The following is a 43041-nucleotide window of genomic DNA, read 5'->3' as shown; positions in this document are numbered from 1 at the left end:
CCTCGCAGCAACAGCCCAGAACCTTCGGAAACTAGCCAAGCTGATACCAATGCCGACGCCAAAGCCGGCCTGAGAGACGGCCGGCTTGCCGCGAATTTTGCCTACTTCGATCGCGAGCCGACTTCTTCAACACAATCGGTCACAATCGGCCATTTCCTAACGCGACGACCGCTTCGGACCGGTGACCGGACATGGCGGATGGTCTGGCGCTCATGGTGTGCGATACGAAGCTTCGGTCGAATAGATCAGCGCCTTCCGGAATGCTATACGAAGACCGTGCGATCCGAGGTCGTGAAAACGATGAGAGTTTCAGCTTTATCGATTGTCTTGGCGTTGTATGCCCTTCCAGGCTGCCTGATCGACGTTGCTTCCGCGACAGAAATTCGAGCTGCTGTCTCTGCAGTCCCCGCTGAGCTCTGTGGCGAGATGGTTCGTCACAAGACGCTGATTGAGGGAAAGCCGGTCAGTTGCAGTCGACTATCCCTCATCAGGTTCAGCTATTTCGGGTTTGACAACGCCGTCCATCCCGATGGTGAAATGGTTGTCCTCGATGCCGTCGCGCACCATGTCGCGGCCATTTTCGATTCGCTCCTCGATCGCCGTTTTCCGATCGCCAAGGTGCGCTTGATGAACACTTACGACGGTGACGACGATGCGGCTGACGTCGACAACAACACCTCGTCGTTTAATGACCGTGTCGTCGCCGGAACCAATACTCTGTCGCTGCACGCTTACGGTGCCGCCATCGACCTGAACCCCGTGCAAAATCCGTTCGTCAAGATGACGGGAGGAAAGCGCGAGGCGTCACCTGCGGAAGGCAAACCGTACCTTGACCGAACTGCCGTGAAGCCTGGCATGGCCGAGTCAGTCATTGATATCTTCGCAGACAATGGGTTTTCGATTTGGGGTGGCGATTGGCACGATCCAATCGACTATCAGCACTTTCAGCTCAGTCGGGCGCATGCCGAACAGTTGACCCGCGTTTCGGCTGCCGATGCCAAGGCCATTTTTGAGCGAGAAGTCGAACGCTATCGCCAGTGCAGGCGGTCGGGAAAAGGTCGCAAAGAATGTAGCACTGGTACCTGACCATCGTGGCCGGTGACCAGCAGCAGGTCATTGCGGCTTGCCAAGGGGCTCACACGCTCCCGGCATGCAAGGCCCGGGCGCAGGGCAGAAGTCGGGGGCTTGCTTGCGCGCAGCCGGCCACCGCGGGCCGCTAACCTGAAATTAACCATACCGACGTTCCATGGAGCAGTTGCGAATCGTCGTCCTGACGATCTCGATTTGCGCCAATCATGAGAGGTCGAGAGCGTGACCATCACGTCGGAACAGCAGGGCCAAACCAAGGTGGCGAGCAAGCCTGGCGGCGGGCCCGGTCACAAAAGAATTACAGCGCTTGCCATATTCGCGTTGGGCTTGAATGCCGCTGCTGCCGTCTATGCGTCGTCGCCTTCCGACTTTGCATTGTCGAATGTCAGTCGGCTGGCCCAACTGCTGCCTCACACGGAAGCGCCTGCGCAAGTGCCGCAAACCGTTGTCGCTACGCTGGACGATATCCGGTCGACCCAGAAACAACTTCTTGCCTCGCTGCAAGAGACCAGCTCTTCATTGCACCAAAACGCCGTCCTGCTCGAGCAAGGGTCATCTACGGTCGGGTTGCTTCGGCAGAGCATTACGGACGAACAAGCCGACGTGAAGAGCATTTCAGCTCAGATCGCGGACGAGCACGTCGACGTCAAGAAGATGAATAGTCTGCTGTCGACGCTCATAACGAAGGTGGATTTGCTGCAGAACTCCAGTGCACCGGCCGTGACATCGTCGATTCCCAAAAGCCAACCTCGCGCGCGTTTTGTGACGCACAAGAGATCGGTTCATGCGGTAAAGCCTGCCGGACCGATTTTGTTTGGAGAAGTTCCGCTGACTGTGGCGAGCCCAGGTCCTGTGTTCTGACTGTCCTAGTGTCCGCCACCGGCCGCGGCTCCGCCCTTCGGCTTGCCGGTGAGCAGGATGAAGATGCCGGCGATCACCAGCACCACGCCGACCACGGCGAAAGCGTCGCTGAAGCCCATCACCAGCGCCTGCTGCTTGACGGAGTTGCCTAGCGCGATGATCGCCTGCCGATGCGCGGTCGCGGGATCGGTCACGCCGTGCGCCAGAAAGAAGTTGGTCATCTGATCGATCCGGGCACGAACTTCCTCGCGGCCGAGGTGCACGGATTGGCCGATGATGTTGGAATGGAACTGCTCGCGCTTGGTGACGATGGTGGCGAGCAACGCGGTGCCGACGGCGCCGCCGAGGTTACGCATCATGTTTGAGATGCCGGAGGCGGCGGGCGCGTCCTGCGGCGCAACGCTGCCGAGCGAGAGCGCGCTGAGCGGTGCGAGCGTCAACGCCTGGCCGACCGCGCGGACGATGTTGGGCACGAACAGCTGGTCGCCGGCATAATCGAGCGACATCGTCGTGTTCATGAAGGCAGAGATCGCAAACAGGCCCATACCGGTAAAGGCGATGAAGCGGACGTCGAAACGCTGCATCAGCTTCGGCACCAGCGGAATCAGCAGGAGCTGCGGCAGACCGGTCCAGGCCAGAACCGAGCCGATCTGCTCGGCATTGTAATGCTGGACCTCGCCCAGATAGGCGGGCAGCAGATAGACCGTCCCGAACAGGGCAAAGCCGAGGAATGTGGCCGAGAGGGTGCCGAAGCCAAAGCTGCGCCGGGTCAGGAGGCGCAGACGGACCAACGGCTTCTCCACGAGGAGTTCGTTGGCAATGAACAGCGAAAGGCTGACGGCGGCAATCACCGCAAGCTTGACGATGAAGGGCGAGCCGAACCAGTCGTCCTTGTTGCCTTCCTCCAGCACGGCTTGCAGCGAGGCAAGCCCGACCGCCATCGTGGCGATGCCGAACCAGTCGCCTTCCGCCAACAGCTTGAGGTTCATCGGCTGGCGCTCCAGCGTGACATAGAGCGTCGTGACCATCACGACGGTCGGGATCACGTTGACGAAGAAGATGGTCTGCCAGCCGTAATTCTCGGTGAGATAGCCGCCGATGGTCGGGCCGATCGCGGGCGCAAAGGTCACCGCGAGCGAGAACATCGCGAGTCCGATCGGCTGCTGCGCCTTCGGCAGCTTGGTGAAGACCAGCGTGAAGGCCATCGGAATCAGAACGCCTCCGAAAAAGCCTTGAAAGCCGCGCATCGCGATCATCGAGGGCAGGTCGTGGGTGAAGGCGCAGGCGACGGAGAACGCTGCAAACAGCGTCGCAAATGAGAGGATGATGTTGCGATAGGAAAACATCCGGCTGAGATAATCGGTCAGCGGGATCACCACGATCTCGCCGATCAGGTAGGACGTCGAGATCCAGGAGCCGTTGTCGACGCCGGTGCCGATGCCGCCCTCGATATTGAGAAGCGAGGCATTGGTGATCTGGATGTTCAGGATCGCCATGAATGCGCCGATCATCGCGGCCATCACCGAGATCCAGACCGTGGCGCTGGCGCGGCTGGCGGATGCCGACGTCACAACGGCGGCTGTGACGCGGTGAGGAGTGGAGGAGGTCGAGAGTGCAAGGTCTGACATGGCATCACCTTTAATCTCTTCTTTAGCTTCATCACTCACGTCACTTTTGCGAAGCGAGCAGCGCCACGCTGGAGTGCGAGCCAAGCGGCGGTATGCTGACCGTCACCGGCTCGCGCTTGCGCGTCTGAATGGTCGGGATCACCGACATGCCGGGCCGGAGTTCGACGCTCGATGCATCCAGCGTGATCTTGACGGGGATGCGCTGCACGACCTTGGTGAAGTTGCCGGTCGCATTGTCCGGCGGCAGCAGCGCGAACTCCTGGCCGCTGGCGGGCGCAAGGCTGTCGACGTGGCCATGCACGGGCTTGCCCGGGAACATGTCGACATTGATGTCGACGGCCTGACCAGCCTGCACGTTGGTGAGCTGCGTCTCCTTGAAGTTCGCAATCACGTAGGCGCCGCTCGCCGGAACCAGCGACATCAATTGCGTTCCGGCCTGCACGTACTGGCCGGCGCGCAGCGTGCGGTTGCCGACCACGCCGTCGATCGGTGCGATGATCGTGGTGTAGGAGAGATTGAGCTCGGCCTGGTGCTGCAACGCATTGGCGCGCGAGGCGGCGGCGTTGGCTTGCAGGCTCTCGGCCTTGAGCAGCTCGACCTGCTTCAGCGCCGAGGCAAGGTTCGCCTTGTCGCGCTCGATCGCGGCCTGTGCGCTCGCATTGCGCGACTGCGCGGCCTGCGCATTCTGCACGCTGCCGTAGCCGGTCGCGGCGAGGTCGGTATAGCGCTTGTTCTCTTGCGTGGCGAAAGTCGCCGACGCCGTGTCGACGTCGAGCGTCGCCCGGGCTGCGTCGATAATCGCCTGCTGGACGTCGAGCTGGGCGCGCTTGCTGGAGATCGCGGCATCCGCTGCGGCGACATCGGCCTTGGCCTGGTCGAGCGCCACCTTGAAGTCGCGGTCGTCGATCCGCGCCAGCACCTGGCCCGCGGTCACGCGCTCGTTATCGCCGACCAGCACTTCATGCAGATAGCCCGAGACCTTCGGGGCGACGGTGGTGTTGTCAGCCTTCACATAGGCGTCATCGGTCGAGACCAGGAAACGGCCGACCGTCCAGTAATCATGGCCGTACCAGGATGCGCTGGCCAAAACGGCGACGGCGGCGCCCGCCATCAGAAGCCGGCGCAGCTTGTCCTTTCGGGCGGATGTCGTTGCTGGCGCTGGTGTTTCCGGCGCGGGCGAGGGCACGGCGACGAGCTTTTGGACGGTATCGGCCGGAAGCGCCTGTTCGGCCTCGAAGGCGGTGGAATGACGGGTCATGGCGATCCTCTTTGGCTTAACCCCTTGCCGTAAAAGCGGAAAACCACTTCCGCCCCCAGTGAGGTGAATTAGGAAACTTGACGTTTTCCAAAATAGCTGCCATATTGGGGCTGTCAATAGAATGACAGTCATCATCTAAAAGCATGGCTCGCCATGACGACGACAAAGACAAAGACCGAAGCAAAACGGGACGACCCGTGCGTGGAAGTGCGGCGCGGCCGCGGACGGCCGCAGGCGCGCTGCGACGAGGAAACGCGCGGCGTTATCTTCGAGGCGGCGCGACTCGAATTCGCCGCGAACGGCTATGCAGCGACCTCGATGGATGGCGTGGCACGGCGCGCCGGCATTTCCACCAAGACGCTCTACCGGCTAATCCCGAACAAGGCGGCGCTGTTCGAGGCGATGATCACGGACCGCATCGATACCTTTACGTCGGTGGTGCGCTTGCGGGCGTGCGACGGCAGCAACATCGAGAAAGCGTTGCGTGAGGCGCTGGTCGTCTGCGGTGAACTGATCCTCGATGGCGACGTGATCTCGCTTCAGCGCGTGATCATCGGCGACAGCGAGAAGTTTCCGGAAATAGCCGAGACCTTCTATCACAAGGCGATCCGGCGGACCGAGCGCACGCTTGCGAGCTGGCTGCAGACGCAGAACGAGCGCGGCCTGATCAGAATCGACAATGCGGAGACCGCGGCCGGCATGCTGCTCGGTATGCTGGTGTTCCAGCCGCAACGCGCGGTGATGTTCGGCCACGCGCCGACGCTGACCCATGAAGAGCTGGAGCAGCGCGCGCAGGCAGTTGCGGAGATGTTCCTGCGTGGATGCGCGGCCTAGCGCCCACTTTCCGAAGTTCGTGCTCCATCGCAGCACCCACCTTCACGAACTTCGGAAAGCCATGGGCTACTCACAAACTCATTGATTCTAGTACCGCTTGTCGATCTGAAGTCCCTGATCGAATTCGCCGCTTGCGGGGCAGGGACCTCAGATCGGCGGTACTAGGACGCCGAATCAGGCCTTTAGCATTGCCCGGATCTTGCTGCCGAGAGCGGACATCGCGAAAGGCTTGGCCAGAATCGCCATGCCCGGGTCCAGATCGCCGTCCTTGATCGCGGTGTTCTCGGCATAGCCGGTGATAAACAGCACTTTGAGATCGGGTCGCCGCAGGCGGGCAGCGTCCGCAATCTGCCGCCCGTTCATGCCGCCGGGCAGCCCGACATCCGTAATCAACAGATCGATGCGACGATCGGATTCGATGAACCTTGCTGCGGACGGACCGTCTGTTGCTTCGAGAATGTTGTAGGCGTTTTCAGCGAGGACTTCCGTCACCAGCATCCGGACTGTGGGATCGTCGTCGACGACGAGGACGGTTTCGCCAGAACCGCGGTCCATCGGTCCGCCGTGCGGCAGCGGTTCGTTTTCCAGCGCCCCGAAGTAACGGGGCAGGTAAATCCGCACGGCGGTCCCATGCGCGATCTCCGAGTCGATCCGGACCTGGCCGCCGGATTGCCGGACGAAGCCGTAGGTCATGGATAGCCCGAGGCCGGTGCCCTGACCGAGCGGCTTGGTGGTGAAGAACGGATCGAAGGCTCGCGCGATGACGTCCGGCGTCATGCCGGTGCCGGTATCGGTCACGGAAACCGACACATACTCGCCGGGCGGCACGTCGCGCTCGCGCGCGGCCGCATCGTTCAGCAATCGATTGGCGGTCTCGATCGCCAGCTTGCCGCCGTCCGGCATCGCATCGCGCGCGTTGATGCAAAGATTGAGCAGAGCGTTTTCGAGTTGCGGGATGTCGATTTTCGTCGGCCAGAGGTCGTCAGCACAGGTGACCGTGACCTCGATCGTCGGTCCCATGGTTTGACGGATCAGGTCATCGAGGCCGGCAATCAGGTGATTGATGTTTGCCGGCCTGGGATCGAGGGTCTGCTGGCGGGAAAACGCAAGAAGCCGGTGTGTCAGCGCCGCGGCGCGGTTGGCCGCATCCATGGCGGCTTTCACGAAGCGATCGATGTCATTCCATTTTCCTTTCGTGATCCGGCTCTGGATGCGATCGAGCGAGCCGCTGATGCCCTGAAGCAGGTTGTTGAAATCGTGCGCAAGGCCTCCGGTCAATTGACCGACGGCCTCCATCTTGTGCGCCTGCCTCAGTTTCTCTTCGGCTTCCCGCAACTGCCGCGTTCGCTCGTTGACGCGGCTTTCGAGCGCGGCGTTGATGTCGGTCAGCGCCGCCGATACCTCCTTCTGGTCCTGGATGTCGGTATTGGTGCCGACCCAGCGAATGATGCGGCCTTCGGTGTCGCGTATCGGGACCGCGCGCGCGAGATGCCAGCGCCAGGCGCCGTCGTGGCGCTTGAGACGGAATTCGGCCTCGTAAATCTCGCCGCTTGAGAGCGCGCTTTGCCAGCGTTGCTCCGCCTCCGGCAGATCCTCGGGGTGAACCATGGCGACCCAGCCGCCGCGATCGAGTTCACCGGGCTGCATGCCGCTATAGGCGTAAACCTGATCGTTGAACCAGTCGAGCTGACCGTCCGGTGGCGAGGTCCAGAAATGGTTCGGGATCGCCTGCGCGAACGAGCGAAACTGCACTTCGCTGGCGCGCAATTCGACCTCGGCCCGCACCGCGTCGGTCACGTCGGTGCCTTCGACGAAGATGCCCGTCACGCTGCCGGCGATGTTCTTGATCGGCTGATAGACGAAGTCGAGAATCCGGCTTTCCGGCTCGGCGCCGGGCACGCGCTGCAACGTCACAGCGATGGCTTTGCCCTCGTAGGGCTCGCCGGTCGAATAAACGCGATTCAAGAGATCGAAAAAGCCCTGACTGGTCACTTCAGGCAGTGCCTCGCGCAGCGGATGGCCGACCACGTCGCGATGGCCTATGAGTTGCTGATAGGCAGGATTGACGAAGCCGAAAACGTGATCGGGCCCTTCGAGAAGCGCCATGAAGCCCGGCGCCTGCCGGAAGAGCTGGGCGAGCCGTTCGCGTTCGCTCGTGATCTGTTGCTGGGCATGGACGCGCACCGTCGTCTCGCTGACGACACACAACACGCCTGCCACCTTGCCGTCGCCCTCCCGCACGGCGGAGTAGGACACGTCGAAGTAAACCGTCTCACCGACGCCATGGCGTTCGATGTAAAAGGGCCGGTCCCTGGCCGAAAAGGTCTGGCCGGTTTCGAGGACGCCGCGCAGCAGCGGCTCGAGATCGCCCCACAATTCGGACCAGTTTTCGCGCGCCGGCCGCCCGAGCGCGCGCGGATGCTTGCTGCCGATCGTCGGCGCATAAGCGTCATTATAAAGAGCAATAAAATCAGGCCCCCAAAACAGGACGATTTGCGCTTGTGCGGGCAGGATCAGTCCGACGGCCGCGCGAAGGGTAGGAGACCAGGTGCGAGGCGGCCCGAGAGGGCTCTTCTTCCAGTCATGCCGCAGGATCAGCTCGGCCATTTTCCCGCCGCCGGTCAGGAACGAAAGGTCGGCATCTGGAAAATGGTTCGACATCGGTCCGCACTTACTCCAGAAATCCTGCCCTAGAGCTCCGATTCCGAAGTTCGCAAGCCATTGCAGCGACCTCTGATGCGAACTTTCAGAATCAAAGGAGCTCTAGCGACCTATTGTTTCTAGTGCGGCTTTGAATTTGAAGTTCCTATGACCCACCTGCAGCGGCCCTGATAGGAACTTCGAATTTGCCGCACTAGTAGGACGCAGAGAGCTTGTTTGGGTTCCATTTGGTGGAACAGTGCCCTTCAAGAGAACGGCAGCACTTCTGCCCCGTCTCGGAAGCTGTCTGAAATTCTTGAGTTTTTCATAGCTCTTTTGATTTTTACGCGGATACTGGTCCGATGACTTCATTGAGACTTCTCGCTGACGATTTGACCGGGGCGCTCGATACGTCAGCCGAACTTGTCGGCAAGTTTGGCCCGCTGGAGGTATGCTGGTCTGCATCGTCGATTGCGCCCGGCAGCCCAAGTTTTGCGATCGATAGCGGCACGCGCGAGCTTTCATCCGACCAGGCCTTTGCCATCGTGCGTGATCTTGCGCCTCGCCTGGCCGACGCCAGCATCGCCTACAAGAAAATCGACAGCCTGCTTCGCGGTCCGTGGGTCGCCGAACTCGATGCGTGTCTTGGCACCGGCGCATGGGATGCGTGCATCGTTGCGCCTGCCTTCGTTCATCAGGGCCGGCGCACGATCAACGGCCAGCAATATGCGCGGGCAGCGGACGGCGGCTGGAGCGCCGTCGGCAAGAAGATCACCGAACAGCTCCGGGAGCGGAAACTGGACGCGCGGCAAGCCAACCCGTTCACCGCCCTTCAGGCGGGGATCAGCGTGTTCGATGCCGAATCCGACGGTGATCTGGATCGGGTCGTCGAGGTCGGGAGAAATTATCCTGGAAGAGTGTTGTGGTGCGGCAGCGGGGGCCTTGCGAGCGCGCTTGCGCGCGAAGCCGGCGTCTGGGTTTCCGATGAGTTGAAGGGCCCGGTGCTCGGTATTTTCGGCTCCGATCATCGCACGACGTCGCTTCAGCTCGCCGCGTGTGAACCGGTCGTGATCCGAAGCGCTGACATCGCGCTGGACATCGAGCGGATCAGACAGGCCCTGGACAAAGGTGTCGCCTTCGTCAAACTGGAAGGGTCGTCGGTCGCTTCGCGAGCCGACGTGACTGAACGCTTCGCCAGCGAAGTCGCTTTGCTGAGCCGGTCGATCGGGCCGCCGGGAAGTCTGATCGTCGCCGGCGGCGAAACCCTGAAAGCCCACGCAGTTGCGGTTGGAGCACGCGCGTTGCGGCTGCTTGGACGACTGGAGCCCGGCATTCCCAAATCGGTGATTGAGGGCGGCAACTGGTCAGGCGTCGAGGTCGTCTCGAAGTCCGGGGCCTTCGGCACAGCTGACGTCTTGCGGAAGCTTTTGAAACAAAACGGCTTGATCTAATTTGATTTTCGCGCGAGTGACTCGCGCGCCGGGGACAAGAGAACGTCAGGAACAAGAGAATAATGAGCAAACGACATCTGGCGATCACGATGGGCGATCCGGCCGGCATCGGACCGGAAATCATCGTCAAGTCCTGCGCGCGCTTGCGCGATCGCCTTGCGAGCGGCGACCTCAAGCTTCTGATCATTGGCAGCCGCCGCGCCTTCGATCAGGCGGCTCGTCAGCTTGGCGCCGATCTCGATGTGCCGACAGTTGCGGCTGACGATGCCGATTGGCCGAGCTTGAGCTTTCTGCAAGCTGACACCGAAAGCGAGCGCATCGCGCCCGGCGTCTTGTCCGCCGACGGCGGCCGCTTCGCCTACAAGGCGGTGGAGCAGGGGGTTCGCCTGTCTCTGGCCAAGCGCGTCGGTGGCATCGTGACCGCGCCGCTCAACAAGGAGGCGCTCAACAAAGCGGGCTATCATTATCCCGGTCATACCGAGATGCTGGCAGAACTGACCGGCGTTCGCGGCTCGGTGATGCTGCTCGCCCACGGCAACATGCGGGTCAGCCACGTCTCGACCCATGTCGCGCTTGCCGACGTTCCGGCGCGGTTGACGCCGCAGCGTTTGCGCCTCGTCATCGACCTCACGCACAAGGCGCTACTTGGTCTTGGCATCGCACGGCCGAAAATCGCAGTGGCCGCGCTCAACCCTCACGCCGGCGAGGGAGGGTTGTTCGGCCGCCAGGACATCGACGTATCGCAGCCGACGATCGCGCATGCCGTCGCTGATGGTCTTGATGTCGCAGGTCCCGTCCCCGGCGATACCGTGTTCGTCAAACTGCGCGCCGGCCAGTACGATGCAGTGGTGGCGATGTATCACGACCAGGGGCATATCCCGGTCAAGCTGCTCGGTTTCGAGGTCGATCCCAAGACCGGCAAGTGGCAGGAGCTTTCAGGCGTCAACATCACGCTCGGTTTGCCGATCATCCGCACCTCGGTCGATCACGGCACGGCCTTCGACATCGCCGGCAAGGGCATTGCCAACGAGCGCAGCATGATCGAAGCGATCGAATATGCCGAGCGTCTGTCAGACGGCGCAGCTTGAAACCTGTTCGCTAGTGCGGTCAGTCTTCAGCTTCGTCCTGACCCGTATTATCTTGCTTGGGGCCTTTGACGCGCGCGGCGACATTTCGCTTGTGCTCGATGCCGGCGCTTCCGGCGGACGGGCTTTCCCTGGCGGCAATTTTGCGCGCGAGTTCAGCTATTTGGCGAAGCAAGCCCGCCTCCTTCAAGGCCCGGATACGTCCGGGCCCCGGCGGCATATCGCGAGCAAGCTCGATCGCGCGATCCGCAGCGTCGTCAAAGCTCGTCTTTGTCCCGGAGTTCGTTTTTCGCAAGAGCGCCTCCCGAGGCCGCGACTGCGCCGAACTATTGAAGAAGCTCGTTGCGCAACTCGCCGATGCCTTCGATCGCGACGGTGATCACGTTGACCGGTCCCTTGATGCTGCCGACACCAAGCGAGGTCCCGCAGCAGATCAGGTCGCCGGGCGATAGCGTCATGTCGTGCGACAGCTTGCTCACCAGCGCCGTCGCACTGAAGATCATGTCCGATATCGGATAGGATTGGCGCTCGACGCCATCGAGCAAGGTCCGCACCACGAGCGACGACGGATCGATCCCGGTCGCGATGACCGGCCCGAACGGACAGAAGCCGTCAAAGCTCTTGGCGCGCGCCCACTGCGCGAAGGTCTTGTCCTTTGCGATGATATCGGCGGCCGTGACGTCGTTGACGCAGGTGTAGCCGAAGATATGAGCGCCGGCGTCTTCCGGCGTGACGTTGTGGCAGGTGCGCCCGATGACGATGCCGAGTTCGCCTTCGTAGACGATCTTGCCGTCATAGGACGCCGGTCGCGCAATTGCAGTTTCCGGCGACGTCACGGAGGAGGGCGCCTTCAACAGGTAAAGCGGCTCGGCCGGCTCGGGCACGGCGAGTTTTGCGGCCAGTGCGTGAAAATTGTTCCACAGCGCGATGACCTTGGAAGGACTGGCTGGCGAGAGCAGCTCGACCTCGCTGCGTGCGATCCCGCGGCCGGTCGCGCGCGGCATATCGAACAGATCGCCCACATGTTCGACAATGGTGTCCCCGTCAAGCGTTCCAAAGCCGATTTCGCCGCGACGGCGATAGCGTATCCAGTGTGTCATGCGTGGTCCTCGTCAGATTGAGAGTGTGTGGTCGCGAAGGCCAGGCCCGCGGCTTCGATGTTCTGATCGCGCAAGGAAAGCTCGGCCTTGCCGCCGAGAATGAAGGCCTTGCGGAGCGGCTTGACCAGGAAGATGGCGAGCATGGCAGCGATGGCGTTGAGGCACATGCCGGCGAAGAAAACCCAGTGCCAGCCGAAGCGGCTGGCCAGGACACTCGAAAGCGGAACGACAAGTGCCGCAACGCCCTTGGCGGTGTAGAGCATGCTCGCATTGGTCGTTGCGAATTTCGAACCGAAGGTGTCACCGCAGGTCGCAGGAAACAGGCTGTAGATTTCGCCGAATGCGCCGAAATGGACGGCGGTCGCGAGCACAAACACCACCGGATGGTGGCCCCAGTTGGCGAGCGTAAACAGCATCAACGCCGCGATCGTAAACGCGATGAACATCGTGTTCTCGCGGCCGATATTGTCGGAGACCCAGCCGAAGAACGGGCGACCGAATCCGTCGAAGGCGCGATCCAGCGAAATCGCAAAAGTCGACGCCGCCACCTGCAGGCCGAACAGCGAGACCGGCACTTCCGCGATCTCGAAATCATGCGCGATCGGCGCGATCTGGGCGGCGACCATCAGTCCGCCCGATGCCACGAGGACAAAGACGAGATAAAGCAGCCAGAAGATCGGCTGGCGCAGCACCTGTACCGGCGTGAAGTCCACCTTGCTGAGCAGCAGCTTCAGGTTTTTCCGCTGGATTGGAAGCTTGCCGACCGGGGCGCGCAAGAACAGCGCCAGCAGGAAGACGACGACGCCCTGCCCAATCCCGAAGGTCAGGAAAGTCGTCTCATAGCCGTGAGATCGGATCATCGCCGCGATCGGCACCACGGTGATTGCGGCACCGGCGCCAAAGCCCGCGGCCGTTGCGCCTGCCGCGAGACCACGGCGTCCGGGAAACCATTTCAGCGCATTGCCGACGCAAGTGCCGTAGACCGCTCCCGCGCCCATGCCGGCGATCACTGCGGCGAGGTAGAGCACGGCGATCGAACTTGCCGTCGCATTCAGGATCCAGGCAAGCGCGATCATCACGCCGCCGAACATCACGACCATCCGCGGCCCGTAACGATCAACGAACCATGCTTCGATCGGCACAAGCCAGGTTTCGGTGAGGACGAAGATCGTGAAGGCGAACTGGATTGCCGTGCGGCCCCAGTGATATTTGCCGTCGATAGGTTCGACGAACAGTGTCCAGCCGTATTGAAGATTGGCGATCATCGCCATGCAGACGATGCCGATGGTCAATTGAAGCCACGGAAAGATGCCTCCGTTGGCCAAGCCCTGCTGCTCCTTCGCCGCCATGTGTCCTCCAAGCGGGTGTGCTGTCCCGTCATGAAAATACTGGTATACAATATTCCAAAACGCAAGACGGCTATGCAAGACGGGCGTGGCGGCTCGTTGGTCGATGGTCAGGGAGGTCGCGAAGATAAAAGAAAAGCCTCGGCAAAACCGAGGCTTGAAAGTTCGGGAGGGAAAACCTGTGCGGCGCGATCTCAACGCGACCGCCAAACTCATACTGGTATAATAAATACCAGAACGCAAGCGCTTTTTTGACCCGAGGGGACCGACCGAAAAAACCGCTTTTCTTTCAAGGTCCTCGGCGGCATGAGGTCCGCTACGCCAAGCGGCGGTGGTGCGGTTCTAATGGGGGATTGCGGACGGCATTGCGCGGTTTGCCAGCATCGATATCGCGATCGGAATTCCGCCCAACGCTCGCCGACAGAGCCTGAAATATTCGCTGGCGCGACGACATTCGTCGAAGCGCGGCTGGTCTAAATCCCTCATTCGATTTCCAGATCGAAGAAAAATCCAACGCGTTGATATCGCGACGAATCTCTGTCGGCTTTCCGCATCGTGAGAAACAAATAGCGTTTTTGTTGTACGCGACATCAGCGCGAATGATGATCGGATCACGCCATGTGATCCGAGGGCCGATGATGCCGAAATTCGCCGCCAACCTGACGATGCTGTTTACCGAGCGCCCGTTTCTCGATCGCTTCGCGGCGGCAAAGGCCGCGGGTTTTTCCGGCGTCGAGTTTCTCTTTCCGTATGATTTCGAAAAGGCCGTGCTGCGCGAGAAACTTTCGCAATACGGTCTTACTCAGGTGCTGCACAATCTGCCGGCGGGCGACTGGGCCGCTGGTGAGCGCGGCATCGCCATCTTCCCGGGTCGCGTCGCCGAGTTTCGCGATGGCGTGAAGCGGGCGATTGACTATGCCAGGGCGCTGGAATGTCGCCAGCTCAATTGTCTTGCGGGTATCGCGCCGGCGGGTGCGAACGCCGCAGAGCTGCGCGATACGTTCGTCGAGAACCTGAGTTTCGCCGCGCATGCGCTCGCCGAGCACGCCATCCGCCTGTTGATCGAGCCGATCAACACGCGTGACATTCCAGGATTCTTCCTGTCGGGAACAGAGCAGGCGCGGCAGATCATCGCCGATGTCGGCTCCGATAATCTCTTCATTCAGTACGACATCTATCACATGCAGATCATGGAGGGTGACCTCGCCCCCACCATGAAGAAGCATCTCGAGCGGATCGCGCACATTCAGCTCGCCGACAATCCCGGCCGCAACGAGCCCGGCACCGGCGAGATCAATTTCGACTTCCTGTTCACCTACCTCGACGAGCTCGGCTACTCCGGGTGGATCGGCTGCGAATACAAGCCGAAGACCACCGCGAGCGAAGGGCTCGACTGGTGCGCCCCCTGGATGGCGCACGCCTGATTTCAAACGGAGATAGATCGCATGACCGACATCGGTTTCATCGGGCTCGGAATCATGGGTCGTCCCATGGCGGGTCATCTGCAGGCCGCGGGACATCGCCTGTTCCTGCACGACATCGCAAGTTTGCCGAAGGATCTCGTCGCGGCCGGCGCGGTGGCGTGCGACACGGCGAAGGAAGTCGCGCAGAAAGCCGAAATCGTCATCCTGATGGTGCCGGATACGCCGCATGTGGAAGCCGCATTGTTCGGCCGCAACGGCGTCGCGGAAGGCGTGTCGAAGGGCAAGATCGTCGTCGACATGAGTTCGATTTCGCCGCTCGCGACCAAGGAGTTTGCGAAGAGGATCAATGCGCTCGGAGCTGACTATCTCGACGCGCCGGTGTCCGGAGGCGAGGTCGGGGCCAAGGCCGCCTCGCTGACCATCATGGTTGGCGGCGCGCAGGCCGCTTTTGACAAGGTCAAGCCGCTGTTCGCGCTGATGGGCAAGAACGTCACGCTGGTCGGCGGCAACGGCGACGGCCAAACCACCAAGGTCGCCAACCAGATCATTGTGGCGCTGACCATCGAGGCGGTCGGCGAGGCGCTGCTGTTCGCCTCAAAAGCGGGCGCCGATCCCGTGCTGGTGCGGCAGGCGCTGATGGGCGGCTTCGCATCCTCGCGCATCCTCGAGGTGCATGGCGAGCGCATGGTGAAGCGCAATTTCGAGCCGGGTTTCCGGATCGAATTGCACCAGAAGGACCTCAACCTCGCGCTCGAAGGCGCCCGCGCGCTCGGGATATCGCTGCCGTCCACTGCCACAGCGCAACAGCTTTTCAACGCCTGCGCCGCCCATGGCGGCAAGGCCTGGGATCATTCCGCGATGGTGAAGGCGCTGGAATTGTCAGCGGGTCACGAGATCGCGCGGCGATAATTATCGAGGGCGGCGTCATGACCATCGATCATCGTCGCTTTCTGCGGGACCTGCTTCAGGCGGCCATCGATGCCGCTGCGCCCGCGCGATGCGTGCCGCCGAACCTGCCGGAGCGGCCGAAGGGCCGCACGATCGTGGTCGGCGCGGGCAAGGCTGCCGCCGCGATGGCCGCCGCCGTCGAAGCGCATTGGGACGGACCGCTCGAAGGACTGGTCGTGACTCGTTACGGTCATGGAGCCGCGTGCCGTCAGATCGAGGTGGTCGAGGCGTCGCATCCGGATCCTGACCGGGCCGGCGATCGCGCAGCGCGACGAATCCTTTCGCTGGTGTCGGACCTCACAAAAGACGATCTTGTCCTTGTGCTGCTGTCGGGCGGCGGCTCGGCGCTCTTGACGTCGCCGATCGCGGACGTCGCGTTCGATGACCTCGTCGAACTCAATGCCAAACTATTGCGCTCGGGTGCAACGATCAGCGAGATCAACTGCGTCCGCAGGCACGTCAACGCGCTCGCCGGCGGCCGTCTCGCCGCCGCCTGTTATCCGGCCAAGGTCGTCAGCCTTTTGATTTCGGACGTTCCCGGCGACAATCCGGCCGACATTGCCTCCGGTCCGACCGTCGCCGATCCGACGACATGCGCGGACGCGATGGCCGTTCTCGAACGCTTCGACATTCCGGTTGCGCCGCCAATTCACACGCTACTGGTGTCCGGTCACCGCGAGAGCATCAAGCCGGGCGATCCGCGCCTTGCCGGCGTCGAGACCCGCATCATCGCCGCCCCGCGCAAATCGCTTCAGGCCGCGGCAGAAGTCGCGCGCGCGGCGAACATCACGCCGCGTCTGCTCTCTGATCGCCTCGAAGGCGAGGCGCGCCATGTCGGCACCGCGCTCGCAGGCATCGCGCGCAACATCGCCGACCACGCCGAGCCGATGGTGCCGCCTTGCGTGCTGTTGTCAGGCGGCGAGACCACGGTGACGGTGCGCGGCGAAGGACGCGGCGGCCGCAACAGCGAGTTCCTGCTGGCATTTGGCATCGCGCTCGAAAGTCATCCGCATATCTCGGCGATCGCGGGCGACACTGACGGGATCGACGGGATCGAAGAGATCGCAGGCGCCATCTGGCTGCCGGACAGCGAGGCGAGGGCGCGGCAGATGGGAATGAATGCAAAGTCGAGCCTGGTGCGCAATGACGCCCATTCCTTTTTCGAAAGCCTTGGCGACGGCGTCGTGACCGGCCCGACCATGACCAACGTCAACGACTTCCGGGCCATCCTGATCGTTTGAGTCCTCTTTCCGGCGGAACACACCATGCATCGGCAGCGCAAAGCAAAGATTGTCGCAACCGTCGGTCCGAGCAGCGCCGCGCCTGATGTGCTCGAAAAGCTGTTTCTCGCCGGCGTCGACGTGTTCCGCATGAACTTCAGCCACGGCGAGCGCGCCGACCACGTCGCGGTGCATCGCGCCTTGCGCGCGCTCGAGCGCAAGCACGGACGACCAATCGCGCTGCTTCAGGATCTGCAAGGTCCGAAGATTCGTCTCGGGCGCATTCCCGGTGGCGAGCGGCGCGTCGCTGCCGGCGATATCGTTTCGTTTGCCGCCGGCGAGACAGCCAGTGACCGTCACATTCCGCTGCCGCACACGGAGATCTTCGAGGCGGCGTCCGCCGGCCACGGCCTTCTGATCGACGACGGCCGTATTCGGCTGCGGATCGAGGATGTCAGCGGCGACCGGATGACCGCGCGCGCGCTGAACGGAGGGGTGCTGCGCGACCGCAAGGGCGTCAATCTGCCGGACAGCGTCCTTGCGATCTCGCCGATCACGGAGAAGGACCGCCGCGACCTCGAACTAGGCCTCGATCTCGGGGTCGACTGGGTCGCCATGTCCTTCGTGCAGTCCGCCGCCGATATCACGGCCGCGCGAGACTTGATCGGCGGACGCGCCGCGCTGATGGCCAAGATCGAGAAGCCTGCCGCGCTGGCGCAGATTGCGGGCATCGTAGCGGCCGCCGACGGCATCATGGTCGCGCGCGGCGATCTCGGGGTCGAAATTCCCTGCGAGGAAGTGCCGGGCTGGCAGAAGCAGATCGTCCAGCAATGCCGCGCGGCCATGAAGCCCGTGATCGTTGCGACCCAGATGCTCGAATCCATGGTGTCGTCGCCGACGCCGACCCGCGCCGAAGCGTCCGATGTCGCGACCGCCGTCTATGACGGCGCTGACGCCGTGATGTTATCGGCTGAATCTGCTGTCGGAGGTTATCCCGTGGAGTCCGTCGAGGTGATGGACCGGATCATCCGCAGAACGGAAGCCCACAGGCTCTATCGATCGTTCGTGAACGCGATCGACATCGGCATCGACGCGATCCCGTCCGAAGTGGTTTCGAAGAGTGCCGCCGACGTCGCTGACCAACTCGACCATGCGGTGATAGCCGCCTTCACCTATAGCGGTGCAACGGCCGCGCGCATCGCGCGTTGGCGTCCGGCTGCGCCGATCATCGCGCTGACCCCGCGCGACGAAATCGCCCGGCGCTTGAATGTATTGTGGGGGACCCACAGTGTCTTTTCCCGGGACGTCGCGAGCTACGAGGAAATGATCGCCCGCGCCAGCGAGACAGCCGCAAGCGAGGGGATCGCCCCGGATGGAACGCAGCTCATTATCGTCGGCGGCATTCCGTTCGGTGAGGCCGGCACCACGAACAATTTGCGGATCGCGAGAATCTCGCAACCCGTGATCTGCGCGGATGCGCCGGCCTATGGTGCGTTCGAAATCTAGTGTGGCGGTTCAGAAGTCTGCATCATTGTTGCCGCGGGTACCGCCATGCGGACTTCTGAACCAAAACCACACTAGACCAATAAACTAGCTAACGTTCTTTCGATTCCGAAGTTCGAAACGTGGCTCCGAAAAATGCTACGAACTTCGGAATCGGGACACTAGCCGTCCATTGCCGTGTGGTGCGGGCGGTTCACTGCGAAACCGGCGAATGATATTTCTTTAGTGCAGTCTCGACCAGTTTGTTGTCGTAGGTCAGGCTGAAGTCGATCTTGGCGTGCTTGAGCACGGGATCAAGCACCGCAATCGAGTCGAGCACGTTCTGCGCGGCGTCCTGCGTCACCAGGCCGTCCCACTGGAACGCCGACAGGTTTCGCTGCAGCGACGCCCGGTAAAGTGCCTCGTCGGCCTTGTAATAAGAGGGCGGCAGCGACTTCATGATGTCGTCGATCGAGGCCGTCTTCAACCACTGCATGGCATGGACGATCGCGTTGGTGATTGCCTGCGCCGTGTTCGGATTGGCTTTCAGGAAATCAGTCTTCACCATCAGGCAGTCGGCAAGGTAACCACCACCGAAGGCTTGCTGCGTGCCTTCCGCCGTCCGGCTGTCGGTGAGGACGACCGCGTCGCCGCCATCGACCAGCGCGTTGATCGCGGGATCGAGATTGACCAGTGCGTCGAGTTCTCCGCCCGTCTTCATCGCCGCGACGGCGCTCGGACCCGTCCCGATCGAAACGTAGCTTGCGTCCTTCCAGGAGACGCCGGCGCGTTCCATCAGCCCGGCGACGAAGTTGTGGGTCGAGGAGCCCGGCGCGGAGATGCCGATCTTCCTGCCCTTGAGGTCGGCAACGGCCTTGATCTTGTCGGCTTCAGACTTGCGCACCACCAGCACGTTGCCGGGATAGCGGCCGTAAGGCACGAGGCAGGTAATGTTGACGCCCTTGGTCTGCATGCGCAGCGTATGCTCATAGGCGCCTTCCGCGACATCGGCGCTGCCGCCGACGAGACTTTGCAACGCCGCCGTACCCGACGCGAAGGCGTTGGACTCGATGGTCAGGCCTTCCTGCTCGAAATATTTTCGGTTCAACGCGACGAAGTAGGCGACCTTGTTCATCTGGCTGATCGAGCCGCCGACCGCGATGGTGAGGCTCTTTTTTTCGAGCGCCGGATTATCCGCAGCTGGCGCGCCGCTTGCGGCCAGCACCACCAGGGCGGCAGCCGAAATTGCCAAAGCATGCTTCATTGTTTCGTTTCCTCCCACGCCGTCTTTTTGGGCGCATTCTTGATTTTTTGAATTGAGGCTGTCCCTAGGACATTAGTCGATCCTGCCTGTTAGAAATATCGCAACCGTTCAAAGTGGTTCGTTCTTCAAAATATCCTGCAGCACGTTGCGGGGGACGCGGATGTCGAGGCCCGCGCGCTCTTCCTGGATCAGCATCGCCGAGCGCGAGTCGCGCTTGCCCCAGCCCTTGTTGAGGGCTTCCGTCATCTCGGCGAGTGTCATGTTGGCAAAGCGCATCGGCACGCCGATCTCGCGCCCCAGAGCGGTGGCGAGCGCCACGTCCTTGTGCGCGAGCTCCAGAGCAAAGGCCGGGGTGTCGAATTCGTGCGGCAGGAATTGATCGGCCATGCGATCGACTGCACGCTGGCGTCCGAGTGAGCCTTGGCGGATCGCGCTCCACAGCGCCAAAGGATCGGCTCCGGCTTTCACTCCCATCGTGAAGGCCTCAGCCAGAACCATCTGGATGCCGTAATTGGCGCAATTGTGCACGAGCTTGGCGACCGAGGCATTGCCGCTTTCGCCGAGATAGCGCACCTGATCGCCCAGCAGATCGAGGATTGGCTTGCATCGATCGTAGGCCGTCCTCTCGCCGCCGACCCAGATCGCGAGTTTTCGCGACGCCGCGCCCTTTGGCCCGCCGCTGACCGGCGCGTCAAGCATGGAGACGCCGATTTTTGCGAGATCGGCTGAAAGCTCGCGCACCAGCGCCGGCGAGTTCGTCGAGCAGTCGATGTAAGTGGTTCCGGTCTTGAAGCCGGCGCGCAGGCCGTCCTCGCCGGCCATGATCGCTTCGATCTCGGGCGGACCGGGCAGCACGGTGACAACGATGTCTGAGTTTGCCGCCAGATTCTTCGGCGTCTCCGCCCAGATCGCGCCTTTCGCGATCGCCGCGGCCGCCGACTCGCGACGGCGCGTCAGGACATGAAGCGTGTGGCCGGCGTCGATGAGATGACCGGCCATCGGGCCTCCCATTGCGCCCAGTCCGGCAAAGCCGATTTTCATCGCTTACTCCTTTGGCGGATCGTCGAGCCGCACCACAATGCCCTCAAGCTCGGGGCGCGGGGCCTTGTAGCGCTTCATGACAAGCGGATCATGACCTGGAATGATGTGCTGGGGCGAGGGCGCGGCTGCGCGCAGCTTGTCGAAGCCTTCCAGCATCTGGCCGATATGGAAAGCGGTCACGTACGGCTTGTGCTCGTCCATGTTCTCGTAGAAGTGCGTGACGTCGGAGGCGAGAACGACCCAGCCCCGTTTGGTGTGCACCCGCACGAACTGGAGTCCTGCGGAATGGCCGGGGGCAGGGTGGACGGTGATCCCCGGCGACAGCTCGGCAGAGCCTTCGTAGAAATTGACGCGGCCGGCATAATTGGCGCGGACAATGCCAACGACGTCGTCGACCTCGTAGGAATGCCGCAACTTCTTGTATTTCATGTAGCGGCCGACCGCATAATGCAGCTCGGTTTCCTGCAAGTGAAAGGTCGCTGCGGGCAGTTTTTCGAAGCTGCCGACATGGTCGTAATGCAGATGGGTGAGAATGACGTCGGCGATTTTTGTCGGATCAAGGCCAATCAGCTTCAACGACTCGATCGGGCAGCGCAGATAGTCGCGCTTGCGCTTTGCGGCGACCTCGGCGGTGAAGCCGGTGTCGATCACATAGCTCCGATCCGGCCCGATCGCGGCCCACACATAATAGTCGAGCGGCATCGGCCCGTCGTGTGGATCGCCGCCAATGAAATTCTCCGATCGCTTTGCGGCGCGGGTGGCGTAACGGATGGCATAGACTTCATAAACGGGAAGGGCGGACATGAGTTAACTCGTCGAGGTGCGGGAAAGGTGACGCCGGAATGTTTCGGCATATTCCGCAATGCCTTTCTCAAGCGGCCATTGCGGTGACCAGTTCAGAAGGCGTTTGGCGGCGGCGTTGTCGAGCGAAGTGCGCATCTTGACGTTCTGCTCTTCCAGCGGCGTCAATTCGTCGCCGATCTCGATGTCGGCGCCCGGAATCGTGTCGCGCACGATGCTGGCGACTTCTGCGGCAGTTCGTGCGTTGCCGTTCGCGACGTTGATCACACGCTGCTCGCCGGCCTTCCATGGCGGTGCGTTGAGGGCGGCGACGATGCCGCCGGCACAATCGAGGACATGGGTATAGTCGCGTTTCATGCGCCCGCCGGTCGCAAAGCGCGTTGGCTTGCCAAGCACGGAATTCTCGACCATCGGCTTGACGTACATCGGGAAGCGCATGCCAAAGCCGTAGATCGCTGTGACGCGAATGGCCAGGAAATCGAGATCCTGGAAGTTTGCGTAAGCGAGGCCGATCGCTTCGCCGACCATCTTGGATGTGCCGTAATGACCGGCCGGGTTGGCGTCGCGGATCGAAAACGCAGGATCCGTTTCGACGAGTGTGGCGCCGGAGCCCTTGTGATAGGCGGCATTGCTGGACACGAAGACGACGCGCCGCATTTCGAGTTGCCGCGCGACCTCGCAGACATTGACGAGGCCCATGACGTTGGTCTGATAGGTCGCGATCGGTTGCTCGAGTGACAGTTCGAGGCCGACCATTCCAGCCGAGTGAATGATGGCTTCGATCTTTTCAGCACGACAAACCGCAAACAGCCGCGCGATGTCGCTGATCTGGCCGGAACGAAAGCGCACCGCAGTGTCGGGCGAAACTGCCAGCGTCTCCGCCGACGGCGGCGCAACGTCGTAGGCGAAAGCGTCGTGCCCCTGTCGGAGGAGCGCAGCCATGATGTAGCCGCCCAGGAATCCCGCGCCCCCTGTGACCAACACGTTCATCGGTTTTGCCCTTTCGCGGGTTCAGTGCGCGGCGTTCCGTTCGGCCAGCATAACGCTCATCAGCGCGACCGCATGTTCGCTCATCTGCTTAGAATGCACCTCGGCTTGCTCGCGGCCGAACTTGCGAAGCAGGCTCATCGACTTCGGGTCGAAAGCGGCCATCTGACCCGCGACTTCGAGGGCGCGTTTCAGCGCGCCGCCGGCCGGAACAATGTCGGTGAGGATGCCGGCCTCCAGCGCTTCGTCAGCCGAAATCTGCCGGCTGGTGACAGCAAGCTCGAACGCGCGCTTGTAGGGCACGAAGCGAAACAGATAGGTGAAGACGATCAGCGGCGGCAGCCCGTGCGACATTTCCGGCAACGAAAACACCGCGCTGTCAGCCGCGACGGCGTAATCGACCTGCGCGGTCATGCCGAAGCCAAATCCGAAGGCTTTGCCTTCTATCGCCGCGATGACCGGAGCGCTCAAGGCATTCAGCGCCGTATTCACCTTCACAATGGCATTGAGATCCTCGGCGACTTCGGAGGCGCGCGTCAGGCCCTTGGCGCCGATCCGTCCGCCACAAAACATGCCGTTGCGGCCGGTGATCACGAGCGCCCGCAACTCCTTGTCGGAGGCGCATGTCGTCAGCGTTGCGGCCAGATCGAGAATATCCTGGGTGTAGAGGAAATTGCCGGCATCATGGCCTGCCAGGGTGATAACGGAAACGCCCTTTCCCCGGGCACTGATCTCGATCGCCATGATGGCATTCTCCCTTTTGGCTTTTGATTGGGCTCTTTGGCGAGCCGGAAAGAAAGGACTGTGTAACAGCCTCTCAATCCGTTTGTCACGCTACCTCAAGGTTGCGGCCTTCACATCTGGCTTCCCGCATTGATGTGACGGCCCCGGTTCTTCTGCATGACAGGCATCGTGAAGCGCATCGGCGCCGTCGCTTTACGGTCTCGGACCGTCATTATAAAATAATGGAAATAACGAAATCGAGGCCCGCACGACGCGGAGCTATCAAGGGAAGGACAGGAAGATAATGGCTGTTTCGCAGGCAATTCCGATCACCCGCCATCCTTATGCCGACGGTTCCTACAAGAAGATGCTGATCGACGGCCAATGGGTCGATGCGGCATCGGGCAAGAAATTCGAGACGCTCAATCCGGCCACCGGCGAGCTGCTGGCGACGGTTGCCGAGGGCGATGCCGAGGATATCAACCGCGCGGTCGCCGCCGCGCGCCGTGCCTTTGAGGGACCGTGGAGCAAGGTCAAGCCGTTCGAGCGGCAGAACCTGCTTCTGAAACTCGCCGATCTCGTCGAGAAGCATTTCGAGGAACTGTCGCAGCTCGACACGCTCGACATGGGCGCGCCGATCAGCCGCACCCGCGGCAACAAGCTGCGCGTGCTCGGCATGCTTCGCTATTACGCAGGGCAGGCGACCGCGATCCATGGCGAGACCATCGAGAACTCGCTGCCGGGCGAAATCTTCTCCTACACCCTGAAAGAACCGATCGGCGTTGTCGGCGCGATCATTCCCTGGAACGGTCCGCTTGGCGCCAGCGTCTGGAAAATTGGCCCTGCGATTGCGACCGGTTGCACCGTGGTGCTGAAGCCCGCCGAAGAGGCGCCGCTGACCTCGCTGCGGCTCGCCGAGCTCTGCATGGAGGCCGGCATTCCCGCCGGTGTCGTCAACGTCGTGCCGGGCTATGGCGAGACCGCGGGCGCTGCGCTCGCCTCGCATCCCGGCGTCGACAAGGTCGCCTTCACGGGCTCGCATGTCACGGGACAGTCGATCGTGCGTGCGTCGGCCGGCAACCTCAAGCGCGTGTCGCTCGAACTCGGCGGCAAATCGCCCGACATCGTGTTCGCCGATGCCGATCTCGACGCAGCGGTGCCGGGTGCGGCAATGGCGGTGTTCGCCAACTCGGGCCAGATTTGCAGCGCGGGCACGCGCCTCTTTGTCGAGGGCAAGATCTATGACGAATTCGTTGCCCGCGTCGCCGAATTCGGCAGGAAGCTCAATGTCGGCAACGGGCTTGATCCGAACACGCAGATCGGGCCGCTGGTGTCGCAGCAGCAGCTGGAGCGCGTGTCGGGCTATCTCGAGATCGGCCAGAAGGAAGGCGCGAGAGCGCTCGCCGGCGGCGCAAGGCTGACCGAAGGCGCGTTGTCAAAGGGCTATTTCGTGCCGCCCACGGTGTTCGCCAACGTGCAGGACAATATGCGGATCGCGCAGGAGGAAATCTTCGGGCCCGTGATTTCAGCGATCTCGTTCAAGGACACGGACGACCTGATCAAGCGCGCCAATGCCACGACATTCGGTCTCGGCTCAGGCGTGTGGACCACCAACGTCAGCAAGGCGCATCAGGTCGCGAAAGCGTTGCGCGCGGGTTCTGTCTGGGTGAACTGCTACCAGGCGATGGACCCGGCCGTGCCCTTTGGCGGCTACAAGATGAGCGGCTACGGCCGGGAGTCCGGCAAACAGCATGTCGAAGAGTACCTCAACGTGAAGGCCGTTTGGGTCAAGACGGCCTGAGTCCGTCTCGAACTCAAACTCAAAAGCAAAAGTGGCGGCTTGGGCCGCCACTTTTCTATTTGAGGCCGCTCATCGGCCTCACGTCTAATTCCGCTTGACCTCGGGGAAGATCCACATCGCGATCACCATGAACGGCGCGAGAAACAGGATCGCGATCTTCGGCCCATGCATGCCAATCGAGTCCTGGTAGAAGTAAGCCGCGAGCGCAACAAGCAGCACGATGATCGAGAGTGCGGTCTTGATCGGGAAGGGCATGGTCGTGCTCCTTACAGGACGGATAATTTATGAAGCGGGGTAACTAGTGGTCCGATTCCAACATTTGCATCCCGGCGTGGCTCGTACTTTTGCAAATGTTAGAATCAAAGGACCACTAGCAAAAATAAGTTTCTAGTGGAGCTTTGGATTTGACATTCGCTTTGCGCATTCCCGGCTACGGGATAGCGAGTGTCAAATCCGCTCCACTATCAGCGCCAGCGAGACGAGTTGCAAGGCGCCGAGAACGAGGAGACCGCCGCGACTGTCCCGCCATTCATTCGGGATGATTTCGAAAACCGACGGTATGAACAGGAAGATCAGGCCGCCGGCGACGACCACGGAGGTCCAGCGCAGCGTTTCGTGCGCGTACAGCATCACGCCCCCGAGAAGCGCAGCCAGCAACGCCAGATTCAATACCACGAGCAGATTGCCGATGGAGCCTGCGATGGGGAGCGGCCGCGCGCGGACAGGAAACATGCCGGCCAGGGTAAAGAAGCTGAGGCAGCTCGCGGCAAATGTCGCCGCGAACAGAGCAAGCGCCAGCCCGTTGGGTTCGACCGCGTTCTGCATAGGCTACTCGGCCGGAACCGAGTGAATTTGGGGATCGATCTTCGGCGTGCGCGCTGTCTTGCGCATGTCGGTCTTGATGAAGCGCGTCTCGTAGCCGTTGAAGAGGGTGCCGAGCAGGCCGCGGTTGAGGTCGGAGGTGCCGAACACCCAGTCCATGATCGGGAAGGTCAGGTTCATGTTGCGCTCCATCATGATCGATTGATCATGGTGGGCGGTGTGATGACGGCGCAGCGTATTCACCATCGGCATGTTGGCCACGAACCAGTTCTCGTCGACATGGCAGCAGAAGTGCATGAACTCGTAGATCAGGTACATCGAGGTGGTGGTGGCGATCAAAAGCCAGCCGACATTCGGCGAGATGATCCAGCCGGCGATGATCGCGAGCGGGATCGACATCAGCGTGAAGGTCGCGAGCGCGTAAGGCGGGAAGAAGGTCACGCGCCAGTCCAAGTGATCGGCAAAGCGCATCTCCTTTTCGGTAAAGAACTGGTGATGCATCAAGGTGTGCCGGTTGTAGATCGCGCGGAACGCCTTGACCTGGGACGGGCGGTGCATGACGTAGCGATGGATCCACCACTCGAAGAAATTGGCACCGAGGAAAGCGACCGGGATGATCAGAAGCTCCCACGCCCGCAGGTCGTGCACGTTCGCCAGATAGATGTAGAGGGCGGTGAAGCCGATCACATAGATGATGAAAACGTGCAGCCAGCCATTGTACCATCCGGCGACCCGCTCACGGTATGTCTCGCGGTAGCGGCGCTGGCGATCGGACATGGGGGTCGATGCGAGTTCCATGGCGGTCCTATCCTGTCGAAATTCGGCGATGACATCGCGTCTGGAGTCTGATATATCACTAATCTATCAAAGCCGCAAGCTGGCTCGGAGGGTCTGTCCATGAAGAAATTTAGCGGCGATCGCACCATCGACGGCGTCAAGGCCTGGGTCGATGACCGGCCACTCGATCAAAGGCTTGATATCGTCAGCTATACCGCCAACGGATTCGAGTGGAGCTACGAGGGGCCGGAGCCCCGGCAGCTCGCGTTGGCAATTCTAGCGGAACATCTGGGCGATGCCGCCGCGGCGAAGGCGCTTGTCGAACCGTTCATGAAGGGGATCGTCGCCAATTTCGACAATGAGTGGGAGATGACGTCGGCCGATATCGATGCTGCCATATCAGCGCTTCGCGGCGGCACGCTGCGCGCCGCGTCCTGACTGAAATCGTCAGCCGGGGATTATCTGGTGGGGCTCAATTACAAGGCCGCCGTTCTTCACGCGCCGAAATCGCCGCTTTCGATCGAAACGGTTGAGGCAACCGATCTCGCGCCGAACGACGTGCTCGTTCGCATCAGGGCGGCCGGGCTCTGTCACACCGATCTGGAAGTAATCGACGGTTCCTTGCGCAATCCCATGCCGATCATCCTCGGCCATGAGGCCGCAGGCGTCGTCGAGCAGGTCGGGCGTGAGGCGCGCGGCGTCAAAGTTGGCGATCACGTCGTGCTGTCGTGGAATCCGCATTGTGGGCATTGCTTCTATTGCGACCGCGATCTGCCAATTCTTTGCGAGAGCTATCTGAGCCAGGCGCCGCTTGCCGTGCAGTTCGACGGCGCGAGCCGCGCCCGCTTGCGCGACGGCCGCGAGCTGAAGCATCTGATGTATCTCGGCGCGCTCGCCGAATATTGCATCGTGCCGGCGCAGCAGGCGATTGTGATTCCGAAGGAGCTGCCGTTCGAGCAGGCGTGCCTGATCGGTTGCGGCGTGATGACCGGGGTGGGCGCGGCGCTGAATATCGCCTCGATCCAGTACGGCGATGCCGTGATGGTGATCGGCTGCGGCGCGGTCGGACTTGCGGCCGTTCAGGGCGCGCGAATGGCGGGCGCGGAGACCGTGATCGCTGTCGATCTTGCCGACGACAAGCTGCGTCTCGCGCAAAAACTTGGCGCGACCCATGTTGTCAACGCGGCGAAGGAGGACGTCGCGGATGCCGTGCGACGGCTGACCAACGGGCGAGGGGCCGATGTCGTCCTGGAAGCGGCCGGCAGCCCGCGCGCTTTCCGATTGACCAGCGAAGCGGTCCGGCCGGGTGGCGAGGTGATCTGGCTCGGCAAGACCGACGTGAACGAAGACGTTGCTTTCCGCTGGGGTTCGTTGATGCAGGAAAAGCGCATCCGCCGTTCCAGTTATGGCGGCGCGCGACCCCTGCGCGATTTCCCGATGCTGGCACGCGCTGCGCTCGAAGGCCGGTTGAATTTGAAAGATCTCATCACCGCACGCATTTCGCTCGATCAGGTCAATGAGGGCTTTGCGGCGCTCAAGCGCGGCGAAGCCATCCGCAGCGTGGTCGTCTTCTAGTTACGCCTCGATCGTCTTGCGCGTAAAACTCTCGATATAGTCGATCAGGCGGTCGGAAGCCTTGCCGGCGGCATCCGGATTGCGCCTGGCGATGGCTTCCGCTACTTCGGCGTGCAGCCGCGCCGATAATGGAAGATCGCCAGATTCGCGATAGTGCTGATACCAGAAGCGGCGCGACAGCCCGTGCATCAGGCCCATCGCGCGGGAGGCGAATTCGTTCCGTGCCGCCTGGCTGACCAGTTCGTTGAATTGGCGATCAAGCCGCATGAAGGTCATGTCGTCGCTCTCATCCGACGCGCGGCGCATGTCGCGGGCGATCGCCGCAAACGAAGCGGTTTCCTCCGGCGTTGCGCGCTCCGCTGCGCCTTTGGCCATCAAGCGTTCGAGCTCACGGCGCACTTCGAGCAACCGCATCTGCGTTTTCAGATTGATCTGCGACACCAGAATGCCTCGCCGCGGCAGGATGACGACGAGGCCATCGCGGGCGAGGCGCTGCAACGCTTCGCGGATCGGGGTGCGGCCGATCCCGAGACGCGCCGCCAACGATTGTTCGGAAAGAATGGTTTCCGGCGGCAGCGCGAGCGTGACAATCAATTCCTCGACCATCCGGTAGGCGCGGTCGGTTAGGGTTTCGGGATCGTCGGCTCCGACGGATTCCACCGCGCGCCGCTCGGTCTTCGAGGGCCCGGCCGAAATTTTGGGCGCAGCGGGCTTGATCGCGCTGGCCCGCCCGGTCTGTCTCTGCGCGGCCATTTAGTCCGACTCTCCCTCGCTGCTTGCTAAGGAGGGATATTGCAGGCGCGGCCACAAGGTCAATCCATGTGGCCGCGGCGTTTCCACCTCAATGCGAGATGCTTTCGAGCGTCCGTCCCCTGGTTTCTTCGCCGAGGACGAGAACGACGAGGGCGGCCAAGGTAAAGGCTCCGGCGCCGAGGGCGAAGACGCCGGATTGTCCCGCCGCCGGCAGGATAAAGCCGATCACCGACGGTCCGATCAGCGAGCCGATCCGCCCGACCGCCGACGCAAAACCGGTGCCGGTCGCGCGGACATGCGTGGGGTATAGTTCCGGCGTATAGGCGTAGAGCGCCGACCACATGCCGAAGGAACAGAACTGCATGCAGAGGCCGGCGACGATCAGTTGGGTCTGGTCGGTCGCGCCGCCATAGAAGTAGCAGGCGATCGCAGCGCCCAGCAGGGCCCCGATCAATGTGGTCTTGCGCCCGAGCGCTTCGATCATCCAGGCCGCAGTCAGAAATCCCGGAATGCCCGCGAGCGAGATCAGGATGGTGTAGTAGACGGATTTGGTGACCGGAAAGCCCTTGGCCTGAAGCAACGCGCCGAGCCAGGTGGTGAGACCGTAGAAGCCAAGCAGCGCAAAGAACCACAGGCACCACAGCATGACGGTGCGACGGCCATAGCCGGCCGAGAACAGCGTCGCCAGTCCTTGCGACGTGCGCGCGGTCTCGATCTTTTCGGGAGCAGGAGCGGGCAGCTTCGCGCCATTGAGCCGCTGCGAAACCTTCTGCTCGATCTCCGACATCACGCGCTCGGCGCCGGCCGCATCACCGTGGCTGGCAAGCCAGCGCGGCGACTCCGGCACGTAACGGCGCACGACCAGCACGAAGATCGCGGGGATGCCTTGCAGGATGAAGACCCAGTGCCAGTCGGCGACCGACAGCACCGCAAAGGCAAGCAAGCCCGAGCAAATGAAACCGAGCGGCCAGAAGCCTTCCAGCAGCGCGATGTAGCGGCCGCGCTGTCCGGCCGGAATGATCTCCGACACCATCGACTGCGCGACGGGGAATTCCATGCCCATGCCGAAGCCGAGCAGGATGCGCGCGGCGCCAAGGGTTTGCACCGTCGGCGCCAGACCGCAGAGGATGCTGCCCAGCCCCCAGAAGATCATGCTGACCTGAAACACCCGCGTGCGCCCGAAGCGATCGGCGAGCAGTCCGGCGCTTGCGGCGCCAACGAACATGCCGACAAAGCTCATGCTGGAGAGCAGGCCGGTTTCTGCGGTCGAGAGACCGAAGGTTTGCTTGATGGGGCCGAGCACGAAGGTCAACGCGCCCAAGTCCATGCTGTCGAAGAACCAGGCGGTGGCGATGATCGCAAACAGGCCGCGCTGATAGGACGTCAGCGGCAGCCGTTCCAGCCGCGCAGCGATCGCCGCCGTTTGCGCGGCGCCTGCGGCGCTGCCGGCTGCGGATCGCGGCAATTCGATCGAGCCGCCCGTCGTCAAAGTGCTCATGAACCCCTCCCGTTGATTATCATTTTTGCATATGTCTGACATATGAGTGACATTTCTACAAGCCGGATGCGCACGCCCGTTAGCCTCGGTGGACGAGTTTTGCGCTAGTTCAGCTGTTCAGAGTGTTGGGGAGTGCCGGTTTGCAGTGCACGCGCTAGTGTGCGGTTCAGAAGTCGGCATCATTTGTGCCGCGGGTTCATCATGCGGACTTCTGAACCAAAGCCGCACTAGAATAATAGGTTAGCAAGTGTCCTTTCGATTCCGAAGTTCGAAACGTGGCTCCGAAAAATGATACGAACTTCGGAATCGGGACACTAGCTGCAGCTGAACTGGCGCTCCATTTGGGCAGCCATGGCGCGATCCAGATGCGACAGCGCCGCCGCGAACGAGGCCATCGCCGGCTGACCGGCCTTCATGCGAAGCACGACCTCCCGGCGCGCGGCTTCGAGATCGATGCCGAGCACGCGGTGATCCCTGACGATGGTTCGCCCGGCGACGATAAGTTCAGATATGTGACGCGCGGTCGCCCTGGCGAAGACGAGATTCACCGGATCGAGGTCGTCGCGAAGGTTGTCGTCGTCGAGTGCGTCATAGTCGAGCAGCAGGAGATCTGCTGGCGCGCCCGCTTCGAGAACGCCGCCTTCGGCCGAATTGGTCACCGATAAGCGGCCTGTCTTTGCGGCCGCGGAAAGCATATCGCTTTCATTCACTTTGGGCGTGAAACCCGAACCGAGATGGAGCAGGTGGGTGAGGCGAAGCTCGCGCAGCATATCGTCGTCGTCATCGAGTGCGCCGCCATCGATCCCCATCGCCACGCGGCAACCGCAGCCGAGCATCTTTGCGACCGGCGCCACGCCCGAGCGCAGCTTCAAATTCGAGCTTGAATTGGTCGAAATCGTCACGCCGCGTGCAGCGAGCAGTTCCAGTTCGTCCGGCCGTGCCCACACGCAATGCGCCAGCGTCAGGCGCTCCGACAGCAGGCCGATCGAATCCAGGAATTTGACGGCGTTACCGTCATAGAGCTGATCGAGATAGCCACGCTGATAGCGCGTTTCGAACAGATGCATGTGAACCCGACGCCCGGACAGGGCTGACGCCTCAGCAACCGCCTTGAGCAGCGCGTCGCTGCACCACTGCACGCCGTTGGGGCCGTATTGCACATTGAAGTGCGGACCGTCGGCGGCCGCGGCCACATCGTCGACCAGCTTGATGTAATCCTTCGGCGCTGGTGGGCTACGAACGAAACGGCTGACAATCTCGTTGCGCGCCGCTTCCGGCAGGGCGTCAAGCAGCGGTCCGGGTGGGCCGTAGCCGATCGGATTGCGATCTTTCATCGAAACCGCAAAACCGACGCGCACGCCGACGTCGCGAGCCGCTCGCGCCACTTCGGCCACTTCGGTCGGCAAGTCCGTCAAGCCTTGCGCGCGCGTGTAATGCACCATGACGACCCCGGCGCCGCCGAGCGCACTGTTGCCGAGCGACACGGCGGCGGCGAGATAAGGATCGATGGCAGGAAACAACGCCAGATATTGCAGCCAGGCTTCCAGCGGCTTGCCGCTGGCGTCGATCGAACTGGTGCGCACGGCGCGGCCATGGTCATGGGCGTTGACCAGTGCCGGCATCGCCAGCAGGCGCGGTCTTTCTGTTCCCGCGCTGGGGCGGAGCGCACTGACGCGGTCGCCGTCGATCGCAATCGTCTGATTGGTCCGAACGCCTTTGCCGGTGAGCAGATAGGCGCAATCGATCTGGCGCATCGCAAGTCCCGCTATCTCAGTTTTTGATTGTCGTCGGCAATCGATCTGCCTTGGGCGGCAGAAAGCCATGATCGAAAACCTGCGCGGCGTCCGGCTGCTTCGCCAGCTCGAAAGCGGTGGAGATGATTCCGATTGAGGATTTCAGCCTGGAATCGTTGACGTCGCCAATGCCGAGTTCTCGCGCCTCCGCCGTGTCGATCAGCGAGCCGTAGACATAGGTGAGGCGGCGCATTTCGATGTCCTTGTTCAGCAAGGGCTCTTCGCTCGCGAGAAGATCGATCGCGGCCTTGGGATCGCCAACCGTCTCATGAAGCGCGCGGTTGATCGCGCGCAACAGCCCCTTGACGGCTTCCGGCTTTTCGTGGGCGAGCTTTGGCGAGACCATGACGCCGTTCGAGTAGAGATCGATTCCGTGATCGGCGTAAAAGAACCAGCGAAATTCCTTGTCCGGGTCGCGCCTGAGCGAGACGAGGTTCATGTAGCTGGTGGCGCTGAACACAGCGATCGAATCGACCTGGCCTTGCAACAGCATCTGCTCCTGCAAGTTCGGCGCGACCTGCAGGATGCTGAGGCTCGCGTAATCGATCTGGTTGTTCTTGGAAAGCACCGGCAACAGCTTGAGCGCCGCGGCGCCGGCGGGTGCGCCGATTTTTGTCCCGGGCAGATCTTTCAGCGACTTGAGAGGGCCCTCGGCCTTGGCCAGCAGCGCGAACGGCGCCTTGCTGTAGATCATGTAGACCATAACGGGCGTTTCCGCGGGCCGCGTCGCCGCATTCTGAATGATCGCATTGACGTCGCCGAAGCCGGCATCGTAGGCGCCGGACAGGATGCGGGTCACGGTCGCAGCCGAACCTTCGCCCTGGTCGATTGTCACGTCGAGGTTCTCGGCCTTGAAGTAGCCCTTCGCCTTCGCCCAGTAAAACCAGGCATGAATGCCCTGGATCTTCCAGTCGAGCGTGAACCTGATTTTGGTCACCGGCGTTTCTGCGTACGCAGGCGCCGCCACCAAACTCACCGTCAAGGCTGCGGCGGCTATCCACTTGATCATTCGGGCTCTCTTCTCGGGTAAAGTCTGATGGAAGCAGTAATCCCGCTACCGTCGGCGCAGGTGACTAAATTATTTGCAAGCGTGCCCGTTTTGGAGCACGCGCCCAAGAACAGCTCACCACTCAAGGAATGGCTTGGCGTGTTCTCGCATAACAGCGTATTCGATCACTAACCCGGTCTGCAACATGAGGACGACAGCTTGAAATTTCATATGATCCCCGGCGGCCCGAAGCCGGTCGCGCCATTCAGTCATGCTGTCGAAACCGACGGCTTTGTTTTTGTCACCGGACAGATGCCGGATCGCCCGGAGACGCCCGGCGTATTGCCTGACGGGATCGTCGCGCAGACGCATGCCGTGATGGCGAACCTGAAGATCGTGCTGGCCGGCCTTGGCCTCGGCCTCGAACATATCGTGATGTCGCGGATCTATCTGACCCGCTTCAAGGAAGACTATGCCGCGATGAACGAAACCTATCGCGGCTATTTTCCGGACGGCCGGCTGCCGGCCCGCACCTGCGTCGGCGTCACCGGTCTTGCTTATGATGCGCTGATCGAGATCGATCTCGTTTGCAGACGGCCTGATTGACGAATTTCCGGTACGTCAGCCTGCGGCCGCCTTGTCGAGCAGGCGCGCCAGCTCAGTAGCGGTGATTTCGAGAGGGCGGCCGCTGCGCTCGACCCGCGCCTGGATCAGCGCGCCCTGAAGCGCCGACGTGCAGAGCACCGCCAAGGCATCGGCGCGCGGACGCGGAAAGCCGTCCGCTACAAGCTTGTCCGCCAGGATCGATACGCGCGTCCGATAGGCCGAGCGGCCGGCTTCGGTCACGTCGCGATCGCCGGGAGCGAGTTCAAGCAAGACGGTGGTGATGGGGCAGCCGTCGCGAAAGCCGGAAGCCCGCATCCATCCCGAGAGCAGCTCCGCATGGCGCCGCAGCACGTCGCCGGTCGAGCGGCATTCCTCCACGAGCTTGGTCAGGGTTGCGGCAACGCGGCTGCCGGCCTCTTTGACGGCGGCGACCGCAATCGAGGATTTTCCGAGTGGAAAGTAGTGATAGAGCGAGCCCTTCGGCGCGCCGCTGACGTCGACAATCTCGTTGAGCCCGGTGCGCGAATAGCCTTGTCGCCGGAACAGGGTCACCGCCGTGTTGATGATCGGCTGCCGGTGTTTTGCGATCGCGGGCATGGTTCCTCCTTTGAGATTATATTGATTGGTCTACATCAGCCTCTCACAGTCAAGCCGTCAACAACGGGAGCGGCGGATGCAGACGCGGGTGAGCTATGTCGAACGGGAAGGGGTCGCTTCGATCCTGCTCGATGACGGCAAGGTCAACGTCATGTCGGTCGCCATGCTCGCCGACATCGCGTCCGCGCTGGAACGGGCAGAAAGGAGTGCCGAGGTGGTTGTGCTGCGCTCGACGCGGCCTGGCATTTTTTCGGCCGGCTTCGACTTGAAGATCTTCGCGGCCGGTGACGTCGAGAAAAGCCTCGAGATGGTGAGGGCCGGTGCCGAACTGGCCCTGCGCCTGATGGCGTTTCCGCTGCCGACGATCGGCGTGATGGAAGGCCATGCCTATCCAATGGGAACATTCCTGCTCTTGTCGTGCGATGTCAGATTGGGCGCGCGAGGTCCGTACCGGATGGGGTTGAACGAGGTCGCGATCGGCATTGCGCCGCCCGGTTTTGCGATCGAACTCGCGCGTTCGCGCCTTCATCCATCGTGGCTGAGCCGCACCGTAACGACTGGCGAGATGTACGAACCGGACGACGCGCTCGTCGCAGGGTTGCTCGATCGTGTTGTGTCACCGGAGGCGATCGATGCGGAACTCGAGAAGATCGTCGCCGCCGTTCGCGCGATCCACCAGCCTTCGCATGCCACCGCCAAGAGGCGGCTGCGGCAGGCGACGATGGATGCGATGCGCGAGGCGATCGACCGCGAACTGACGATGGCGGCTTATCGAGCCAGCGCCCAGGCGCGCGCCGCCGTGGCGGTGCCGGGTTAGCACCGCGATCAGGCACTCGTCCTGGAAGACCGCCGTCATTGACAGGACGAGCAGGGCCGCGCCACGTTAGCTTGCGCGCCGGTACGGCGTGCGTAACGCTGGGGGGCGCGGTGATCGGACTGTTGCGCGGTCTCGACCGCTTGATCGGCCATGTCGTGGCGGCCGCCAAATGGCTCGCGCTGCCCTTGATCGTGTTGCTATTCCTGCAATGGCCGCTGCGGGAGCTGTTACGCGCCTTTTCGCGCGAGGCCAACGATCTCGGCCAGGTGGTGTTTGCGTTTTTTGTGGCGGTGAGCGTCACGGCGGCAACGCGCGCGCATACACATCTCGCCGCCGATCTGCTGGCCCGGCGCATTTCCGCGCGCGTCCGGCAACGTTTGGCTCGGCTCGGGAGCGCGCTTGGTCTGTTGCCCTGGGCCTTGTTCGTCCTGATCGCCAGCAGATCGACGGTCGCATCCAGTCTCCGTGATCTCGAGTCGTTTCAGGACAGCGGCAACGGAGGTTATTTCCTGATCAAGCTTGCATTATGGGCGATGACGATCCTGATCCTTGGCCAGTCGCTGCTCGATATTTTTCGGCCTCGATCCGCGGACGATGTGTGATGGCCTGGTTCGGCATTGCGCTCCTGCTCATGGTCGGCGCGGGCATCATTTCGACCGGTCTGCCGGCCGCGGTCGTCTTGATGATGTTGGCAGGTTTCGGCGCGTGCGTCGGTGTTGCGGCAGGCGCCATCGACCTCGCGACGCTATGGGCGCTTCCAACCCGTCTGATCAATCTGCTTGAAAGCGATGTGCTCCAAGCCCTGCCGCTTTACGTGACGATGGGTCTTTTGCTCGATCGTCTGCCTATTGCGGATGCGCTCTATCGGGCAACGCAATCCGTGCTTCCGCGCAAACCTCAAGCGCCGCTGGCCTCTGGCATGCTGCTTGGCGCGCTGCTCGGGCCGATGAACGGATCGGTCGGCGCCAGCGTGCTGGCGCTGTCGCGCGTGGTTGCGCCGCGGCTTGCGGCGGAAGGCATCACCGCGCCGCATCGCCATGCCATCGTCGCCGTCGCCTCCACGCTTGGCGTTCTGGTGCCGCCGTCGCTGGTCCTCATTCTCCTGAGTGACGCGATGCTGTCCGCCCACACCATCGCAGTTACCGCAACAGGTCGCACCGACCGCGTCGTCAACACGCAGGACATCTTTCACGCGGCGCTGTTGCCGGGCGGGATCTTCCTGCTGCTGTGCCTTGGGCTATCGGGGCTTGTTGGGCGCGGCGCGACAAAGCTGCCGGAGCGGGCGCGGCTTTCGGCTGCGCAAGGATGGATCGCGGTTGTCGCGCTCACTTTCCTGCTGGTTCTGCTCGGCGGCGTCGCGCTCGGCTATTTCTATGCCGTCGAGGCTGCGGCGATGGGCGCCTTCGCGCTTCTGGTGGCGGGCCTCGTTTCGGGGCGCCTCCCCAGGAAGGTGCTGAGCGAGCTTCTCGGCGATGCCATTGCACTGACGGGTGCATTGTTTTCACTGCTGCTCGCGGCAACCACGTTCACCATGGTTCTGAGGCTGCTCGGCACGGCCGATCTCGTCAGCGAAATCGTCTCGTCGATTCCCGGCGGCGATGTCACTGCTGTTGCCGTGGTGCTTGGCCTCATCGCCGTCAGTGCATTCGTGCTCGACGCTTTCGAAATTATCTTCGTCATCGTTCCGATCGTCATTCCGCCGCTTCTGATCCGAGTCGCCGATGCGCGATGGGTCGCGGTGCTGGTGCTCTTGACCTTGCAGTCGAGCTTTCTGCTGCCGCCTTTCGGTTATGCGCTGATGATGGTGCGCGGCGTGCTGAAGGAGCACGTCGAGTTCCGCGCTTTCCTGCGTGCGCTGGCGCCGTTTCTCGCCGCGCAATGGTTGCTGCTGCTCGCCGTCCTGTTCTTCCCGGCGTTGACGCATCCGGGAAAGGCGCCGGAGGAAAACTCCCGCGCGGCTCCCGCCGCGCTGTCGGACGAGGAATTCAACAGGCGTCTCAATGAGATGCTCAGGCCGCCGGAGCCGGAAGCCGGCACGGGTTCAGACCGCCGGTGACGCAAATATCTTTCATCTAATGAAATTCAAAATCGTCATGTGAAAATTAGATTGCTTTCGCCCTGCGGAACAGGCCCTATTACGGAAAACATGGGCCGGGAGAATTGACGCCAATGTCGTCCGACAGAGCGAATGAGAGACGAGGCATCATGCCGGCGCGTCCGCCGATGGGACGCGATCACGGTGGTATCCAGGCGCTCGATCGCGCTTTCCTGATTCTCGATGTCATGGCCGATGCCGGCGGCGAAGCCAAGCTGACGGAAATCGCAGCCTCGGCTGGCCTCAACGTTTCAACCTGCCATCACCTGATCTCGACCTTGCACAATTGGGGTTACGTCGCGCGCGGCATCAACAGCCGCAGCTATGTTCTGGGCTCGCGAATTCTGCACCTCAGCGCCGCGTGCCTGCGCCAGGTCGACCTGCCGCGGCGGGCGCAGAGCTTTGTCGACCGGTTGAACGATCAGACGCGCGAAGCCGTCCAGCTTGCGATCATGCAGGATACCAACCTCGTCCACATCCTGCGTCGCGAGGCGCGGCATGCGGTTCGTGTCGAGGCCGGTTTTGGCGGCAACGCCAATGCCGCGCATGCGACCGCGACCGGCAAGGCCATCCTGGCCTGGCTGCCGCCGACCGAACTCGACCGCATCGTCGCGGACAAGGGGCTGACGGCCTTCACGCCCAACACGATCACCGATCTGGATGAACTGAAAGAACATCTGCGGCTTGTTCGCCGCAACGGCTATGCGCTCGATCGCGAGGAGTTTCGCCCGGGCGTGATCTGTCTTGGTGCGGCTATTCGCGACCATGCCGGCGCGGTCGTTGGCTCGATCAGCGTCTCATCGCCCGCCTTTCGCTCCACTCCGGAATATATCGAGCAGATGAAGGTTCATTTGATTGCGGCCGCCGACGAACTGTCGATCGAGCTCGGCGCGCCCGGCGCTATCCTGCGGGGGACAGCCAAGAGCATGGCGGCGGAATAGAAAAACAATAAGCCTTCAGGAGTGAAAAGATGCCGCAGCCCGACAACGTCAAGACGTCGCCCGACTTTCCGATTCCAGACGCGATGCGGGCCTGGGTGCTGGGCGATCCCGATCAGTTGACGCTGACCACCAAGCCCGTGCCGGTGCCGAAGCGGGCCGAGGTTCTCGTGCGCATCGACGCGGTCGCGATCTGTGCGACCGACCTCGAGATCATTCACCACGGCCCGCCCGCGCTGATTCAGGGTGGCCAGCCCTTCAACAAGAATTTTACGCCGGGCCACGAATATATGGGCACGGTGGTGGCGCTCGGTCCGGGCGTCGACGAATACCGGATCGGGCAGCGCGTCACCGTTGAAATCCATGCCGGATGCGGCCAGTGCAAGCGTTGCCGCGAGGGCATGTACACGGCCTGCCATAACTACGGACTGAACTACGGCGAGGTCGATAAGGGCCACCGCGCCAACGGCTTTACGACGGACGGCGGATTTGCCGAATACGCCGTCAACAACATCAATACGCTGGTGCCGATTTCCGACGAGATGTCGGACGAGGAGGCGACGCTGGTCGTCACCGCCGGCACGGCGATGTATGGCCTGACCGAGCTTGGCGGTCTTGTTGCCGGCGAGAGCGTCGTCGTGACCGGTCCCGGTCCGATCGGACTGTTAGGCGTGGCGGTTGCGAAAGCGCTCGGCGCCCATCCGGTGATCCTGACCGGTACGCGCGACAATCGCCTTCAGATCGGCAAGGAACTCGGCGCCGACTACGTCATCAATGCCAAAAAGGAAGATCCGGTGGCGGCGGTGCGCAAGCTCAATGGCGGCAAGGGCGTCGACTATGTGGTCGAATGTTCCGGCGCGCCCGAAGCCGTCAACGAAGCCGCGCGCATGGTCAATCGCGGCGGCCGCATCTGTCTTACGGCCTTTCCGGGCAAGCCGGCCGAGGTCGATATCGCCCACATCGTGCGCAACAATATCTATGTCTTCGGCATCCGCGGCGAAGGCAAGAGCGCGACCCACCGGGCCGAAGCCTTCATGGCGCAGAAGCGCTTCGATGCGACCAAGGTGCACACCCACACCTTCGCGCTGGAGGATCTGCCGACCGCGCTGAAATATGCCCGCGAACGCATCGAGGATGCGATCAAGGTCGTGGTCAAGACCCACGGTCACGCCGCCCTCAACCGCGTTGCCGCGGAATAGGTCGCTACCTGATAAGGCGAGAGATGATTTCGCGGTAAGCACGGCGCGGCCCTGTCGCCCAAGTCCTATCGCCCAGGTCCGTCTTGTGCCGGGTATGTGGAGGAAAAGCGATGACCGCGTTCGAAATCGACCGTCCGTCCTCCGCCACACCAGCGCTCCAACAGGTCGGTGCGAAAACGGCGAGCGTGCCGTTCTATCGCAGGCTTTACGTTCAGGTGATCGTCGCGGTCGTTCTCGGCGCGGCGCTCGGCTACATCGCGCCGAACTTTTCGGTCAGCCTGAAACCTTTCGCCGACGCTTTTGTGAAGGCGATCAAGGTCGTCGTCGGTCCGATCATCTTCACCACCATTGCGCTTGGCATCGCCCATATGCGCGATATCCGCCATGTCGCCAATGTCGGCGTCAAGGCGCTGATCTATTTCGAGGTCGCCTCGACGCTCGCGCTCGCTATCGGGATGATCGTCGGTAACGTCTGGCAGATTGGGATGGGGCTCAATGCGGACGCCGCCGCTTTCGATCCGAAACTGGTCGAAAGTTACGCGAAGTCGGCCAAGGACACCGGCCTTGTGGAATTCCTGCTCTCGATCGTCCCGAATTCCTTTGTCGAACCTTTCGTCAAGGGCGATATCCTGCCTGTTCTTTTTCTGGCGGTGCTGCTGGGGTTCGGCTTGAGTCTCTCGAAGGACCAGGGCAAGCCGGTGGTGGCCTTCCTCGAGTCCGCGTCGTCTGCGCTGTTCGGCATGGTGCGGATCATCATGCACGTCGCGCCGGTCGCGGCGCTTTGTGCGATGGCGTTCACGGTCGGGAAATACGGCCTGCGGACCTTGCTCGATCTCGGTCAGCTCGTGGCGTCGGTTTATATCGTCTGCATCCTGTTTGTGCTGATCGTGCTTGGCGGATTCCTGCGGCTTTCCGGCTTCGGCATCTTTCGCGTGCTGAACTATTTCAAGGACGAGATCCTGTTCGTCTTCGTCGCAACCTCGGCGGAAGCCATGATGCCGCGTTCGATGCAGAAGCTGCAGAGACTGGGCGTATCCAGGGATGTCGTCGGGCTGGTGATGCCCGGCGGATTTTCCCTCAACATGGATGGCACCGCGATCTACATGACGATGTCGGTGCTGTTTCTGGCGCACGCCTTCAATGTGCACCTGTCGATCTGGCATCAATTGAGCGTGCTGTTCGTGATGTTGTTCACATCCAAGGGCGCGGCGGGCGTGACCGGCGGCGGCTTCATCGCGCTGGCTGCGACGCTGCCGGTGGTCGATGCGGTGCCGGTCGCCGGCATTGCGCTCTTGCTCGGCGCCGACCGCTTCATGGCGCAAATGCGCGCGGCAACCAACCTGACGTCCAACATCATTGCGACGCTTGTGGTGGGGCGCTGGGTCGACGGCGTCGACATGCCGACGGCGCACGCGGAATTGCAGGCTGGATTTGCGGAAGCTGCCAGTGTGTCGGGCGAGCGGACTTGACGCCGCTTAGCGACCCGCCCAGTTCGCCGCCCAGATCAAGGCCTGTCGCTGGCCCTCGGCGACCTGAGGCAGCGACATCTTCTCGGCGACCCCATCTCGAAGTCTCTGATAGAAGGCGCGATCGCGCCGTGAGGCCCTCGCGGTCGCAAGGTCGAGCCATTTATAAGCAAGGATAAGGTCTTTCTGTACGCCGTGGCCCCTGTCGTAACTGAGACCCAGGTGGGCTTGTGCAAAGGGATCGCCTTGCTCGGCCGCCTGCCAGTAGAGACCGGCGGCCGCGGTATAATTCTGCGGCACGCCAAAACCGTTTTCGTAGCGGAAGCCGAGTTGTCCCGTCGCTCGGGGGCTTCCGTGCGACACCACAATGGGGTCTCCCTCATGGGGGATCCAGATGTTCTCCCGCTGTCCCGCGAAACTGCCGGTGGCGGTGACGCAGGCAAACACCAGCGCGAGTGCCGGCAGGGTCCTAGCGGTGATCGTGGTCGTTGATGCTTTGAGCATAGGGCGCACTCGCGCTGACGGTACCGCGCAACTTGGTACGAAGTTCTTCGGCGACCGTATGCGCGTCCATACTGTCGCGAATAATTTGCGGACGAATGAAGATGATCAGCTCCGTCCGTGACTTCGTGTTGTCCTGGTTCGAGAACGCGTTGCCCAGCCCCTCGATCTGATCAAGCAGGGGTATGCCGCTTCTGTTCTCGTTCTTCTGGTCCTGGATCAGGCCGGCGAGCAGCACCGTTTGTCCGTTGGCGACGGAAATCTGGCTTTTGACCTTTCGCTCCTGGATGGTCGGGGTCAAGTTCGCGGTCGCGTTGGTCGAGGGCACGACGCTTGAGATCTCCTGCTCGATGTCGAGTCTCACATTGCCGTCGGCGCTGACGCGGGGGGCGACGTGCAGGATGATGCCGGTGTTGCGGTAGTCGACGGTGTTGACGACAGTGTTGTTGGCGGTCAGCACTGTCGCGCTGCCGGTCGAAATCGGAACCTGGTTGCCGACCTGAAGCGTCGCCGCCTGGTTGTTGACCACGACGATCGACGGGGTCGACAACACCTTCACGCCCGTAACGTTGTGCAAGGCGGTGAGGACCATGGCCGGCTGGGCTTCCTGGCCGACCAGGAAATTGAATCCTGGCACCGTGCGGCTGAGCAAGTTGGTGGCAGTCGTGGTGGCGACGGCGCTCGCCGCCGTTGTCGCGGTTGTCGTAGCCGCTGTTGTCGCTGCCGTCGCGGTGGTCGATGCCGACGGTATCGTTGTCGCCGTCGTCCCAGTGCTGTTGAGGAGGGACCCCTGGTCGGGCCGTAGTCCCAGTGCGTGGCTGGTCAGGAAGAATTGAACGCCGAACTGGAGTTCGTCGGTGAGGTCGACTTCGGCGATCGTGGCGTTGATGGCGACCTGCAACTGCGGCTGATCGACCTGCCGCAGCGCCGATTCAATGATCTTGTAGTTGCCCGTGTCGGCGTAGATCAGAAGCTCATTGTTGGCGACGTCAGGCGTGATCCGGACATTTTGCAGGATACCCTGTCCGCTCGCGCCGGTACCATTGCCCTTGTCGAGCTGGCCTAGATTGCCGCCATTCGCGCTGTTGTTCGTTCCGCCGAATCCCGAGCTGCTGCCGGAATTTCCGCGCGCGTTCAAAGCTGCGCCCAATGGCGAAGAGGTGTTGTTGACGTTCGCATTGCTGGCGGCGTTGAGCGAAAGGCGGTCTCCCGCGCTCGTCGTCCCTGATCCGGGCGCAATCTGGTTGTCGGCGCTGTCGAGCAGGCTTGAGTTCTGCGATCCGCCGCCGAACATGTCGGTCAGCACGCGGGCGATCTGTTTCGCATCGCCGTATTTCACCTTGTAGACGTGGACGCTGGTCCTTGTTGAGTCCGAGCGGTCCAGACGCCTGATCCAGGTTTCGACGTTCTTCAATAGGCCCGGCTTCTTGGTCACCACCATGATCGCGTTGAGCCGGGCCACCGGTTGCAGTTTGACCAGGTTCTGGTTCAGGCCGTTTTCGCCGGAGTCGACGATCTTTTCGAGTTCGGCGATGATCGGCTCGGGGCCGCTGTTGGCGACTGGGTAGATGCCGATCGACTGTCCCCGCATCCAGTCGACATCGAAACTCTCCGCAGTTTCGACGGCGGTTCG

39 protein-coding genes are annotated in these 43041 nt (G+C 62.1%); 19 read left to right on the top strand and 20 right to left on the bottom strand.

Features of this window, described 5'->3' with window-relative positions; all coding sequences use genetic code 11:
* Positions 1-198 precede the first annotated feature (198 nt).
* Entirely contained in the window at positions 199-1086 is an 888-nt protein-coding gene (locus VFB05_RS03695) for a M15 family metallopeptidase (protein ID WP_422652934.1), read from the top strand.
* 225 nt (positions 1087-1311) lie between these two features.
* Entirely contained in the window at positions 1312-1950 is a 639-nt protein-coding gene (locus VFB05_RS03690; protein WP_325008910.1) for a hypothetical protein, read from the top strand.
* 5 nt (positions 1951-1955) lie between these two features.
* On the opposite strand, the gene VFB05_RS03685 is transcribed toward VFB05_RS03690, so the two are convergent.
* Together VFB05_RS03685 and VFB05_RS03680 are read right to left on the bottom strand one after the other, a co-directional pair.
* Positions 1956-3578 carry a DHA2 family efflux MFS transporter permease subunit gene (locus VFB05_RS03685; RefSeq protein ID WP_414643142.1) on the bottom strand — a complete coding sequence of 541 codons (1623 nt, stop codon included), beginning with the start codon at positions 3576-3578 and terminating at the stop codon, positions 1956-1958.
* A gap of 40 nt (positions 3579-3618) precedes the next feature.
* Positions 3619-4836, bottom strand: coding sequence for an HlyD family secretion protein (locus VFB05_RS03680; protein ID WP_325008908.1), 1218 nt, complete (start codon positions 4834-4836; stop codon positions 3619-3621).
* Between the two features lie 153 nt (positions 4837-4989).
* On the opposite strand from VFB05_RS03680, the gene VFB05_RS03675 reads away from it, so the two are divergent.
* On the top strand, positions 4990-5670 hold the full coding sequence (locus VFB05_RS03675) for a TetR/AcrR family transcriptional regulator (protein WP_325008906.1): 681 nt from the start codon (positions 4990-4992) through the stop codon (positions 5668-5670).
* A gap of 174 nt (positions 5671-5844) precedes the next feature.
* Here VFB05_RS03675 and VFB05_RS03670 read toward each other — a convergent pair whose 3' ends face one another.
* Positions 5845-8331, bottom strand: coding sequence for a PAS domain-containing protein (locus tag VFB05_RS03670; RefSeq protein ID WP_325008904.1), 2487 nt, complete (start codon positions 8329-8331; stop codon positions 5845-5847).
* A gap of 341 nt (positions 8332-8672) precedes the next feature.
* Here VFB05_RS03670 and VFB05_RS03665 point away from each other — a divergent pair, with 341 nt between their 5' ends.
* Positions 8673-9761, top strand: a complete 1089-nt coding sequence (locus tag VFB05_RS03665) for a four-carbon acid sugar kinase family protein (protein WP_325008902.1) — start codon at positions 8673-8675, stop codon at positions 9759-9761.
* 62 nt (positions 9762-9823) lie between these two features.
* The gene (pdxA, locus tag VFB05_RS03660) at positions 9824-10849 is read left to right on the top strand and encodes a 4-hydroxythreonine-4-phosphate dehydrogenase PdxA (protein WP_325008900.1); all 1026 of its coding nucleotides are present in this window, start codon (positions 9824-9826) and stop codon (positions 10847-10849) included.
* Between the two features lie 323 nt (positions 10850-11172).
* Here the strand turns inward: pdxA and VFB05_RS03655 are convergent, their stop codons facing one another.
* Positions 11173-11946 (bottom strand): fumarylacetoacetate hydrolase family protein, encoded by a 774-nt coding sequence (locus tag VFB05_RS03655; RefSeq protein WP_325008898.1) that lies wholly within the window; start codon positions 11944-11946, stop codon positions 11173-11175.
* Positions 11943-13295 carry an oxalate/formate MFS antiporter gene (gene oxlT / locus VFB05_RS03650; protein ID WP_325008896.1) on the bottom strand — a complete coding sequence of 451 codons (1353 nt, stop codon included), beginning with the start codon at positions 13293-13295 and terminating at the stop codon, positions 11943-11945. The genes VFB05_RS03655 and oxlT overlap by 4 nt, the downstream gene beginning before the upstream one ends.
* A gap of 635 nt (positions 13296-13930) precedes the next feature.
* Here oxlT and hyi point away from each other — a divergent pair.
* Genes hyi through pyk form a run of 4 tightly spaced genes read left to right on the top strand, consistent with a single transcriptional unit; the run spans position 13931 to position 18390 of the window.
* Positions 13931-14716, top strand: a complete 786-nt coding sequence (gene hyi, locus VFB05_RS03645; protein ID WP_325008894.1) for a hydroxypyruvate isomerase — start codon at positions 13931-13933, stop codon at positions 14714-14716.
* A 21-nt stretch (positions 14717-14737) separates the two neighbouring features.
* Positions 14738-15625 (top strand): 2-hydroxy-3-oxopropionate reductase, encoded by an 888-nt coding sequence (gene glxR / locus VFB05_RS03640; RefSeq protein ID WP_325008892.1) that lies wholly within the window; start codon positions 14738-14740, stop codon positions 15623-15625.
* 17 nt (positions 15626-15642) lie between these two features.
* Complete coding sequence (locus VFB05_RS03635; RefSeq protein ID WP_325008890.1) at positions 15643-16905, top strand: glycerate kinase; 1263 nt, start codon at positions 15643-15645, stop codon at positions 16903-16905.
* Positions 16906-16929: 24 nt separating this feature from the next.
* Entirely contained in the window at positions 16930-18390 is a 1461-nt protein-coding gene (gene pyk, locus VFB05_RS03630; RefSeq protein WP_325008888.1) for a pyruvate kinase, read from the top strand.
* A 190-nt stretch (positions 18391-18580) separates the two neighbouring features.
* Here pyk and VFB05_RS03625 read toward each other — a convergent pair whose 3' ends face one another.
* The 5 genes from VFB05_RS03625 to VFB05_RS03605 all read right to left on the bottom strand — a co-directional run bounded on the left by VFB05_RS03625 (position 18581) and on the right by VFB05_RS03605 (position 23203).
* Complete coding sequence (locus VFB05_RS03625; protein ID WP_325008886.1) at positions 18581-19630, bottom strand: ABC transporter substrate-binding protein; 1050 nt, start codon at positions 19628-19630, stop codon at positions 18581-18583.
* A 108-nt stretch (positions 19631-19738) separates the two neighbouring features.
* Positions 19739-20671 (bottom strand): NAD(P)-dependent oxidoreductase, encoded by a 933-nt coding sequence (locus VFB05_RS03620; protein ID WP_325008883.1) that lies wholly within the window; start codon positions 20669-20671, stop codon positions 19739-19741.
* Positions 20672-20674: 3 nt separating this feature from the next.
* On the bottom strand, positions 20675-21475 hold the full coding sequence (locus VFB05_RS03615) for an N-acyl homoserine lactonase family protein (RefSeq protein WP_325008881.1): 801 nt from the start codon (positions 21473-21475) through the stop codon (positions 20675-20677).
* Positions 21476-21478: 3 nt separating this feature from the next.
* Positions 21479-22462, bottom strand: a complete 984-nt coding sequence (locus VFB05_RS03610; RefSeq protein ID WP_325008879.1) for an NAD(P)-dependent oxidoreductase — start codon at positions 22460-22462, stop codon at positions 21479-21481.
* A gap of 21 nt (positions 22463-22483) precedes the next feature.
* On the bottom strand, positions 22484-23203 hold the full coding sequence (locus VFB05_RS03605; RefSeq protein WP_325008877.1) for an enoyl-CoA hydratase/isomerase family protein: 720 nt from the start codon (positions 23201-23203) through the stop codon (positions 22484-22486).
* Positions 23204-23486: 283 nt separating this feature from the next.
* Here VFB05_RS03605 and VFB05_RS03600 point away from each other — a divergent pair, with 283 nt between their 5' ends.
* Positions 23487-24983: an aldehyde dehydrogenase family protein gene (locus VFB05_RS03600; protein WP_325008875.1), complete on the top strand. Its 1497-nt coding sequence runs from the start codon at positions 23487-23489 to the stop codon at positions 24981-24983.
* A gap of 84 nt (positions 24984-25067) precedes the next feature.
* Here VFB05_RS03600 and VFB05_RS03595 read toward each other — a convergent pair whose 3' ends face one another.
* From VFB05_RS03595 to VFB05_RS03585, 3 genes are all read right to left on the bottom strand, one after another.
* The gene (locus VFB05_RS03595; RefSeq protein WP_325008873.1) at positions 25068-25238 is read right to left on the bottom strand and encodes a hypothetical protein; all 171 of its coding nucleotides are present in this window, start codon (positions 25236-25238) and stop codon (positions 25068-25070) included.
* Between the two features lie 192 nt (positions 25239-25430).
* Positions 25431-25808: a hypothetical protein gene (locus tag VFB05_RS03590; protein ID WP_325008871.1), complete on the bottom strand. Its 378-nt coding sequence runs from the start codon at positions 25806-25808 to the stop codon at positions 25431-25433.
* Between the two features lie 3 nt (positions 25809-25811).
* Complete coding sequence (locus VFB05_RS03585; protein WP_325008868.1) at positions 25812-26603, bottom strand: sterol desaturase family protein; 792 nt, start codon at positions 26601-26603, stop codon at positions 25812-25814.
* A gap of 99 nt (positions 26604-26702) precedes the next feature.
* Here VFB05_RS03585 and VFB05_RS03580 point away from each other — a divergent pair, with 99 nt between their 5' ends.
* Together VFB05_RS03580 and VFB05_RS03575 are read left to right on the top strand one after the other, a co-directional pair.
* Positions 26703-27020 (top strand): DUF6166 domain-containing protein, encoded by a 318-nt coding sequence (locus VFB05_RS03580; RefSeq protein ID WP_325008866.1) that lies wholly within the window; start codon positions 26703-26705, stop codon positions 27018-27020.
* 27 nt (positions 27021-27047) lie between these two features.
* Positions 27048-28157: a Zn-dependent alcohol dehydrogenase gene (locus VFB05_RS03575; RefSeq protein WP_325008864.1), complete on the top strand. Its 1110-nt coding sequence runs from the start codon at positions 27048-27050 to the stop codon at positions 28155-28157.
* Here VFB05_RS03575 and VFB05_RS03570 read toward each other — a convergent pair whose 3' ends face one another.
* The 4 genes from VFB05_RS03570 to VFB05_RS03555 form a co-directional block, all read right to left on the bottom strand.
* The gene (locus VFB05_RS03570) at positions 28158-28910 is read right to left on the bottom strand and encodes a GntR family transcriptional regulator (RefSeq protein ID WP_325008861.1); all 753 of its coding nucleotides are present in this window, start codon (positions 28908-28910) and stop codon (positions 28158-28160) included.
* Positions 28911-28998: 88 nt separating this feature from the next.
* Complete coding sequence (locus tag VFB05_RS03565) at positions 28999-30408, bottom strand: MFS transporter (protein WP_325008859.1); 1410 nt, start codon at positions 30406-30408, stop codon at positions 28999-29001.
* Positions 30409-30722: 314 nt separating this feature from the next.
* Complete coding sequence (locus tag VFB05_RS03560) at positions 30723-32162, bottom strand: amidohydrolase family protein (RefSeq protein ID WP_325008857.1); 1440 nt, start codon at positions 32160-32162, stop codon at positions 30723-30725.
* 16 nt (positions 32163-32178) lie between these two features.
* Entirely contained in the window at positions 32179-33210 is a 1032-nt protein-coding gene (locus VFB05_RS03555; RefSeq protein WP_325008854.1) for an ABC transporter substrate-binding protein, read from the bottom strand.
* A 198-nt stretch (positions 33211-33408) separates the two neighbouring features.
* Here VFB05_RS03555 and VFB05_RS03550 point away from each other — a divergent pair, with 198 nt between their 5' ends.
* A complete protein-coding gene (locus tag VFB05_RS03550) occupies positions 33409-33795 on the top strand; it encodes a RidA family protein (protein WP_325008852.1) in 387 nt (128 codons plus the stop codon).
* Between the two features lie 15 nt (positions 33796-33810).
* On the opposite strand, the gene VFB05_RS03545 is transcribed toward VFB05_RS03550, so the two are convergent.
* A complete protein-coding gene (locus VFB05_RS03545) occupies positions 33811-34392 on the bottom strand; it encodes a TetR/AcrR family transcriptional regulator (RefSeq protein WP_325008849.1) in 582 nt (193 codons plus the stop codon).
* A 76-nt stretch (positions 34393-34468) separates the two neighbouring features.
* Between VFB05_RS03545 and VFB05_RS03540 the strand changes: the two genes are divergently transcribed.
* The 6 genes from VFB05_RS03540 to dctA all read left to right on the top strand — a co-directional run bounded on the left by VFB05_RS03540 (position 34469) and on the right by dctA (position 40910).
* Complete coding sequence (locus VFB05_RS03540) at positions 34469-35209, top strand: crotonase/enoyl-CoA hydratase family protein (RefSeq protein WP_325008847.1); 741 nt, start codon at positions 34469-34471, stop codon at positions 35207-35209.
* 110 nt (positions 35210-35319) lie between these two features.
* Positions 35320-35811, top strand: coding sequence for a TRAP transporter small permease subunit (locus VFB05_RS03535; protein WP_325008845.1), 492 nt, complete (start codon positions 35320-35322; stop codon positions 35809-35811).
* Complete coding sequence (locus VFB05_RS03530) at positions 35811-37265, top strand: TRAP transporter large permease subunit (RefSeq protein WP_325008843.1); 1455 nt, start codon at positions 35811-35813, stop codon at positions 37263-37265. Before VFB05_RS03535 ends, VFB05_RS03530 begins: the two co-directional genes overlap by 1 nt.
* A 149-nt stretch (positions 37266-37414) precedes the next feature.
* Positions 37415-38245, top strand: a complete 831-nt coding sequence (locus VFB05_RS03525; RefSeq protein ID WP_325008840.1) for an IclR family transcriptional regulator — start codon at positions 37415-37417, stop codon at positions 38243-38245.
* Positions 38246-38274: 29 nt separating this feature from the next.
* The gene (locus VFB05_RS03520) at positions 38275-39441 is read left to right on the top strand and encodes a zinc-dependent alcohol dehydrogenase (protein WP_325008838.1); all 1167 of its coding nucleotides are present in this window, start codon (positions 38275-38277) and stop codon (positions 39439-39441) included.
* A 110-nt stretch (positions 39442-39551) separates the two neighbouring features.
* Complete coding sequence (gene dctA, locus VFB05_RS03515; protein WP_325008835.1) at positions 39552-40910, top strand: C4-dicarboxylate transporter DctA; 1359 nt, start codon at positions 39552-39554, stop codon at positions 40908-40910.
* A 6-nt stretch (positions 40911-40916) separates the two neighbouring features.
* Here dctA and VFB05_RS03510 read toward each other — a convergent pair whose 3' ends face one another.
* Together VFB05_RS03510 and VFB05_RS03505 are read right to left on the bottom strand one after the other, a co-directional pair.
* Positions 40917-41411, bottom strand: a complete 495-nt coding sequence (locus VFB05_RS03510) for a tetratricopeptide repeat protein (RefSeq protein ID WP_325008833.1) — start codon at positions 41409-41411, stop codon at positions 40917-40919.
* A partial coding sequence (locus VFB05_RS03505; RefSeq protein ID WP_325008831.1) for a secretin N-terminal domain-containing protein occupies positions 41377-43041 on the bottom strand: 1665 nt, incomplete at its 5' end. The genes VFB05_RS03510 and VFB05_RS03505, both read right to left, overlap by 35 nt.

It is taken from the genome of Bradyrhizobium sp. (assembly GCF_035652035.1).
Lineage (GTDB): Bacteria > Pseudomonadota > Alphaproteobacteria > Rhizobiales > Xanthobacteraceae > Bradyrhizobium.
This window is presented reverse-complemented; position numbering and strand designations above follow the sequence as displayed.

Excerpts from the sequence above, each read along its gene's own strand:
- VFB05_RS03695 (WP_422652934.1), top strand. The coding sequence starts at position 199 with ATGGTCTGGCGCTCATGGTGTGCGATACGAAGCTTCGGTCGAATAGAT.
- VFB05_RS03685 (WP_414643142.1), bottom strand. The coding sequence starts at position 3,578 with ATGTCAGACCTTGCACTCTCGACCTCCTCCACTCCTCACCGCGTCACA.
- VFB05_RS03680 (WP_325008908.1), bottom strand. The coding sequence starts at position 4,836 with ATGACCCGTCATTCCACCGCCTTCGAGGCCGAACAGGCGCTTCCGGCC.
- VFB05_RS03675 (WP_325008906.1), top strand. The coding sequence starts at position 4,990 with ATGACGACGACAAAGACAAAGACCGAAGCAAAACGGGACGACCCGTGC.
- VFB05_RS03670 (WP_325008904.1), bottom strand. The coding sequence starts at position 8,331 with ATGTCGAACCATTTTCCAGATGCCGACCTTTCGTTCCTGACCGGCGGC.
- VFB05_RS03665 (WP_325008902.1), top strand. The coding sequence starts at position 8,673 with ATGACTTCATTGAGACTTCTCGCTGACGATTTGACCGGGGCGCTCGAT.
- pdxA (WP_325008900.1), top strand. The coding sequence starts at position 9,824 with ATGAGCAAACGACATCTGGCGATCACGATGGGCGATCCGGCCGGCATC.
- VFB05_RS03655 (WP_325008898.1), bottom strand. The coding sequence starts at position 11,946 with ATGACACACTGGATACGCTATCGCCGTCGCGGCGAAATCGGCTTTGGA.
- oxlT (WP_325008896.1), bottom strand. The coding sequence starts at position 13,295 with ATGGCGGCGAAGGAGCAGCAGGGCTTGGCCAACGGAGGCATCTTTCCG.
- hyi (WP_325008894.1), top strand. The coding sequence starts at position 13,931 with ATGCCGAAATTCGCCGCCAACCTGACGATGCTGTTTACCGAGCGCCCG.
- glxR (WP_325008892.1), top strand. The coding sequence starts at position 14,738 with ATGACCGACATCGGTTTCATCGGGCTCGGAATCATGGGTCGTCCCATG.
- VFB05_RS03635 (WP_325008890.1), top strand. The coding sequence starts at position 15,643 with ATGACCATCGATCATCGTCGCTTTCTGCGGGACCTGCTTCAGGCGGCC.
- pyk (WP_325008888.1), top strand. The coding sequence starts at position 16,930 with ATGCATCGGCAGCGCAAAGCAAAGATTGTCGCAACCGTCGGTCCGAGC.
- VFB05_RS03625 (WP_325008886.1), bottom strand. The coding sequence starts at position 19,630 with ATGAAGCATGCTTTGGCAATTTCGGCTGCCGCCCTGGTGGTGCTGGCC.
- VFB05_RS03620 (WP_325008883.1), bottom strand. The coding sequence starts at position 20,671 with ATGAAAATCGGCTTTGCCGGACTGGGCGCAATGGGAGGCCCGATGGCC.
- VFB05_RS03615 (WP_325008881.1), bottom strand. The coding sequence starts at position 21,475 with ATGTCCGCCCTTCCCGTTTATGAAGTCTATGCCATCCGTTACGCCACC.
- VFB05_RS03610 (WP_325008879.1), bottom strand. The coding sequence starts at position 22,462 with ATGAACGTGTTGGTCACAGGGGGCGCGGGATTCCTGGGCGGCTACATC.
- VFB05_RS03605 (WP_325008877.1), bottom strand. The coding sequence starts at position 23,203 with ATGGCGATCGAGATCAGTGCCCGGGGAAAGGGCGTTTCCGTTATCACC.
- VFB05_RS03600 (WP_325008875.1), top strand. The coding sequence starts at position 23,487 with ATGGCTGTTTCGCAGGCAATTCCGATCACCCGCCATCCTTATGCCGAC.
- VFB05_RS03595 (WP_325008873.1), bottom strand. The coding sequence starts at position 25,238 with ATGCCCTTCCCGATCAAGACCGCACTCTCGATCATCGTGCTGCTTGTT.
- VFB05_RS03590 (WP_325008871.1), bottom strand. The coding sequence starts at position 25,808 with ATGCAGAACGCGGTCGAACCCAACGGGCTGGCGCTTGCTCTGTTCGCG.
- VFB05_RS03585 (WP_325008868.1), bottom strand. The coding sequence starts at position 26,603 with ATGGAACTCGCATCGACCCCCATGTCCGATCGCCAGCGCCGCTACCGC.
- VFB05_RS03580 (WP_325008866.1), top strand. The coding sequence starts at position 26,703 with ATGAAGAAATTTAGCGGCGATCGCACCATCGACGGCGTCAAGGCCTGG.
- VFB05_RS03570 (WP_325008861.1), bottom strand. The coding sequence starts at position 28,910 with ATGGCCGCGCAGAGACAGACCGGGCGGGCCAGCGCGATCAAGCCCGCT.
- VFB05_RS03565 (WP_325008859.1), bottom strand. The coding sequence starts at position 30,408 with ATGAGCACTTTGACGACGGGCGGCTCGATCGAATTGCCGCGATCCGCA.
- VFB05_RS03560 (WP_325008857.1), bottom strand. The coding sequence starts at position 32,162 with ATGCGCCAGATCGATTGCGCCTATCTGCTCACCGGCAAAGGCGTTCGG.
- VFB05_RS03555 (WP_325008854.1), bottom strand. The coding sequence starts at position 33,210 with ATGATCAAGTGGATAGCCGCCGCAGCCTTGACGGTGAGTTTGGTGGCG.
- VFB05_RS03545 (WP_325008849.1), bottom strand. The coding sequence starts at position 34,392 with ATGCCCGCGATCGCAAAACACCGGCAGCCGATCATCAACACGGCGGTG.
- VFB05_RS03540 (WP_325008847.1), top strand. The coding sequence starts at position 34,469 with ATGCAGACGCGGGTGAGCTATGTCGAACGGGAAGGGGTCGCTTCGATC.
- VFB05_RS03530 (WP_325008843.1), top strand. The coding sequence starts at position 35,811 with ATGGCCTGGTTCGGCATTGCGCTCCTGCTCATGGTCGGCGCGGGCATC.
- VFB05_RS03525 (WP_325008840.1), top strand. The coding sequence starts at position 37,415 with ATGCCGGCGCGTCCGCCGATGGGACGCGATCACGGTGGTATCCAGGCG.
- VFB05_RS03520 (WP_325008838.1), top strand. The coding sequence starts at position 38,275 with ATGCCGCAGCCCGACAACGTCAAGACGTCGCCCGACTTTCCGATTCCA.
- dctA (WP_325008835.1), top strand. The coding sequence starts at position 39,552 with ATGACCGCGTTCGAAATCGACCGTCCGTCCTCCGCCACACCAGCGCTC.
- VFB05_RS03510 (WP_325008833.1), bottom strand. The coding sequence starts at position 41,411 with ATGCTCAAAGCATCAACGACCACGATCACCGCTAGGACCCTGCCGGCA.